At 54.2% G+C, this 56,901-nt stretch carries 54 protein-coding genes and 1 pseudogene (1 of these 55 only partly in view); 30 read left to right on the plus strand and 25 right to left on the minus strand.

All coding sequences use genetic code 11. The annotated features are described in order from the left end of the window. The first annotated feature begins 181 nt into the window (after positions 1-181). Positions 182-1,369 carry an MFS transporter gene (locus ACQKE4_RS13275; protein ID WP_427388852.1) on the plus strand — a complete coding sequence of 396 codons (1,188 nt, stop codon included), beginning with the start codon at positions 182-184 and terminating at the stop codon, positions 1,367-1,369. Here the strand turns inward: ACQKE4_RS13275 and ACQKE4_RS13280 are convergent. The 14 genes from ACQKE4_RS13280 to ACQKE4_RS13345 form a co-directional block, all read right to left on the minus strand. Next, on the minus strand, positions 1,366-2,148 hold the full coding sequence (locus tag ACQKE4_RS13280) for a TSUP family transporter (protein WP_427388853.1): 783 nt from the start codon (positions 2,146-2,148) through the stop codon (positions 1,366-1,368). The two genes, ACQKE4_RS13275 and ACQKE4_RS13280, sit on opposite strands and share 4 nt — an antisense overlap. Then, complete coding sequence (locus ACQKE4_RS13285) at positions 2,145-4,475, minus strand: ATP-dependent DNA helicase (protein WP_427388854.1); 2,331 nt, start codon at positions 4,473-4,475, stop codon at positions 2,145-2,147. Before ACQKE4_RS13285 ends, ACQKE4_RS13280 begins: the two co-directional genes overlap by 4 nt. Then, positions 4,472-6,163, minus strand: coding sequence for a VRR-NUC domain-containing protein (locus ACQKE4_RS13290; RefSeq protein ID WP_427388855.1), 1,692 nt, complete (start codon positions 6,161-6,163; stop codon positions 4,472-4,474). The genes ACQKE4_RS13285 and ACQKE4_RS13290 overlap by 4 nt, the downstream gene beginning before the upstream one ends. 41 nt (positions 6,164-6,204) lie before the next feature. Beyond that, the gene (locus ACQKE4_RS13295) at positions 6,205-7,974 is read right to left on the minus strand and encodes a peptidase M14 (RefSeq protein ID WP_427388856.1); all 1,770 of its coding nucleotides are present in this window, start codon (positions 7,972-7,974) and stop codon (positions 6,205-6,207) included. Then, positions 7,971-8,825 (minus strand): ABC transporter permease, encoded by an 855-nt coding sequence (locus ACQKE4_RS13300; RefSeq protein WP_427388858.1) that lies wholly within the window; start codon positions 8,823-8,825, stop codon positions 7,971-7,973. Before ACQKE4_RS13300 ends, ACQKE4_RS13295 begins: the two co-directional genes overlap by 4 nt. Positions 8,826-8,827: 2 nt before the next feature. Beyond that, the gene (locus tag ACQKE4_RS13305; protein ID WP_427388859.1) at positions 8,828-9,751 is read right to left on the minus strand and encodes an ABC transporter permease; all 924 of its coding nucleotides are present in this window, start codon (positions 9,749-9,751) and stop codon (positions 8,828-8,830) included. Positions 9,752-9,821: 70 nt separating this feature from the next. Next, the gene (locus ACQKE4_RS13310; protein ID WP_427388860.1) at positions 9,822-11,351 is read right to left on the minus strand and encodes an ABC transporter substrate-binding protein; all 1,530 of its coding nucleotides are present in this window, start codon (positions 11,349-11,351) and stop codon (positions 9,822-9,824) included. A 105-nt stretch (positions 11,352-11,456) separates the two neighbouring features. Further along, positions 11,457-13,313: a dipeptide ABC transporter ATP-binding protein gene (locus tag ACQKE4_RS13315; RefSeq protein WP_427388862.1), complete on the minus strand. Its 1,857-nt coding sequence runs from the start codon at positions 13,311-13,313 to the stop codon at positions 11,457-11,459. 264 nt (positions 13,314-13,577) lie between these two features. After that, on the minus strand, positions 13,578-13,940 hold the full coding sequence (locus ACQKE4_RS13320; protein WP_427388863.1) for a hypothetical protein: 363 nt from the start codon (positions 13,938-13,940) through the stop codon (positions 13,578-13,580). Between the two features lie 90 nt (positions 13,941-14,030). After that, positions 14,031-15,077: a histone deacetylase family protein gene (locus ACQKE4_RS13325; protein WP_427388864.1), complete on the minus strand. Its 1,047-nt coding sequence runs from the start codon at positions 15,075-15,077 to the stop codon at positions 14,031-14,033. A gap of 50 nt (positions 15,078-15,127) precedes the next feature. Then, on the minus strand, positions 15,128-15,427 hold the full coding sequence (locus ACQKE4_RS13330) for a GIY-YIG nuclease family protein (protein ID WP_427388865.1): 300 nt from the start codon (positions 15,425-15,427) through the stop codon (positions 15,128-15,130). After that, the gene (locus ACQKE4_RS13335) at positions 15,424-18,924 is read right to left on the minus strand and encodes a putative bifunctional diguanylate cyclase/phosphodiesterase (RefSeq protein ID WP_427388866.1); all 3,501 of its coding nucleotides are present in this window, start codon (positions 18,922-18,924) and stop codon (positions 15,424-15,426) included. Before ACQKE4_RS13335 ends, ACQKE4_RS13330 begins: the two co-directional genes overlap by 4 nt. Positions 18,925-18,960: 36 nt before the next feature. Next, positions 18,961-19,938, minus strand: coding sequence for a Bug family tripartite tricarboxylate transporter substrate binding protein (locus tag ACQKE4_RS13340; RefSeq protein WP_427388867.1), 978 nt, complete (start codon positions 19,936-19,938; stop codon positions 18,961-18,963). Positions 19,939-20,021: 83 nt separating this feature from the next. After that, positions 20,022-20,450 carry a YchJ family protein gene (locus tag ACQKE4_RS13345; protein WP_427388868.1) on the minus strand — a complete coding sequence of 143 codons (429 nt, stop codon included), beginning with the start codon at positions 20,448-20,450 and terminating at the stop codon, positions 20,022-20,024. 232 nt (positions 20,451-20,682) lie between these two features. Between ACQKE4_RS13345 and ACQKE4_RS13350 the strand changes: the two are divergent. Further along, positions 20,683-20,994 (plus strand): annotated as a pseudogene (locus tag ACQKE4_RS13350) (hypothetical protein). A gap of 63 nt (positions 20,995-21,057) precedes the next feature. On the opposite strand, the gene argE reads toward ACQKE4_RS13350, so the two are convergent. Then, positions 21,058-22,221 carry an acetylornithine deacetylase gene (gene argE / locus ACQKE4_RS13355; protein WP_427388869.1) on the minus strand — a complete coding sequence of 388 codons (1,164 nt, stop codon included), beginning with the start codon at positions 22,219-22,221 and terminating at the stop codon, positions 21,058-21,060. Positions 22,222-22,454: 233 nt separating this feature from the next. Between argE and ugpB the strand changes: the two genes are divergently transcribed. From ugpB to ACQKE4_RS13395, 8 genes are all read left to right on the plus strand, one after another. Beyond that, complete coding sequence (ugpB, locus tag ACQKE4_RS13360) at positions 22,455-23,780, plus strand: sn-glycerol-3-phosphate ABC transporter substrate-binding protein UgpB (RefSeq protein ID WP_427388870.1); 1,326 nt, start codon at positions 22,455-22,457, stop codon at positions 23,778-23,780. Positions 23,781-23,880: 100 nt separating this feature from the next. Next, entirely contained in the window at positions 23,881-24,765 is an 885-nt protein-coding gene (gene ugpA / locus ACQKE4_RS13365; protein ID WP_427388871.1) for a sn-glycerol-3-phosphate ABC transporter permease UgpA, read from the plus strand. Between the two features lie 37 nt (positions 24,766-24,802). Beyond that, complete coding sequence (gene ugpE, locus ACQKE4_RS13370) at positions 24,803-25,645, plus strand: sn-glycerol-3-phosphate ABC transporter permease UgpE (protein WP_427388873.1); 843 nt, start codon at positions 24,803-24,805, stop codon at positions 25,643-25,645. Position 25,646: 1 nt separating this feature from the next. Then, positions 25,647-26,702: a sn-glycerol-3-phosphate import ATP-binding protein UgpC gene (locus ACQKE4_RS13375; protein WP_427388874.1), complete on the plus strand. Its 1,056-nt coding sequence runs from the start codon at positions 25,647-25,649 to the stop codon at positions 26,700-26,702. A 118-nt stretch (positions 26,703-26,820) separates the two neighbouring features. After that, positions 26,821-28,050 carry an RNA polymerase sigma factor gene (locus tag ACQKE4_RS13380; RefSeq protein ID WP_427388876.1) on the plus strand — a complete coding sequence of 410 codons (1,230 nt, stop codon included), beginning with the start codon at positions 26,821-26,823 and terminating at the stop codon, positions 28,048-28,050. An 80-nt stretch (positions 28,051-28,130) separates the two neighbouring features. Then, entirely contained in the window at positions 28,131-28,976 is an 846-nt protein-coding gene (locus tag ACQKE4_RS13385; protein ID WP_427388878.1) for a YciI family protein, read from the plus strand. Then, positions 28,973-29,350, plus strand: coding sequence for a YciI family protein (locus ACQKE4_RS13390; protein WP_427388879.1), 378 nt, complete (start codon positions 28,973-28,975; stop codon positions 29,348-29,350). The genes ACQKE4_RS13385 and ACQKE4_RS13390 overlap by 4 nt, the downstream gene beginning before the upstream one ends. Next, positions 29,347-29,715, plus strand: a complete 369-nt coding sequence (locus ACQKE4_RS13395; protein WP_427388880.1) for a DUF1428 domain-containing protein — start codon at positions 29,347-29,349, stop codon at positions 29,713-29,715. Before ACQKE4_RS13390 ends, ACQKE4_RS13395 begins: the two co-directional genes overlap by 4 nt. A gap of 23 nt (positions 29,716-29,738) precedes the next feature. Here ACQKE4_RS13395 and ACQKE4_RS13400 read toward each other — a convergent pair whose 3' ends face one another. After that, on the minus strand, positions 29,739-31,448 hold the full coding sequence (locus ACQKE4_RS13400) for a bifunctional metallophosphatase/5'-nucleotidase (protein WP_427388881.1): 1,710 nt from the start codon (positions 31,446-31,448) through the stop codon (positions 29,739-29,741). A 228-nt stretch (positions 31,449-31,676) separates the two neighbouring features. Here ACQKE4_RS13400 and ACQKE4_RS13405 point away from each other — a divergent pair, with 228 nt between their 5' ends. The 3 genes from ACQKE4_RS13405 to ACQKE4_RS13415 all read left to right on the plus strand — a co-directional run bounded on the left by ACQKE4_RS13405 (position 31,677) and on the right by ACQKE4_RS13415 (position 34,914). After that, positions 31,677-32,840 carry a glycosyltransferase family 4 protein gene (locus ACQKE4_RS13405; RefSeq protein ID WP_427388882.1) on the plus strand — a complete coding sequence of 388 codons (1,164 nt, stop codon included), beginning with the start codon at positions 31,677-31,679 and terminating at the stop codon, positions 32,838-32,840. After that, entirely contained in the window at positions 32,803-33,342 is a 540-nt protein-coding gene (locus ACQKE4_RS13410; RefSeq protein ID WP_427388883.1) for a phosphatase PAP2 family protein, read from the plus strand. Before ACQKE4_RS13405 ends, ACQKE4_RS13410 begins: the two co-directional genes overlap by 38 nt. Positions 33,343-33,456: 114 nt before the next feature. Beyond that, a complete protein-coding gene (locus tag ACQKE4_RS13415; RefSeq protein ID WP_427388884.1) occupies positions 33,457-34,914 on the plus strand; it encodes a sodium/glutamate symporter in 1,458 nt (485 codons plus the stop codon). A 100-nt stretch (positions 34,915-35,014) separates the two neighbouring features. Here the strand turns inward: ACQKE4_RS13415 and ACQKE4_RS13420 are convergent, their stop codons facing one another. Beyond that, positions 35,015-35,200 carry a hypothetical protein gene (locus ACQKE4_RS13420; RefSeq protein ID WP_427388885.1) on the minus strand — a complete coding sequence of 62 codons (186 nt, stop codon included), beginning with the start codon at positions 35,198-35,200 and terminating at the stop codon, positions 35,015-35,017. 683 nt (positions 35,201-35,883) lie between these two features. On the opposite strand from ACQKE4_RS13420, the gene ACQKE4_RS13425 reads away from it, so the two are divergent. The 4 genes from ACQKE4_RS13425 (at position 35,884) to ACQKE4_RS13440 (ending at position 37,677) form a co-directional block, all read left to right on the plus strand. Next, entirely contained in the window at positions 35,884-36,024 is a 141-nt protein-coding gene (locus ACQKE4_RS13425; protein WP_427388886.1) for an entericidin A/B family lipoprotein, read from the plus strand. Then, positions 36,021-36,551 (plus strand): YqiA/YcfP family alpha/beta fold hydrolase, encoded by a 531-nt coding sequence (locus tag ACQKE4_RS13430; protein WP_427388887.1) that lies wholly within the window; start codon positions 36,021-36,023, stop codon positions 36,549-36,551. The genes ACQKE4_RS13425 and ACQKE4_RS13430 overlap by 4 nt, the downstream gene beginning before the upstream one ends. Positions 36,552-36,626: 75 nt before the next feature. After that, positions 36,627-36,800: a DUF6435 family protein gene (locus ACQKE4_RS13435; protein ID WP_427388888.1), complete on the plus strand. Its 174-nt coding sequence runs from the start codon at positions 36,627-36,629 to the stop codon at positions 36,798-36,800. Positions 36,801-36,822: 22 nt separating this feature from the next. Further along, the gene (locus ACQKE4_RS13440; protein WP_427388889.1) at positions 36,823-37,677 is read left to right on the plus strand and encodes a ChaN family lipoprotein; all 855 of its coding nucleotides are present in this window, start codon (positions 36,823-36,825) and stop codon (positions 37,675-37,677) included. A gap of 2 nt (positions 37,678-37,679) precedes the next feature. On the opposite strand, the gene ntrC is transcribed toward ACQKE4_RS13440, so the two are convergent. From ntrC to glnA, 4 genes are all read right to left on the minus strand, one after another. Next, entirely contained in the window at positions 37,680-39,107 is a 1,428-nt protein-coding gene (gene ntrC, locus ACQKE4_RS13445; protein WP_290840223.1) for a nitrogen regulation protein NR(I), read from the minus strand. Next, positions 39,100-40,161, minus strand: a complete 1,062-nt coding sequence (gene glnL / locus ACQKE4_RS13450) for a nitrogen regulation protein NR(II) (RefSeq protein WP_427388921.1) — start codon at positions 40,159-40,161, stop codon at positions 39,100-39,102. Before glnL ends, ntrC begins: the two co-directional genes overlap by 8 nt. A 241-nt stretch (positions 40,162-40,402) precedes the next feature. Next, positions 40,403-40,921 carry a DUF4124 domain-containing protein gene (locus tag ACQKE4_RS13455; protein ID WP_427388890.1) on the minus strand — a complete coding sequence of 173 codons (519 nt, stop codon included), beginning with the start codon at positions 40,919-40,921 and terminating at the stop codon, positions 40,403-40,405. Between the two features lie 160 nt (positions 40,922-41,081). Then, positions 41,082-42,488, minus strand: a complete 1,407-nt coding sequence (gene glnA / locus ACQKE4_RS13460; RefSeq protein ID WP_427388891.1) for a glutamate--ammonia ligase — start codon at positions 42,486-42,488, stop codon at positions 41,082-41,084. A 529-nt stretch (positions 42,489-43,017) separates the two neighbouring features. Between glnA and ACQKE4_RS13465 the strand changes: the two genes are divergently transcribed. Beyond that, positions 43,018-43,641: a hypothetical protein gene (locus tag ACQKE4_RS13465; RefSeq protein ID WP_427388892.1), complete on the plus strand. Its 624-nt coding sequence runs from the start codon at positions 43,018-43,020 to the stop codon at positions 43,639-43,641. A gap of 63 nt (positions 43,642-43,704) precedes the next feature. Here ACQKE4_RS13465 and ACQKE4_RS13470 read toward each other — a convergent pair whose 3' ends face one another. Further along, positions 43,705-44,733: an acyltransferase family protein gene (locus ACQKE4_RS13470; RefSeq protein WP_427388893.1), complete on the minus strand. Its 1,029-nt coding sequence runs from the start codon at positions 44,731-44,733 to the stop codon at positions 43,705-43,707. Between the two features lie 166 nt (positions 44,734-44,899). On the opposite strand from ACQKE4_RS13470, the gene ACQKE4_RS13475 reads away from it, so the two are divergent. Then, on the plus strand, positions 44,900-45,886 hold the full coding sequence (locus ACQKE4_RS13475) for an alpha/beta hydrolase (RefSeq protein ID WP_427388894.1): 987 nt from the start codon (positions 44,900-44,902) through the stop codon (positions 45,884-45,886). 30 nt (positions 45,887-45,916) lie between these two features. Further along, the gene (locus ACQKE4_RS13480) at positions 45,917-46,240 is read left to right on the plus strand and encodes a hypothetical protein (RefSeq protein ID WP_427388895.1); all 324 of its coding nucleotides are present in this window, start codon (positions 45,917-45,919) and stop codon (positions 46,238-46,240) included. A gap of 242 nt (positions 46,241-46,482) precedes the next feature. Here the strand turns inward: ACQKE4_RS13480 and ACQKE4_RS13485 are convergent, their stop codons facing one another. Then, on the minus strand, positions 46,483-46,746 hold the full coding sequence (locus tag ACQKE4_RS13485) for a hypothetical protein (protein WP_427388896.1): 264 nt from the start codon (positions 46,744-46,746) through the stop codon (positions 46,483-46,485). Between the two features lie 157 nt (positions 46,747-46,903). Between ACQKE4_RS13485 and ACQKE4_RS13490 the strand changes: the two genes are divergently transcribed. The 5 genes from ACQKE4_RS13490 to ACQKE4_RS13510 all read left to right on the plus strand — a co-directional run bounded on the left by ACQKE4_RS13490 (position 46,904) and on the right by ACQKE4_RS13510 (position 50,573). Then, positions 46,904-47,599 (plus strand): hypothetical protein, encoded by a 696-nt coding sequence (locus ACQKE4_RS13490; protein ID WP_427388897.1) that lies wholly within the window; start codon positions 46,904-46,906, stop codon positions 47,597-47,599. Positions 47,600-47,766: 167 nt separating this feature from the next. Beyond that, positions 47,767-47,916, plus strand: a complete 150-nt coding sequence (locus ACQKE4_RS13495; RefSeq protein WP_290840271.1) for a hypothetical protein — start codon at positions 47,767-47,769, stop codon at positions 47,914-47,916. Continuing rightward, the gene (locus ACQKE4_RS13500) at positions 47,913-48,647 is read left to right on the plus strand and encodes a metal ABC transporter ATP-binding protein (RefSeq protein ID WP_427388898.1); all 735 of its coding nucleotides are present in this window, start codon (positions 47,913-47,915) and stop codon (positions 48,645-48,647) included. The genes ACQKE4_RS13495 and ACQKE4_RS13500 overlap by 4 nt, the downstream gene beginning before the upstream one ends. Continuing rightward, positions 48,631-49,521: a metal ABC transporter permease gene (locus tag ACQKE4_RS13505; RefSeq protein WP_427388899.1), complete on the plus strand. Its 891-nt coding sequence runs from the start codon at positions 48,631-48,633 to the stop codon at positions 49,519-49,521. Before ACQKE4_RS13500 ends, ACQKE4_RS13505 begins: the two co-directional genes overlap by 17 nt. Positions 49,522-49,556: 35 nt before the next feature. After that, complete coding sequence (locus tag ACQKE4_RS13510; RefSeq protein WP_427388900.1) at positions 49,557-50,573, plus strand: metal ABC transporter solute-binding protein, Zn/Mn family; 1,017 nt, start codon at positions 49,557-49,559, stop codon at positions 50,571-50,573. A gap of 23 nt (positions 50,574-50,596) precedes the next feature. Here ACQKE4_RS13510 and ACQKE4_RS13515 read toward each other — a convergent pair whose 3' ends face one another. Together ACQKE4_RS13515 and ACQKE4_RS13520 are read right to left on the minus strand one after the other, a co-directional pair. Beyond that, positions 50,597-51,151, minus strand: a complete 555-nt coding sequence (locus ACQKE4_RS13515; protein WP_427388901.1) for a LysR substrate-binding domain-containing protein — start codon at positions 51,149-51,151, stop codon at positions 50,597-50,599. Between the two features lie 12 nt (positions 51,152-51,163). Then, entirely contained in the window at positions 51,164-51,487 is a 324-nt protein-coding gene (locus tag ACQKE4_RS13520; protein ID WP_427388902.1) for a LysR family transcriptional regulator, read from the minus strand. A 168-nt stretch (positions 51,488-51,655) separates the two neighbouring features. On the opposite strand from ACQKE4_RS13520, the gene ampC reads away from it, so the two are divergent. From ampC to ACQKE4_RS13545, 5 genes are all read left to right on the plus strand, one after another. Continuing rightward, positions 51,656-52,828 carry a class C beta-lactamase gene (gene ampC, locus ACQKE4_RS13525; RefSeq protein WP_427388903.1) on the plus strand — a complete coding sequence of 391 codons (1,173 nt, stop codon included), beginning with the start codon at positions 51,656-51,658 and terminating at the stop codon, positions 52,826-52,828. Between the two features lie 387 nt (positions 52,829-53,215). Further along, positions 53,216-54,109 (plus strand): 4-hydroxy-tetrahydrodipicolinate synthase, encoded by an 894-nt coding sequence (dapA, locus tag ACQKE4_RS13530; protein WP_427388904.1) that lies wholly within the window; start codon positions 53,216-53,218, stop codon positions 54,107-54,109. Next, positions 54,096-55,331 (plus strand): four-carbon acid sugar kinase family protein, encoded by a 1,236-nt coding sequence (locus ACQKE4_RS13535; RefSeq protein WP_427388905.1) that lies wholly within the window; start codon positions 54,096-54,098, stop codon positions 55,329-55,331. Before dapA ends, ACQKE4_RS13535 begins: the two co-directional genes overlap by 14 nt. Before the next feature lie 22 nt (positions 55,332-55,353). Then, a complete protein-coding gene (pdxA, locus tag ACQKE4_RS13540) occupies positions 55,354-56,361 on the plus strand; it encodes a 4-hydroxythreonine-4-phosphate dehydrogenase PdxA (RefSeq protein ID WP_427388906.1) in 1,008 nt (335 codons plus the stop codon). A 49-nt stretch (positions 56,362-56,410) separates the two neighbouring features. Next, positions 56,411-56,901 carry the 5' portion of an NAD(P)-dependent oxidoreductase gene (locus ACQKE4_RS13545; protein WP_427388907.1) on the plus strand. The gene runs 406 nt beyond the window's last position, so 491 of the gene's 897 nt are visible here — the first part of the coding sequence; the start codon lies at positions 56,411-56,413; the stop codon falls past the right edge of the window.

Consider the following 56,901-nt stretch of genomic DNA (forward strand, 5'->3'; position numbering starts at 1 on the left):
GGGCTTGCGAAAGCCAACTTGCACGGGGCGAAGGATCAAAAAGTGCTCGCTGGCGGTGATAGGGAAAGTGTCGGCGCCGGCTTCACGGATTCAGGATTTAGTTAACAACAGACAATGACTAGCCTGCTAACAACTATGCTACGATTAGCGTTTATACCTTGAACCCTCCCCTTAACTTTTGATGTGGAAGCAAACCATTAGCCAGTTAACGCATATTAAGGCCGTACTCCTCTTCGCCAGCACCATGACCGTGATGTCCGGGGCGATTATCGCACCTGCTCTGCCGGGTATTAGCCGTCATTTCCCTGATCAGCCCCAGGTCATCATTCAGTTGATCCTGACCATACCTGCGCTGATGATTACGCTGTTCAGTCCGCTAATGGGTTATTTGGCCGACCGGTTTGGACGCAAGAAACTGCTGCTGCTGATGCTGTTTATCTACGGTTTGGCGGGCGTTTCGGGCTTTTTTATTGATCGTGTGGATCTGCTGCTGAGCTCTCGCGCTCTGATGGGAATAGCGGTGGCGGGCATTCTTAGCATTAGCACCACGCTGGTGGGGGATTATTTCGATAGCGCCGAACGCGCGCGCTTTTTAGGGCTGCAAAGCAGTTGCATGGCGTTGGGCGGCGTCATTTTTATTAACCTGGGCGGGATACTTTCCGATTGGAGCTGGCGAGGGCCTTTTTTACTCTACTTAACTGGCGTGCTGCTACTGCCCTACGCCTGGGCTATGCTTAAGGAACCTCGCCCACAGAGTACGGTGAACGCAGGCATGATCGACGCCCCCGTCAAGGTGGATTATGGGCGTACCGGGCTTGGCTACTTTATCGCCATGATCAGTATGGCGATGTTTTATATGTTTCCCGCCCAGCTACCCTTTTTGCTCTCTCAGCAGGGCCAGATCAGTGGCATGGCAATCGGTATTGCGCTCTCCATGTCAGCCCTAACGGCAAGCATCGTTGCCTTTGGCTATGGCTACTACAAGCCGTTTTTGTCAGTGATGACGATCTATATCTTAGGATTTTTGCTGGCGGCCAGCGGTTTTGTGATCGTAGGACTCACCCAAAGCTATGCCATGGCCATTGTGGGTGCGGCGATTTCCGGTTTTGGTTTAGGCGCGTTTATGCCCAATACCACCACGTGGCTGATGCGTATCACTCCTCAACGAGTGCGCGGTCGGGTATTTGGCGGTTTTACCTCGACCTTCTTTTTTGGCCAGTTTATCTCTCCGGTGGTAGTCGCCCCTGCGGTGATTTGGCTCGGCTCACTGCGTAGCGTGTTTATCGCTATGGCGGTGATCTGCTGCCTGTTCGCCGTTGCCCTGACTATTCTAAGCAAAACGACGCTCCAGGCAGACAGCAAGCTTTAAGCTGGCGGGTGGAGCAACCCCACGACACTGACTAAAATCAGCACCGCGCCCAGCGCCCGAAAAAACAGCCCGGTATCTGCTTTGAGCATATAGCGGTGGGCTTTCTCGCCGATTAAATGGCCAATAAAGGCACAGGGCAGCAGCCAGAGTTGATGGACTAACTGTAGGTCTACCCCCGCAATCAAGAACGAGACCATCTTGATCACCACCAGGATAAACCACAGCACAAACATGGTATCCCGCAGTTGTTCCTTAGCCACATGAACGGCGAACACCGCCACGATCAGCGGGGCGCCAATCAGCGACGTACCGCTCACATACCCCCCAAGCGCCAGCAGCACGTAGTCCACATACTTGTTTTTGCTCTTGAAGGGCCGGTTCAATACATAGCCAATGGCATAGATGATCACAATGCCGAAAATGATGCTGGTCATCACCTGGGCGGGTAGTGTTAATAGCCCTACCACCCCAATCAGCTTGGGGATAATCATGATTTTCAGGGCTTTGAACAGATAGCCCCAATCAATATTGCTCTCCGGAGAAGCGGTTCCCACGCTCTCTTTCTGCAGTTGGCGATGCCCATTCCAGGCAATCCAACTGGAGAAAATCAGCAAGTGAATAGCAATAATCGGCAAGAACACCAAGGGCTCGTTTGATACTAACAGCAGGAATGGCAGCGCCAGTACGGCGCCACCAAATCCCAGGCTGGTGCGCACAAAACCGCTCCAGGCAAATATCAGTCCGATCAGCGCATACTGGTACCAGAGTAGATCTGTCATGGGCTCGCAAGGGGTCCTAATGGTGGAGAGGGGTTGCCCAAGGACCACCAACTTGGCAATAGCGCGCGCACGCTGGCCTGGGCAAATCGATCATCCATTAATACCACAACACCTTCATCTTCTGGACTGCGAATAACGCGACCTGCGGCCTGCACGACTTTAATCATGCCGGGAATGCGGTAGGTGTAGTCGTCGCCCTGCCCAAAGCGCGCGGTTAGCCGTGTTTTAAGCGCTTCGTTGAAGTCGTTGAACGGTGGCAGGCCTAAGGTGGCAATAAACGCCCCGACCAACCGGTCGCCGGGTAAATCGATACCTTCGGCAAACGCACCGCCCAACACCGCGAAACCAATCCCTTTACCTCCGGGCGTAAAGCGCGCTAGAAATGCCTCGCGCTGCGTCTCTGGCATGCCGCGGGTTTGGCTGAAAACGGGCACGTCTGGGTGTGCCTCGCGAAAGCGGCTCAACGCAGTCTCCAGGTAGGCGAAGCTACTGAAGAAAGCCAAATAGTGCCCCGGCTTACGCTGATACTGCTGTGCTATGGCCACCACCATCGGCTCAATAGAGGCTTCCCGATCACGAAAACGCGTCGAAATATCGCTGCGGATACGCACTTCAAGCTGGTGCGCAGCAAATGGCGATAAGACCTCTTGCCACACCGTATTCTCAGGCAAGCCTAAGAGATCCCGGTAGTAGTGGGCAGGCGTGAGCGTTGCTGAAAACAGCACCACCGTGTGCGCTGCGTTAAACCGCGGGGCCAGAAAGTCGGCGGGTATCAGGTTGCGTAAGCCGAGCACCGCCCGTCCTCGGCCCTGGCGAGTAATGTCACATAGCGAATGCTCACCAAAGCGCTCCGCCAAGCGGCAAAACCTCAGGGCTTCAAACAGCAGCTCCTGAAGCTCAAGACTCGCTTGCTCGGGGTGCTCGCCAAGGTAATCGGTGATGGCAGAACCGACTTGCTGCGCGGCGGCCACTAGCTTCTCAGGCAGCGCCGTTAGCAGCCGGTAGGCCGGCTTTCTCGACTCGCCCTCTTCTTGCAACTCAGCCTCTTTAATCACCGCTTGCCACTGGCGGGCTAGCCGCCCTAAGGGCCGGGCGAGCGCTTTGGGAGAAGAGCGTCGCACCCGGTTGAAACGCTGCTGGTCAAGTTCGGCGCTGTACATGCCGCGAGCGCGCTCGACCAGGTTGTGCGCTTCATCGACCAGCACGCCCGTTCGCCAGTCGTTGGCTTGGGCCAGGCCGTGCAACAGCGCGTGGCTATCGAACCAGTGGTTAACGTCGCCAACGATCACATCCGCCCAGCGCGCCAGCTCTTGGCCTAAATAATACGGGCACACACTGTGAACGAGCGCCACCTCGCGCAGTGCTTCACGATTCAGCCACGCCTGCGTTACTGCCGCTTGGCGGGCGGCAGGCAAGCGGTCGTAAAAGCCAGCGGCCAACGGGCACGACTCGCCGTGACAAGCGCGGTCGGGATACTCGCAGGATTTCTCTCGTGCCACCAGCTCAAGCACACGCAGGGGTTGGGCGTTATCACCGCTGTTGCGCAGCGTGGCAAGGGCATCTAACGCCAAACGACGGCCGGGCGTTTTCATGGTCAGAAAGGCGATACGGTCCAACTGTTGGCGCGGCATCGCCGAGAGCATGGGGAAAAGCGTCGCTATCGTTTTACCAATCCCCGTTGGCGCCTGGGCGAGCAGGCAGCGCCCGGTGCTGGCTGACTTATAAACGCTTTCGGCGAGTTCACGCTGACCGGGGCGAAACGCGGCATGGGGAAAGTTTAAGATACGCAGGGCGCTGTCACGACGCTGGCGGTGGTCGGCTTCCTGTTCTGCCCAGGCGAGAAAGCGTTGGCACTGGGTGGTAAAGAACACCTGCAGCTCATCGGCGCTGGCATCTTGGTTGAGCAGCGTCTCTTTACCGCTGGCGATATCCAGGTAAACCAGCGTTAAAGTGACTTTTCCCAAGCCGCGCTCTGCGCACAGTAGCGCGCCGTATACTTTCACCTGTGCCCAGTGCAGGGCGCGCTGGTTATCCGCCATGCGCTCCAAGCTGCCGCGGTGGGTTTTTACCTCTTCCAGGCGGTTGGCTGCGGGGTCGTAACCATCGGCACGGCCGGTGACCATTAACCCTTTATAGCTGCCCCCTTCAAAGGTGCCGGACAGGGGCAGTTCGGCGATATAGTCTGCCCCGCGTCGGCTGGCGACAAGAGTATGGCCTTCGATGCCTTCGCGCGCGCTAGGGGCAGGGGTAAAGCGGTGATCCAGATCCCCCTCCCGGGCGGTGAAATCGCATAGCGCCCGCACCGCCACGCGATAGTTCGCACTCATACTGCAAGCTCGTCGCTGACTGCCCAGCGCACGTAACATACAGCGACAGGTATCTCGTAACGATGAAAAAACGCCAGCCATCGGCGCTGGTTATCCTGTAGCCGGTCACCAGGCCCTTTGACTTCAATCATCCGATAACGCGGCTCATCCGCAGGCGCGTCAGGCATAAACTGAATCAAATCCGGCAGCCCTGCCCGGTTGGCTTTTAGATCGTCCAGCAGCCGCTCAAAACAGGCCCGCAAGTGTTCAGGCGGAATACAAGCTAGCGCCAGCTCTATTAGCGGCTCATCAACGCTTGCCCAATGCACAAAGGGAGAGGCAAAGCCGCCTTTATCCCGCCAAGTCGCCCGAATCACCTCGCCGTAGCTGCCGTCTTCCAGGCGCGCCAAGCAGGCATCAAGGGCCTCTCGGCGCCGCGCCACGAAATCGTCGCGGTATAAATCCGCAGGGCCATTATGAAAGGGGTGAAAGAAAGCGCCCGGCAGTGGTTCGAAAATAGCCGACCAACAGAGCAAACCAAACAGCCCTGTTATCAGGGTGTTTTCCACATAGTAGACCGGCGCCTGGGGTACGCTGAGCGCTTGAACCACGGCGCGCTCCACGCTTTGTGGGCCGGGTAGTACTAAGTCCCAACGCTCGTGAACGGGCTCAGGCTCACTCGGCGCAACAGGCAATTTAAGCCGCCGCCGTAAGCGTGGCAACAAGCGTGCCAGCGCCTGCTGTTCGGTTTCATTGGGGCTGCTATCAAGCGCTTGAGTCGCCAGCTCAAAGGCCGCTTGATGCTCGCCCAACCGTTCCAGCACCCGCAACTGCCGGATTCGTGCTTCGCTGCTGCCGGAATCTCCATACAGCGTCAGCGCGAGCGCCGAATCACCGCTGCGCTCCGCCTCGCGGCCCAACTGCAGCAACAACCGTGCACGCCGCGTGGCCAGCCAGCGGTTATCCAATGCTGGCGGCACTTCAAGGTGCAGGACGGCAGGTGAATCGCCAACATCGAGTCGTTGACGCAGCCGATGGAGGTCTAAGTAAGTGTCTACTTCCTGACGCGACTGAAAGGCGCGGGATTGCGTCGTAAAAGGCACAACCTCAAAACGCTGCAGGCCAAGCTCGGTCAGCACGAACTCCGCCCAGTCCTGGCGCAGGTTGCCAAAAAACATTAAACGCAAGCGATCACAGATGTTCATCACACCGATACGCACCACGCAATCTGGCGCATCAGGCCACCAGGTCTGTAGCGACGCGGTTTGTGTAAGTCGGCTGGTCAGCGTGTCGTAGAGCACGGTTTTGGCGCTCGATAGGCTTAGCCCAGCGGCGCGAGTCTCATCCGCCAATACTTGGCGCAACTCGCCGAGGCGCAGCTGGTTAAAGAGTTCATTAATGCTCAGTGCTGGCTCAGCATCGACCCAGCCAAGCGCGTTCAAGGGCGCCATCGCCTCGCCACTGTTACCAACCTCGGCATAACTGAGCTTGCTGAGCCGAAATAGCTCGCCTTTACGCATCACCATGCGCACCAGCAGCGCTTGAGACGCCTGGGGCAAGCTTTCAAACTCACAAAGAAAAGCGAGCTCGTCTGCGGCGAGCAGATCAGCATGGCGCTCACTCACCCAGGCCAGAACGAAACGAAAGTTCGTCAGGTAATAGAAGGGGTCATCAAGCGAGGCGGTCGGCGTTTCGAAAGCACTGTTCATTTATCCATTCTAACAGTGCTCCAATGACCCCGTCATTGAGATTAACTATTCAATGAAAGCGTTTGAAAGGCGTGATAGGCCGCCACTACCGTTGCCATTTGCGCGGTATGGGCCTGCACAAAGGGCTCACCGATCAGCGTCTCATCAGGGTATTCGGTGATCAGCATCAGCGGCGTTAATTGATCGGCGTCTTCCGAGATCAAATAGGGGAAGCCATGCATAACCGGAAAGGTTAACGCGCCAGCATGGGTTTCAAACAGGGCAATTTGGGTGGCATTAAATTCCACCAGCCCAGGTACCTGAGCCAGTTGCTGCGTAACAGACTCAACCAACTGCTCCGCCGCTGCTTGCCAACCAGGCTGATGGCGGAGAATCAAAAAGAAACCCTTTGGAATCGTCCACATTTCAAAGCCACGGGGCACGTAGCCATTCAGCGGGCGCGTCCACTCATGGGCGGGGTAGCCGTGTAAATTCACATGCAGCCCCGCGCTGCTAATCGCGAATGCCTTTTCACGAATGGCATGCTCAAACGGTTGGCCTAGCGACTGACTCTGCAGATCATTACCAAACGCAGTGTAGCGCGCTGCGTGATGCATATGACGCGGCTGCTCGGCGACAAGTCGGCTTTGCAGTGCGTAGCCATCCGGGTTCTCTAGCGGCGAGATAACAAAGTGGGCATCGCCGCGGCGGCTAAGCGTTTGGGCTGCGCGCAATGCTCCCACCACACCAGAGGTTTCGTTGGCATGCTGGCCAGCACTGATCATCACGGCGCGGTCACCCCCTTCACGATAGCGCGCTTCTACTACTCTGCCCGTGCGGGTGGTGGCATATAGCGATTGGCTGCCAAGCGTCGCCAGTAACTGCTTAATTTGCTCAGTACCGATAGCCTGCTGGGCTTTGTCCAGCTCGACCACGTCACGCTGGGGTTGAGCAGTGTCCAACGGCCGCAGGCTGATCTTTAAATAGGGTTCGTTTCCTTGACTCAGCACCTCCGGCACGATCTGCCCCGGCTGAATCGAACGGTCACCCAGCGCTAAGCCTGCACGGTGCTGAAAATACTCAAGGGTAGAAAAATAGAGCTCTTCATGAAGCGCCTCAGCAAGGCTGATATGTTCATCATCCCAGGCTAAGCGGCAGTCACTGTTCGGCAAATGCACGGTGACGTTAAGCTCTTCAAAGTAAGGCGATGCTGCCTGCCACGAAGTTGAGGCGAGGGTCGACATCGTCGCTTGAAACAGCGCCTCATAGTCGGTCTCAACGCTGGATTCGCTGACCTCACCCTGGGGAGAGCTCAGCCGCAGCCAGCCACAGGGCGAGCACTGTGCTTCGTCAACATGATCTAAATGTTGACGATTAGGCGCTTCAACAAGATACGTTTCCTGACTTCCCGAGGTGCGCTCCACTCGAACGCGATAATGAAGAGGTGTAGAGATAAGGGTGGATTCAACATCCTTCCAGCGTAGCGATACACCTTGCGGAAGCAGCGCCGCCAGCGGGTAGGCTTCCAGCAGAAAGCGGCGCGGCGCATGCACTAACACAGGGTACTCAATCACCAGCGACTGCAGCGACGCCCAGGAGAACTCCTCTAAAAAGAAGTGCACCAGGGGCTTATAGGCACTGCGCAGGCGCGCGTTAATACCAGCATCCTTAAAGGCAGCTTCTGTGGCTTGGCGTTCGGCCTCATCGTCGAAGACCCACGCCTCCAACTGATAGCCTTGATAGGCAGGCGTGGCGTACTCATCAAGCAAAGCACGTGTGGTACGAGGAAAAGAGCGCTCTAGCAATGTCTTGTTCTGAAGGCTGTTTGTCATAAAGAAGTACGTCCTGTGGGATCAAGGGCATCGCGCAGCCAGTCGCCTAGTAGGTTCAACCCCAGCACGGTCAATAGAATCGCCAAGCCAGGGAATACACTCACCCACCACGCTGTTTGTAGATAAGTACGCCCTTCCGCCAACATGCCACCCCAACTGGGAATGACTGGATCGACGCCTAATCCTAAAAACGTCAGGCTGCTCTCCAGCAGAATATTGTTCGCCACATTAAGGGTCATCAGTACAATCACCGGGCCAATCAGATTCGGCAGCAGGTGCTGGAACAGAATGCGGATATCTTTCACCCCAATCGCTTTGGCAGCCAGAATGAACTCACGATCACGCAGTGAAAGCACCGAGCCTCTGACCAATCGCGCGTACTGCACCCACTGGGAGATAATCAGCAGGATGATCATATTGGTCAGCCCGCCACCAATCACGGCGATAAACGTGATTGCCAGCAGGATGAAGGGCAGCGCCAGTTGAACATCGGCAAAGCGCATGACGATCATATCCAGGAAGCCACCGTAGTAGCCGGATACCAAACCCATAATGATGCCAATCACCACCGCGCCAAGGGCTGAGTACACGCCTACTTTCAGCGAGATTTCACCACCGATAATCACTCGGGCTAGAACATCCCTACCCAGCGGATCAGTGCCGAGCGGGAAACTGGGTTCAACCAGCGGTGGCGTTAACCGATAGGCTAGATTCAGCTCTGAACCGCCACCGGGAAATAGCCAACCAGAAAAGATCACTGCAAAACCAATTCCGCCGACGAGTAACACGCCGAGAATAAACTCCAGGTTCTTAAAACGTTTTAACTTGTCGCTTTTGATAGCTGCCGTCATGGTTATTCCTTGCGCACCCTGGGATCAACCAGGCCGTAAGCGATATCAACGAGAAGATTGATGGAGATGATCATTAACGAGAGCACCGTGATAACGCCCTGCAAGACCGGATAGTCGCGCGCTGAAACGGCATCAAAAGCCAAGGTGCCGAGCCCCGGCCAGTTGAACACTCGCTCGACAACAACGATACCGCCCAGCAGCCCACCGAACTGCAAACCAAAATAGGTAATCAGTGGAATAGAGCAGTTACGCAGCGCGTGTTTGTAGAGCACCGCCGTGTTGGAAAGACCTTTTGCCCGCGCCACCATGATGTACTGGGAGCGCAGCGTATCCAGCATGGTAGTGCGCACCAAGCGAACATTGGTAGCGGTCAAAATAATACCCATGGTCGCGGCGGGCATAATGAAGCTTGAGAAGCCTTCCATACCGCTGGGTGGTAACAAGTTGAAGGTAATGGAGAGTACCAGCACCAACATAATGGCCAGCCAAAAGTTGGGGAAAGAGAGGCCGATCAGGGAGAAAATCCGAATCATCTGGTCGGGCCATCGCCCCCGTGAAACTGCCGCTTTAATCCCTAGTGGTATCGACACTACGATAGAGACAAATAGCGAGGCGAAAGCTAGCGCCAAGGTGGCCGGCAGCGCGCGACCAATCAGGTCGCTAACCGGTGTTCCACCCATAAAACTGCGGCCAAAATCACCCACTACTAAACCGCGCAAGAAACCGATGTACTGGGCCAGAAAAGATTGATTCAAGCCTAAGGCTTCACGAATCCTCTCCAAGTCTGCCTCGGTAATACTGCCCGCTCCCTGAGCCAACATCACCGCTGGGTCACCGGTTAAGCGAATCGCAAAAGAGACGATCAGCGTCACGGCAATCACCACAAAGATGGCCTGCAGTATTCGATATAAAAGAAACTTTGCCACTATGACCTCTTCGCTTTTAAGCCCGTAACGCTTCCCGGCTGCCCACTAAGGCAGCCGGGGTGCATTGCTATCAGTCGGCAACATCCACATCCGTCAAGCGCATACGGTTATCCGGGGCAGGTTCAAAATTCTGCACTCGGTCGCGTACGCCATACAGAGCATTGATGCTATAAAGCGGCATTTCCAAGGCGCGATCCTGGGTATAACGTGCAATAGCCTGAAGCAGGCCTTCCCGCTCATCCTGGTCGGTAATGCTGCGCTGGGCTTGTAGCATCTCATCCAGTTCTGCATCGCTGTCGTAAGGGTTCCAGCGCTCACCGGTGTGATACATCAGGTAGGCGGTATTATCGAAATCGAATGTCCAGCCGCCCCACTTCTGCTGGAACATCTCCCCCGTCCGGCCTGCTGGAATGATGTCATTGAGCAGCACGTTGGTTTCATAGGGCTGGATCGAAGCGGTTATACCTACGCCTTGCAGATAGGACGCCACCACTTGAGCCACTTCCCCGAAAGTCGCGTCGTTGCCGCGCACATCAATCTGAACGGTGGCACCGGGTTCAATACCTGCTTCATCCAACAGTTGGCGAGCCTGCTCTGGATCATAGGGCAGCGGCTCCATTGCGGGGTCGTTACCGAAAGATTGAGCGCCCTGGAAACTGGCGATCATTTCGCCTTCCCCAGCAAGAATAGCGTCAATAATCGCCTGACGATCCACAGCCATAATGAGCGCTTTTCTCACTCGTTCATCGGCAGTGATACCTGATTGAGTGTTGAACCGGATAGCTTCCACGGTCGGTGAAGGCACGCTGACAATGCTGGCCCCGTTGTGATTATTGATCGTGTCGATCATCCCAATAGGGATCGTCGGCGGAATAACGATATCGACACGCCCTGCCTGGAGTTCAGCTACGGCGGTGGAAGGCTCAGAGATAAACCGGTAGGTCACCTCGTCAAGCTTTGGCGCGCCGCCCCAATGGTCGGCGTAGGCTTCCAACTGCACGTCAACGCGCGGGTTGTACTCCACCACCTTGAAAGGCCCTGTGCCCACTGGGTGGGTATTGAAGTGCTCATCGCCATGCTCCGCCAGGTATTCCGGCGGTACAATCATGGCGCCGTAGCCCGCCAGCTTGGTCAGCAGTACCGGGTCGGGTTCACTAAGGTGAAAGTCGACGGTGGTGTCATCGATCACTTCCACACTTTCAATCGCCGTGTAGTTAGAGCGCTGGGGCCCTTGGGCTCCTTCGTCGCCTAGTAGGCGATCAAAGGTGAACTTCACCGCCTCGGCATTAAAGGCTTCGCCGTTATGAAAAGTAACACCTTCACGCAGGGTAAAACGAATACGGGTGCCGTCATCCAGCTCTTCCCACTCGGTGGCAAGGCCGGGCACCAACTCCATGTCAGGCCCACGATAGGTCAAGCCATCGAAAATATTAGTGGCAACCGCAGCCCAGTTGACTAAGAACGTATCGATGGGGTCCCAACTGCCAGGGTCTTGAGGCGAGGCGATGGTTAATGAACCCGCCTGAGCGGAAGCCGAAAAGGCAACGCTCAGTGCGATACCCGCAATGGCGCTATTGAGTACACGTTTGGTTCTCTGCATGGGGGGCACTCCTGTTTTTGTATCATTAACCTTGTCACTGGGTAGCTAACAAGGTGCTTTTTAAGACACAACCGTCAGATCATCGTGTTCTTGTTGGGTAATCAGTTACGACGCCAAACGCTCGGCGCTACCTGCTTCCTGAGCAACGAAATGTCCCTCCGCCACCCGTACCAATGGTAGATGCTCAGGCTCATCCCCTACCTTGCGGATAGGACTCAGAATATCCCCTTGCAACAACACCCGCTCCTGACGTTGAGTAGGATCAGCCACCGGCACTGCGCTTAAAAGTTTGCGGGTATAGGCGTGCTGAGGGGTATCAAACACCGCCCGACGTGCTCCTAGCTCGACGACTTGACCAAGGTGCAACACCGCCACGCGGTGGCTCATTTTCTCCACCACCGCCATATCGTGGCTAATAAACAGATAGGCCAAGCCTTCGTCTTGCTGCAACTCCATCAGCAGGTGAATGATCTGCGCCTGGATAGAAACATCTAAGGCGGATAGTGCTTCATCAGCAATGATCAACTTAGGCTTGGATGCCAGGGCACGGGCAATGCATATCCGTTGGCGCTGGCCGCCAGAAAACTCATGAGGATAGCGCTCGGCCTGATCGGCACTTAGGCCAACACGTTCTAGCAACTGGTCGACACGCTGTCGAATGGCCTTTGAACCCTGCAGCAGGCCATGGGTACGGATAGGTTCCGCTATTGAGAAGCCTACGGTTTTACGTGGGTCCAAGGAGGCAAAGGGGTCTTGAAAAATGTACTGCACTTCCTGGCGGAGACGCATTTTTTCTGCTCGCGACATATCGGCGACGGCCTTGCCACCAAAGCGTATTGTGCCACTGGTGCTTTCCTGCAACTGCTGAATGGTGCGCCCGATGGTGGACTTACCAGACCCTGACTCGCCGACTAAGGCTAACGTTTCGCCAGGAAAAATAGTGAAACTGACATTTTCGACGGCATGCACACGATGGCTAACACCGCCAAAGAACCCTTTACGAATATCGAAACGGGTCACGAGGTTTTCTACTTCCACTACCGGTGCTGCATCGGTTCTAGCGGTATCCTGCTGGCGGCTTTCTCCAAGCGTGCGTGCAACATTTCCATCCAGCACAACCAAAGGATCCATGCGGGGTAAGTTTTCGCCCTGCATGCTCCCAAGCTTAGGAACCGCGGCTAACAGTGCTTGTGTATAGGGGTGTTGGGGGCGGGCAAATATCTCCTCTACCGAGGCCTCCTCGACCTTTTCGCCATTGCGCATGACCACCACTTGGTCGGCCATCTCCGCTACCACGCCCATGTCATGAGTGATGAAAATGACCGCCATGCCAAGTTCTTGCTGGAGGTCGCGCATGATGGTGAGAATTTGCGCTTGAATCGTTACATCCAGCGCCGTCGTCGGTTCATCAGCCACTAATACCTTGGGACGGCAAGCCAGCGCCATGGCGATCATTACCCGCTGACGCATACCACCTGACAACTGATGGGGATAGCGCTTTAACAGCGCTTCGGCATCGGCTAGACGCACCAGCTTTAATAGTTTTACTGCTTCAACGCGGGCAGCTTCTTTTGAGCGTTTTTCATGCAATACCAACACTTCGGTAATCTGGTCGCCGATGGTGTAAACAGGATTAAGCGAGGTCATCGGTTCCTGGAAGATCATGGCAATTTCCTTGCCACGTATTCTGCGCATCGCTTTGTCAGTGAGCTGAGTTAGTTCTAGTGGTTGAGAGCCACTGGCGTCTCGTTGGAACAGTATCGTGCCACTGGTGATTTCGGCATTCATGTACTCCACCAAGCGCATGATGGCGAGGGAAGTTACCGACTTCCCCGAGCCAGATTCGCCAACAATCGCCGTTGTTTTACCTGGATAAACATCAAAGCTCAGGTTCTTAACCACTTGGTTGGAACCAAAATTAACGCTCAATGAGCGAACCGATAGTGCAGGTATAGTCGTCACAAGGTGCCATGCTCCCTACTCGTGAACAGCATTTTTTAGTCTTAGCGCTTACCGTTCAGAGCTTCCTAAACCATTAGTCGTATGCATTGATCATTTCAAACTACGTATCTTGCTAAACTTTTGTCAATCTATAATTCTTTAGCGTAGGCTAATTCTTCTGTCTTCAAAAAGGCCTCTGCTCTACTAAAGGAGCATAAAAAAAAGCCCCGGCGGGAGCTTTTTTGATTGTGCATGCTTTCGTTACGGATTATCGCAGTAGCGCATTTAACCAACCCGTAGTTGCTTAAGCACGGAAAGCCTTTTTGCCTCTTCGCTCTTTTCTTGTTTGCTTGCTTCTTTGCTTTGCGATTGAGAGGGCGCTTGGTGTATACCTGCCAGCACAAACCATTCGGCTTCAGAAAGGTAGCTTTGGCACCAGCGGCCCAGGGAGACGGCACTCTCTTCACGGCTACGCTCGCCGCAGCGGAAGCCATGTGCCAGGTGAAGCAGATCTTGACGAGCGGTACGCGCACGGGCATTACCACCGTGTACTTTTACCAGCGGACAGCGACGATCATAGGCGGCGTTGGTCAAGGCATTGAGCCAACGTTCCAATTCGTGCGCCTGAATTCCACCATACACTGCCACGCTTGCGCTCCCTGCCCCGTTGAAAGGGGCATAGCCTGCCCCATTTAAGGCACGCTGTCACTGGTTAACCTTTACACTTGTTTAGGGTTGTTACAGACTTTTGTCTAGCGCCTGCTCAAAACCTTGTAACACGTTGACTACATTGACACCGATTGCGTCTACCGCATAGCCCCCTTCCATCAGAAACACGCTGGGTAGGCCTACCTGAGCTAAGCGTTCACCTAGCAGGGTGAAGTCTGCGCTGGTAAAGGTAAAGGTGCTTATCGGGTCGCCCTCAAAGATATCGACCCCCAGCGATACGATCAGACACTCGCACTCGGCGGCTTTAATTTGCGCCAAGGCGTGTTCAAGGGTGGTCATCCAAGTAGCCACACTGGTGCCAGGTGGCAACGGATAGTTGACGTTAAACCCCTCACCTTTACCTTCCCCCTTCTCATCAGCGTAGCCCAAGTAATAGGGGAAAGTTACGTCGGGATCACCATGTAGGGAGATAAACAGCACATCGTCACGGCCGTAGAAAATTTGCTGGGTGCCGTTGCCGTGGTGGAAATCAACGTCAAGGATCGCGACCCGGCGTTTGCCTGCATCCAGGGCACGCTGGGCGGCGATAGCCGCGTTATTGAAAAAACAGTAACCACCAAACTGATCATAAGCGGCATGGTGGCCAGGTGGGCGACAAAGGCCAAAACTTGGCTCGCTGGTTAGCAGCGTATGATCCACTGCGCCCAACGCCGCATCTTTGCTTGCCATGGCGGCTTCAAAGGTGCCTTCTGAAATTGACGTTTCTGCCGCCAGCGCATAATAGCCTAACTGGCCGCTAATAGAGCGCGGAATGCGGTCGCCACGCATGGTGCGGGCGGGCCAAATATTGGGAATCGCCTCGCCTTCATGCCCAGTCACTCGCCACTCTTTCCAGCAGTTGGCTAAAAAAGTCACGTACGCCTTATCGTGCACCGCCAGCACTGGTGCCAATCCATAGGCGTCGGACGCTCGAATATCGCCAAGCCCGGATTTACGCAGTTGCTTAAGCACTAAATCGAGGCGCTCAGGACACTCAAATGGAGTCACCAATGTGCCATCATGTAGCTCTGTGCGCGCTTGGCGTAAGTGGCTGTCCTCTGAGAAAAACGTCAGCATTCCGGCTCCTTCATCTAAGCCCAAAAACAGTAGCGGATATGGGGGTCTTTCTAGTTAGTTTCTAAACGAAAAGGCCACTGCTTGGCCCATAGACGTTTATGGCTAGGGGTTTGTTGCTTTAGCTGGTATTCAGCCCGGCTAGCGGCGGCTCGATCTTCAAACGGCTGGGCACCTAGCAGTGCAACCGGTGGATTAGCGCGCGTGTAGCGCGCGCCCTTCCCCGTTAGATGGGTTTGGTAACGCTTAGTCACATTGTTGGTAATACCAACGTACGTACCCCGCTGGCACTCCAGCAGATAAACATACCAGATATTTGTAGCTAGCTGGCTAGCACTCGGCAGGGTCGTCACGTGTTCGCCTCTGAATGGGGAATAGAATTGGTTGATAGTGAGGTAATAAATACTTTTAAGGCCTCAATTGGCATTGGCTTCGCTAGCCCAAAACCTTGAAACATATCGCATTGATAGGCCATTAGACGTAGATGCTGCTCCTCACTCTCTACCCCTTCCGCCACTACCTTTAGCCCAAGGTGGTGCGCCATGGAGATAATGCCCTGCACGATAGCGGCATCATCACTGCTATGGGTTAGCTCGTGAATAAAGCTACGATCGATTTTTATCGTGCTGATCGGCAGGAGTTTTAAATAGCTTAAGCTTGAAAATCCGGTGCCGAAATCATCAATTGATACGCTTATCTGCATACTGCGTAGCGCGTGAAGGGTATCAATCGCCGCTTCGGTATTATCCATCAAGATTCCTTCGGTCAGCTCTAAGGATAACTGTTCCGGTGCTAGCCCAGTGTCTAACAGCGTTTGTCGCAGCGTGGTTAGAAAGCTAGACCGATGGAACTGAAGAGGAGACAGGTTAACGGCGACTCGCACGGGACCCAGCCCGTCTAGCGTTAATGCCTGCATATCTAAACAAGCACGTTTAAGTACCCACTCGCTAATCGGTATAATCTGGCCGGTGGCTTCGGCGAGCGGTATAAATCGTGCCGGTGAAATCCAACCTTTATCAGTGTGTGGCCAGCGTATCAAAGCCTCAACGCCGGCCAACTGACCACGCTGGTCGATCAATGGCTGATAATGTAGCTCGAAGGCATCCTGCTCGATAGCTTCTTGCAGGTCATTGCGTAATACCATCCGCTCGCTGACCGAGTCGGTAAAAGCTTGGGTAAACCACTCGTAGGCGTTGCGCCCCTGCTGCTTGGCTTTGTACATCGCCATATCTGCCTGCTGAATTAGCGTTTGCGGCTGTAGGGTAGTGTCTTGACTGAGCGCAATCCCAATACTCGCAGTGAGGTAAAGCTCTTGTCCGTCGAGGCAATAAGGCCGCGCCAATATGGTTAGCATGCACTCTACGCGCTCTACGACCTGTACTTCTTCTTCGATATCGGCAAGTAAAATCACAAACTCATCACCACCTAGCCGCGCCACTGTATCGTTTGGCTCCAGGGTAGTTTGCAGGCGTCTAGCCACCTCGATTAATACCCGATCCCCCACGGCATGGCCGAGATTATCGTTTATCGGTTTGAAATCATCTAAGTCAACAAACAGCACCGCTAACCGCTGTTCGCCTTGCTGTAAAAGAGTAAATTGCGCCAACAGCTTTTCTTCAAACAGCGCACGATTGGGTAACCGCGTTAAGTCGTCATGACTTGCGTGATAAGCCAGCCGCGCTTCATACGCTTTATGTTTAGAGATATCGTGCTGAACGCCCACAAAATGGGTAACGTGCCCCTCTTGATCACGCACTGGAGAAATATATAAATCGTTCCAAAACGGCGTACCATCTTTACGATAGTTGCACAGGGTCACGTGCACATCACGCTGTTCAGCTATGTGACGACGAATTTTCGCCACACTTGCGGGATCGCTACCACTGCCCTGCAGAAACCGGCAGTTTTGACCAATAACATCCTCCTGCGTATAGCCCGTCATGGTGGTAAACGCTCTATTTGCATACAGGATCGGCATATTGGGCAGCCTGGCGTCAGCGATCAGCACTCCATTAACACTGGCTTCAACACTACGTTCTAAGGTCCGTAATTGTGTTTGCTGTGCGCGGCTGGTAGTGACGTCTTGGGCAATACCATAGATGCCTGCAACGTTGTTATTGATGCTAATCGGCAAGGCAATCAAATCTAAAAGATGGGGCACCCCATTGCGATCACGAACAGAGAGTTCAAAACGAGTAATGTTTCCCTGTATGGCAGTTTGAAAATGCTGACCTACACGCTCTATGTCGTCAGCATTAATAAAATGCGAAAAATGTCGGTTTAGAATTTCGCTATGCGTATAACCGGTGATAGTAACGCAGCTAGCGTTAGCGGTAACAAAGTGGCCCTCGCTATCGAGTGAAAACACCGCGTCAGGGTGATGCGTAAAAAGCGAGCGATAACGTTGTTCGCTTTCTGCCAATGAAAGCTGCGCCGCTGATAATTCTCGTGCACGTGCAATACCCACCCCCACCAAACCTAAACTGAATGCCAATAGCCAGCTGAGTAGCAGCCCTCCCATGGCAACGGTGACCGGCATAAAGCTCATCATATACCAGTTATAGTGAGCACCTGGATAGGCGTATAATGTGAGGTTCACCCCGCCTGGCAAACCAGCGTGCCGCAATGCCAACGCCATATCTGGCGTTAAAACGGGATCAGCATTAAACCCTGGCGTGTGCAGGATGAGCAGCGGCTCTGTGCCACGATTAATGCTGACTTGGAATGGCCCGAGCGCCATTCTCAGCTCATTATTAAATAACTCTGCCATATCAAACGTCGCAAGCAATTGCTGACCGCTATTCTCGTTAGAAATCGCCAGCAATACCCGCTGAGGCTGGCTCTCATCAGGAACCATCAGGCGTGGTTGACTAAGTGGAACGTTCAACCAGTTATTTACTCGCGGCTTGGTTATTTGCTGTTGGAACCACGTTTCCTCATCCGTGGCGCGGGTGGTTGACCACAAGGGCTGCCGCTCTTCATTGAGTAGCATTATGGCTTTTAAGCTGGGCATATCGCGCAGATAGTTCTGTGCATCTGGAGCCAACCAGGCCGCATCAACATCACCTTCCGCTGCGTTCAATCGCTCAGCCATACGCTGCATCTGATGTAAACGGGCACGCATTGCCTGCTCAGCATTGAGCTGCACATTATCCAGTAGATACATAGCTTGCTGATGCGTCGCCGCATGCTGTTGCATGCTGAGTAGTAGCCACGCCAAGCTACTGATCGCTACGCCTATCAACGCCGCAATAATGGCCCACCGCCCTGGATTAAGACATTCTTGTTGTTTACGCCCCCCAATGGCAACCAACGCACTTCCCAGCAGCACGGCGAAAACTACCACTGCCACGGGTGAAGATGAAAAAAACGGCCTCGCTGCTTCAACGCCACTCCATAAACGCGTAATGATGAAGCCTGCAAAGAGCCATAAAACAAGACCCGCCACCAGCCATATACAACGGCGACGAAAGGTAGCAAATCCAATAAATAAACAGAGCGCTACCGCTAGTAGCATCACAGCGGCTATCGATGTAATGCGTAGCTGACCGGTTAACCATGAGCCTTCCTCTCCCCCCGACCATTGGTTGTGCACCAGGGTATACACCAGCATTGCCATCAATAAACATGCGCTGAGACGGCGTAGCCACAACCAATGTTGCAACGCTGCCAACAGCCCTATACCTAATAGCAAGGTTGCCACAGCAGCATCCGGCACCAGGGTAACCGCGAACAACGGGTACTGCGCGCCAATGCCAAATATTAGTCCTGCCAAGCCCATGAAGAGTAGCGCGGCAGCGACCATTAAGAGCAGCGTTTCCAACACTAGATCACGGGTATTAATCGGCATGTGCTACGGAACTCCTACTTAGCACGACACTGATGGCTAACGTTCAAACGCGACGCTTTCCGACAGCGACTTTAACAGCGTGTACTGATGGTTAAGATAATCGGCATAGTTGTTAAGCGGACGATAGTCGATTAAGGAGCCATGGCTATGCTCAATAGTGCGCGCCAGCTTTGGCTGCGTAAGTGCTTGCTCAAAGGCATTGGCCAGTATCGCTAATCTTTCGGGGGAAGTGTTAAACGGTGCAAAAACACCCCTATCAGTGGTATTCACCAGTTCGATACCCTGCTCTAGTAGCGTGGGCACTGCTGGCAAGCCCGTTAATCTAGCTTCCCCTGCCACACCCAGCGGCGTGAGTGCATTAGTGGCGAATAACTGGCTCGCAGAAGGTAAGTTGAGCATCGCAAAATCGATCTCACCGGCAAGTAGTGCTGCCACTTGGGCCCCCGTGTCGGGGTAATGAATAAACGCTATATCCTGGGGATTAATACCCGTTTGATGGAAGAAATGTAACCAGAAAAAATGATCGGTAGAACTGGGGATAATGCCAAACATCAGCGGCTCAATCTGCTCTGCGACTAACACCGGAATATCACGGGCAAGTTGAGCAGTGTGGCCTGAATAAGTAGCGGGTATGTTCACTGTTCGCGTGAGTAGTGCGACAGGCGCAAAGGCCTGATGAGAATAAGCCGACAGCCCCGCAAAGTAAGCAAGATCGATGGTTTGGTGACTGCCAAGCAGTGTATGACCATCGGCCTCTGCGTCTTTGACAGTTTGTGATCCACGCGTCGCACCACTACCCGCAATATTAACGATATTAATCGAGGTATCTAGATAGGTCTGCGCTTCCGCAGATATGTCACGAAACAGTACATCGGTGGCGCCCCCAGGACCAAAGGGGACGACTAGCGTAATGTCGGTATCGGGAAAGGGCTTATCTGCCAGCGTGGCGAAGCTCCACATGCAGAGCCACGTTCCCATCCACACTGTAAGCGCCATTTTTAAGCGTTTATTCAAGCCACTCTTTCCCCGGTGATGTCTTAACGCTAACCCCTTTTTTGGGCTCATTATTTTGCCGCGGTTTTATTAGCGCTTCGCACTTACTCACCACAACATACCTTTAATTTATGCCCGCTACCACATAAGCACGAGTCATTGCGGCCGGGTTTTAGGCGGGTAAGCGTGGGGGCACCCTTCACATACCACCAGCGCTGTTGCTCATACACGAAGCGGGACACCTCTTCCAGCACATGCCAGCGTTTTCGCCCACGCCCTCGTTCAAAGAAAAATGCCTGAAAATGCACCTGTCCCCTCTCCTCAAGCGCTGGTTCGGCATTAAGAATGACCAGTCTCTTCCACTCGGTTTCGGGGTCAGGAGCAAGCACCGCTGGGCGTGTGGAGGAGTGCCAAGTTGCCAACAGGTAGTCACTAAGCCCCAGCACAAAGGCTGAATATCGCGAGCGCATTAGTGCTTCCGGCGTTGGCGCGTCGGCGCCTTGATGGTAACGGCCACAGCAATTATTCAACATTAATTCGCTACCACAGGGGCAACTTACCTTTGTAATCTGAGTCATAATTCTTAGCCATATCGCTATATCCTGCCTAGCCTAACCGATTCGACCTATGCGCGTCGCTTGGCGTGTATCAGTTTTGTTTCGATATTCAGGCAGTGTTAGGTATATAGTGATGGGGCAACATATTCAGACGACGGAGTACGAATCACGATTGATCATTCTTTCCAAAAAATTTGGAGGTTCTCCTATGAAGGTATTTAAACCGGAATGGCAGTGCACGTTTAGCGTAAACGAAGGCGCGGAAGAATCAGCAACTTGGAAAGAGAAAATCGCGTGACGGCTCAGGGGAGTTGCGGATAGGCTGGAAGGTGGCGGGCGCACGGTAAAAATCGATTACCGAGTGACGCCAGCAGTTAGCCCACAGGAAGTGGATACTTGCTTAGGCAAGGGCTTCGAAGTAACTCAGCGCCTGCTGACGCAGTTAGCCCAACAGCAGGCGTGCGAAGATGTGATGCGCCATGCCAAAGCTGAGCTGTTTGAACAACATCCTCAGCACTAAAATGGTAGTTTAAAAAATCCCACCCCTTTAACAGGGTGGGATTTTTTTGGGCAACCACAAACGCTAGACGGGCTGTTCCAGCGCTTTACCCATCTTAGTAAGGAACGCCTCGCACTCCTTTAGCTGAGCAATTTCAATATACTCATCGGGCTGGTGCGCCTGGGCAATGCTGCCAGGGCCGAGAATAATAGTTTGCAAGCCCTGGCCCTGGAACTGCCCCGCTTCCGTGGCGTAAGCCACTGCGTGGTTACAACAAGCGCCAGGCAAATGATCTTTGGCTAAGCGAAGCACTTTGTCGTTATCGCGATCCGCTAACCCCGGCACGGTAACGTTAAGGGGCTCGGTGGTGATCTCAACGTGCTTGCCTTTAGCCTGCAGTTCAGCGGTTAGCCGAGCGCAAAACGCCTCAAACCGCGCGTATATCTCGTCAAAGGTGTCGGTGGGCAGGTGGCGAATCTCCCATTCAAACTGGCACTCCCTGGCCATGATATTGATCGCCGTACCGCCTTGTATTTTGCCTACGTGCAGGCTGGTATGCGGCACATTAAAGGCCTCATCGACCCGCCCCTCTTCGATCAACGTCGCCATCGTATCTTCAATAAAGGTGACTAGCCTTGCCGCTACGTGGATGGCTGAGGTGCCTTGATTGACCTGGCTGCTGTGGGCTTCCTGACCAATCACCGTGGTGCGCAGGTTAGTAGCGCCTTTCTGCGCCACTACCGGCTGCATGCTAGTGGGCTCGCCGACAATGACATGTGCGGTTGTAGAGTAGTGCTCGTAAAAGCGCTTAATAAGACTGGGCGCGCCAACACACCCGATCTCTTCATCGTAGGAGAAACCGAGATAAATCGGCTGCTGTAGTGGGGCTTTCGACCATGCAGGTACCATGGCCAGTACGCAGGCGATAAAGCCTTTCATATCGCAGGTGCCACGTCCATAAAGGCGCCCATCGCCGCCGTCACGCAGAGTGAAGGGATCACTTGACCACGGTTGGCCCGCCACCGGTACTACATCGGTATGCCCGGAAAGCATTACCCCACCCGGCGCGTCTGGGCCGACCCTCACGATTAAATTAGCCTTGGTGCCACAGGGGCTCATCACCCGCTCAGCGCTAACGCCAACCTCAGCCAAATACCCTTCCACATACTCAATCAATGCCAAATTGGATGCACGAGAGGTGGTGTCAAAAGCGACCAGTTTTTTGAGTAGGGCAATGGCGTGGGACATGATGTTCTCTTTTCGGGATAACGAGTCAATACAGCTGCCGCTAACCCTAACACCCTCCAGATGCGCCGACTACTGCCACTCCTCAGCGTTGAATGTCATCGTGTATTCATCTTGCCTTCATCAAACCGTCATCGTCACTTTCTAATGTTCAGTGCAACTAAAAATCTCTACCCGTATTGTCGCTAACTGATGATTCAACTACCTGATGGTATTCAGGTTCTCAAGGAGCCGTTATGTCTCGTAATACGTTACACGCGCTTGCCGTGGGTGTGGCTACTGCCAGCCTGAGCCTGTCTGCCCATGCCGCGACAGAAGTTAGCTGGTGGCACGCCATGGGTGGCCAATTGGGCGAAATCCTTGAAGGCATTACCGAAGACTTCAACACCTCCCAGGATGAGTATCGCGTTAACCCCAGCTATCGCGGCACCTATACCGAAACCATGACCGGTGCGATTGCGGCGTTTCGTGCTAACGAGCAGCCGCATATCTTGCAGGTATTTGAAGTCGGTACCGGCACCATGATGAATGCCGAAGGTGCTATCTATCCGGTTTATCAACTGATGGAAGAGCACGGCCGCCCCTTCGACCGCGAAGCATTCCTACCCGCAGTCGTCGGTTATTACACCGACACCAGCGGTAATATGCTCTCTTTCCCGTTTAACTCCTCCACGCCGATTATGTACTACAACCGTGACGTGTTTGAGGAAGCGGGCCTAGACCCTGAGCAGCCACCCGAAACGTGGGAAGCGCTGGCGGAAGCGTCTCGCCAAATCGTTGAGTCTGGTGCCGCTAGCTGTGGTTTCACCTCCTCTTGGCCTAGCTGGGTGATGCTGGAAAACTTCTCTGCCATGCATAACTCGCCGCTTGGCACGCTGGAGAATGGCTTTGGTGGGATGGAGACCGAGCTCAACTTCAACAATGAGCTGGTCGCCCGCCACTGGGATAACCTGCACGATTGGCAGGAAGAGAACGTCTACCGTTGGGGCGGCCCAGGCACCGGTGCTGACGCTGAGCCGATGTTCTACTCTCAAAACTGCGCGATTTTCTTTGGCTCTTCCGCCTCCCGCGCCGATGTGGCTGCCAATGCAGACTTTGAAGTCGGCTTTGGCATGCAGCCCTACTACGACGACGTAGAAGGCGCGCCGCAGAACTCAATCATCGGTGGCGCTACGTTGTGGGCACTACAGGGCCACAGTGACGACGAGTACGAAGCCGTGGCGGCTTTCTTTGAGTATCTCTCCCAGCCAGAAGTACAGGCTGAGTGGCACCAGCAAACCGGCTACCTGCCGATCACTCAAGCCGCTTGGGATTTAAGCGCAGAGCAGGGCTACTACGAGGAAAACCCAGGTGCGGATACGTCGCTGAAACAGATGACCCTCAACGAGCCGACCGAAAACTCGAAAGGCCTGCGCTTTGGTAACTTCGTGCAGATTCGCGACACTATCTCTGAAGAGATGGAAGCCGTGATGACGGGTAGAAAATCCGGTCAAGAAGCGGCGGATGCGGCGGTTCAACGTGGCAATAATCTGCTGCGGGATTTTGAATCTGCCAATCAGTAAATAAGTACTTACGTCGCCGCTTATCCTTCTGGGTAGGCGGCGCTGTTATTTTTAATACTTATATTTATCAATACGTCATTGCTACGTAGAAGAGCTATCCATGCAAACTAAACGCATGACCTTTCCCGGTCGCTGGCTACCTTTCGCGCTGTTGGCGCCTCAGGTAGTGGTGACGCTGATCTTTTTTATCTGGCCCGCCGGACAGGCGCTGTATCAGTCGCTACTGCGCGAAGACGCCTTTGGGCTGCGCACCACTTTCGTGGGGCTGGAAAACTTCGCTCGGCTGTTTCGCGATGGCGCGTATCTCAACTCGCTGTCGGTAACAGTAGTATTTGCAGTGGGCACCACGCTGTTATCAATGACGGTGGCGCTTTTATTAGCTAGCACCGTGAACCGGATGATTCGTTCGCGCAGCACGTATACCACTCTGCTGGTTTGGCCCTACGCCATTGCGCCCGCCATTGCAGGGGTATTGTGGTGGTTTATCTTCAACCCCTCGATTGGCATTGTGCCTTACATGCTTGAGATGGTGGGCTACCGCTGGAATCACCGTACGTCGAGCAGTGATGCCATGCTACTGGTGATTTTTGCCGCCGCGTGGAAACAGATCTCCTACAACTTTTTGTTCTTTTTGGCAGGCCTACAGTCCATTCCCCAATCGCTGATCGAAGCTGCCTCTATTGATGGTGCCAGCCCCTTCAAGCGCTTCTGGACGATTATTTTTCCCCTGCTCACCCCCACCACGTTTTTCTTGATGGTGGTTAACGTGGTGTACGCCATGTTCGACACCTTTGGCATTATCCACGCCACCACCCAAGGCGGCCCGGCCCAGTCTACCAACATCTTGGTTTACAAGGTTTATGCCGATGGCTTCGTAGGGCTGAATTTGGGCTCTTCCGCAGCCCAGTCGGTGATTTTAATGGCCATTGTTGTGTTACTCACGGTGGTGCAGTTCCGCTTTATTGAACGGCGCGTGAATTATTAATCTGGCCCTTTTAATAAGCCCTTGTTGGAGTGTTGTGATGGTTGAAAACCGCCCTTGGGCCAATTTTTTCGCCCACACCGTATTAATTATTGGCGTTGCGCTGGTGGTTTTTCCGGTTTACATCGCCGTTGTGGCCTCAACTCAGGCACCGGGAGAACTGATGCGCGGCACGCTACCGCTGTTGCCTGGCAGCCATGCCATCGAAAACTATACCCGCATGTGGCAATCGGGGGTTTCCCATGCCGGCGCACTGCCTGCAGCACAGATGCTCTGGAACAGCTTTGTCATGGCCATGGCAATTACGGTAGGCAAACTATCGATTTCGCTACTATCCGCCTTTGCAATTGTCTACTTCCGCTTCCGTTTTCGGATGTTCTTTTTCTGGCTGATCTTCGTCACCCTGATGCTGCCGGTTGAGGTACGCATTATTCCCACCTTTCAGGTGGTCGCGGATCTGAAAATGCTCAATAGCTTTGCCGGACTGTCGATCCCACTCATTGCCTCGGCCACGGCAACGTTTTTGTTCCGCCAGTTCTTTATGACCATCCCTGAAGAGATGCTGGAAGCCGCACGAGTAGACGGTGCCGGTCCGCTGAAATTCTTCAAAGATATTTTGCTGCCGCTTTCTGTGACCAATATCGCTGCGCTATTCGTGATCATGTTCATTTACGGCTGGAACCAGTACCTCTGGCCGCTGTTGATTACTACCGACCCCAACTACTACACCATTGTGATGGGCATTCAGCGTATGACTTCTGAAGAGAACCCTCAGTGGCAATTAGTCATGGCAGCCGTGGTCATGGCAGCGCTGCCGCCCGTATTAGTGATTTTGTTTATGCAACGCCTGTTCGTGAAAGGCCTGACCGAGACGGAGAAATAAGATGGCCAGCATTACCTTGGAAGGGCTGAAGAAAACCTACGCAGGCTGTGTGAATGCGGTAAAGGGCATTGACCTGCATATTGAAGATGGCGAATTCGTCGTGCTGGTCGGGCCTTCCGGCTGTGGCAAATCTACCCTGCTACGCATGGTAGCTGGGTTGGAAACCATCACTGAAGGAGCACTTAAAATCGGCGACCGTGTGGTCAATAAGCTTGAACCCGCCGAGCGCGATATTGCCATGGTGTTCCAAAACTATGCGCTCTACCCGCATATGACGGTGTACAACAACCTTGCCTATGGTCTGAAAAATCGTGGTTTTAAGAAAGACGAAATTGAAAAGCGCGTGCGCATTGCCGCCCAGATGCTTGAGATAGAGGAATTTTTAGAGCGCAAACCGCGCAAGCTCTCCGGTGGACAGCGCCAGCGGGTGGCAATGGGCCGTGCCCTGGTGCGCGAACCAGCGGCGTTCCTGTTTGATGAACCGCTTTCCAACCTGGATGCCAAACTGCGCGTACAGATGCGTGTTGAGATCAAGCAGCTTCAGCGGCGTTTAAAAACCACTAGCCTGTATGTGACCCACGACCAGTTGGAAGCGATGACCTTAGGCGACCGTTTAGTCGTGCTGAATGCGGGGCAAATCGAGCAAGTGGGCACGCCTATGGAGATCTACGCCCGTCCAGCTACCATGTTTGTAGCAGGCTTTATCGGCTCCCCCGCCATGAATATGGTGCCAGTCGAGTACCTTCACGCTCGCGGCGCTAACGGCCTGTTGGATAACCTGCCTGATGGCACCGATATCGTCGGCATTCGCCCTGATGATATGCACTTAGCCCCACCAGAAGGCCCGCATTTAATCGTTGAATCAACCCTACAGCTATTTGAAGCCGCCGGCGCCGAAAGCCACCTGTACGTTAATCTCGCCGATAGCGACCAACCCACCGTTATCCGCGTGTCAGGCCAGCCACCCGTCGCCGAAGGCGAGATCTTGCGGTTCTACGTGACCCGCGACGCACTGCATCCTTTTAATAGCGCCACAGGGAAGCGCACCGTGAATTAAACTAATCACGTATAAAATAGTACGTAAACAGAGGGTTCATAGACTACGTTTGAGAAAGTTAACGTGACTCTTCTCTCCTGTACCTACCTACTTAATAGGTGCGCATAGGCCTTTTGCCATGAGTATTACTCCCTCTTTACTGGACACCCTTTACCGTCACCACGCTAGGCGTGTGCAGGCGACACTGATTCGGTTGCTGGGAGATTTTGAACTTGCCGAAGAAGCCATGCAGGAAGCTTTCGTTGCGGCGGTTCAGCAATGGCCTGTGAGCGGTAAACCTGACAACCCTCAAGCATGGCTGATTCGTACCGGCTATCACTGTGGGATCGACCAAATTCGTCAGCGCAGCACTGCTCGCCGCCGAGCACACTTGCTACTACCCATTGAAGAAACATTGGAGCTGGACGAGGCTGTTATCGAAGATGACTCGTTGCGGCTGCTGTTCACCTGCTGCCACCCAAGCCTAAGCATAGAAGCCCGCATTGCGCTGACGTTGCGCGAGATGTGCGGCCTAACCACCGAACAGGTGGCTAGCGCTCTGCTAATGAAACCCTCTACGCTGGCACAGCGTATTGTGCGGGCTAAGCGTAAAATTCGCGATGCGTATATACCCTACGCTGTCCCCGCGCCGGACGTGTTGCCCGAGCGGCTTCCAGATGTGCTCCAGGTGATCTACTTGGTTTTCAACGAAGGCTACTCAAGTAGCATGGGCACCGCAGTAGTTGATATTAGCCTGACCCGTGAAGCCGTGCGGCTTGGCGAAGAGCTGACAAGACTTCTCCCTGAGGGCGAAGTGTTTGGGTTAATGGCGCTGATGATGCTCAATAATGCCCGCCGAGATGCACGCCAGAATAGTCTCGGCGAGCTGGTAACGCTGGAGGACCAAGATCGACGCCTCTGGCACCAGACCGAGATTCGCGCAGGCATCGAATGGCTCGAACAGGCATTGGTATTAACACCGCTTGGCTACTATACCCTTCAGGCATCCATTGCCGCCGTTCACGCCCAGGCCAGCAGCGCCGAGCAAACCGACTGGGCGCGCATTGTTAGGCTCTACGACGCCTTATGCCGACGTTATCCGTCGCCGATTTTGACGTTAAATCGGGCAGTAGCTATTGCCATGCATGACTCCCCGGCAACCGGGCTGAACTTGCTCGCCGAGCTCGCCAATCACCCACGACTCTCCCACTATCATCTGTTTTATGCAGCGCAGGCGGATTTATTACGTCGTCAGGGCGAGTATGAGGCAGCACGCTGCGCCTATCAAAAAGCACTGGCATTAACCACCCAAGACGCAGAAAAACGTTTCCTTCTCAGCCGCCTAACCGAATTGGAAACATCGCTATAAAAAAAATATGCGAGCCTGTCGATTTTTGAGCACGCCAAACGACTAGAGAGTAACCACCATCACCAGGAAGGAGACTCTCAATGAAATTTATGTTGATACGGCGTGCCGATGACACCACCGAAAACGGAGCGCTACCGTCACAGGAAATGCTCGCTGCCATGGCTGCCTATAACGAGCGCATGATGCAAGCTGGCGTATTAATCAGCGGCAGCGGCTTACGTCCAACGAGTGACGGCTGCCTGATTCGTTTCGAGCATGGCACTCCTACTATCATCCCCGGCCCGTTGTCACCCCCAAGTGAGCGTATCGCTGGCTACAGTGTGCTCGAAGCCCCTTCTCTAGAAGCTGCTATAGGGTGGGCACAGCAGTGGCCAATCATGGATGCCGATGGCAACGTGACCCTGGAGCTACGGCGTTACTACACGCTGGAAGACTTCGAGCCCGGCGCCGGACTCGAGCAGCATCGCTCCCATGCCCAGGTGCCCGATGCGATGAACGTTCATGTAGCGTTTCCCGGCACCTGCCGAGAAGCCATGCAGTTTTATGCTGATGTGACCGGCGGTCAATTAGAGTGCCTGCTGACCTATGCAGAAACACCCGCAGCCGAACATACATCACCGACACTGCATGACCGCATCATCCATGCCTCGCTTAACTTACGTGGTCGACGCTTGATGGGTGCCGATATGTCCCCCGAGGCCTACACGCCTCCTCAAGGCGTACAGGTTCAGTTGGAGTACCAAGATATTGAGCAAGCATCATCAACATTCGCACGTCTGACGGAAGGTGGGAAAATCATCATGCCATTTGAAGCTACCTTTTGGTCAGCGGGGTTTGGCATGGCCACCGATCGCTTTGGCATTCAGTGGATGATCAATGTATCGACGGAACACTGCCCACTGGAAAATGCAGGAGGTAATCCATGAAGTACGTTGCGCTGGTGTATTACCAGGAACAGCTTATTAATGCGATGAGCGAACAGGAGTGGCACGATCTCAACCAGGAGTGCATTAACGGTGTGGAGCGATTAACCGCTCAAGGCAACTACTTGGCGGGTCAACCACTGCAACCCATAGAAACGGCGACCACCGTGCGCGTGCGCGATGGCGAGACGCTAATCTCCGACGGCCCTTTTGCGGAAACCAAGGAGCAGTTGGCAGGCTTCTATCTGCTGGAAGCCCACGATTTAAACGAAGCGCTGCAGTTGGCCAGCCGCATCCCACCCGCCCGGCTTGGCAGTATTGAGGTGCGCCCCGTGCGAGAACTTCCCCCCAAAACAGAGACAGGAGAAATGCCATGAACACCGCCACCTACCCCTATGTCGATGGCTTCGTTGCAGCAGTACCCAACGCCAATAAATCCCAATTCCTAGAACATGCCCGAGCCGCCGCCGTGGTGTTTAAGGAGCACGGCGCGCTGCGTGTGGTGGAGTGCTGGGGAGACGACGTACCCGAAGGGGAAGTCACTTCTTTCACCATGGCAGTGAAGCGCAAGGATGACGAGACGGTTATTTTTTCGTGGATTGAGTGGCCATCGCGCGCAGTGCGCGATGACGCCATGCCAAAGGTGATGCAAGACCCTCGCCTCCAGATGGAGACTAACCCGATGCCCTTTGATGGCAAACGAGTTATTTATGGTGGTTTTACCAGCATCATTAATGAGTAAAGCGCTATAAGCGGCCCAGAGATTTACTCCGTATCCTGCTGGGCCGCCACATCACTCATCCGCCCTTCTGCTTTGTAGAAGATCTCTTGGCGCTCGACCATATAGTCGCGCAGCATTTCCCAATCGGTATTACCCACAATAGTGTTGCGGCCGTCGTCGTAAACTGCACCTAGCACTGCATGGCTGTCGCCGCCGGTCGCGGTGAAGTTGTTGGTGGCGATGGTGTAGGTGCGTTCCGCATCAATGGCCTGCATCGCGCCTTCCTGGACTATTTTCAAGCTGATGACGCGCTCACCTACTGGCTTGCGACTGTCATACACCAACTCAACCCCTGCAGAAACATGCAGGAACCCACCGTTCTCAGCAGGTGCGTCAGCCAAGGCAATTTCAAAGGTTTCGAGAAGCTCGGCACCAGTGACCTCAAGTAGCGTCAAGCGATTGCCAAACGGCTGCACGGCGATTAGATCCCCCACCGACACATCGCCTACCTCAATCGCTTCCCGAATACCGCCGCTATTTTGGATCGCCATTACTGTGTCGGGTGCCACTTGCTGCGCAGCATGCAGTTGAGCATCGGTGATTAAATTACCCAGCGCTGTTTCATTGGCACGCACACTCTGTTCATCGCCGCTGCCGTGGCGCGGGTTGGGTAGCGCGGAGATCACTTTGGCGCCCACCTGGGTATCGCGTAACTCTTTAATCGCGGCGGTATAAGGCGCTAGCCGCTCAACTGCATCAGAATCCGCCTCGCGCTCGTCAGCAGCAAGCAGCTCACCGCTGACATCAACCACCACCCCATCGGCATCAAAGGTCACCTGCATCACGCCGAGGTGTTGCCCATATTCACCCGCTTGACCAATGACCGTGGGTGTTAGCGTTTCACCGGTGCTGTTTTCGGTGAGCAACGTAGGTGGCGAAACTTGAGTATGGCTGTGGCCGCCAATAATAATGTCGATGCCTTCAACGTGCTCTGCCAGCAGCAGATCGTTACCCACACTGGGGTCGCTGTCATAACCAAGGTGGGTGAGGGCAATAATCTTGTTGACACCCTGCTCTTCAAACGCTGCCACCATGGCTTCAGCCGCTTCACGATAATCGCTGATGGTTATTTGACCGGGGCTTGAGATCGTTTCGCTATCCTGGGTGCTTAATCCAAAAATGCCGATCTGCTCGCCATTGTGCTCCACAATAATCCCGTCATAGAGACCTCCCGCCTGGGGTTCTGCACTCATTGACTCGCCTAGCCTGTCAGCAAACTCAGGAGCCGCTGAGAAATCCAGGTTGGCGCCTAAAATGGGAAAGTCTGCACCCGCAAAAAATGCCGCTAATGCCTGATGCCCCTCTTCCGGGTCACCCAAATCAAACTCATGATTACCCGGCACAAAGGCGTCGTAACCCATTAAATGCATAAATTCGAGGGCATCCTGACCCTGAAACTCAGTGAAGTAGAGCGTGCCTGAAAAGATATCGCCCGCTTCCAGCAACAGCCCTTCGCCATACCGCTCTCGGGCTTCATTGAGCGTGGTGATTAACAGCGGGTACTGATCAGTGCGCCCGTGGAGATCGTTGGTGTGAAACAGCGTCAGGGTGAAATTATCAGCCAGTGCAGGGGGAACGGTGATGAATAAAGCTGTTCCTAGCACAATGCCATAGCGATTAAAACGCATCTTGATGACTCCTTTCATGTCCATGTCGTAGTTCACCGTTAGCGTGAACAAAAGCAACGTACTCATGAGTTCAAAACATTCTTATAAAAGGAGTGTTGCATCAACACTGCTTACTATACCCAATTTATATAATTAATATTTAACTGCTATTTAATCTATAAACGTATTTATTCATGAGAGTTACTTCTATTTCATCCAAGGCCAATCCGTCATCACATATTCACCTAGTTGACTCGGCAGTGTCATTCTCGCCGCCCACACTAGCGTTAAATGTGATAAAGGGATGAATCGCTCATGCGCCTCTGCATCGTTAGTGAAACATGGTCACCAGATATCAACGGCGTCGCCCATACGCTGAGCCGGTTAAGCTGTGAACTCAATCGGCAAGGAGTGCCGGTGGATGCCATTCGCCCACGACCACGGGTAGCCGGAAACACCTCCCGCATTAACCATGAACTTCAGGTCACGCGGTTTGCATTGCCAGGCTACACCGACGTTCAAGTAGGCTTGGCAACACCGGCCTCCCTACGTCGTTTTTGGCGGGTCTATCGTCCTGATGTGATCTATTTGGCAACCCAAGGCCCGCTTGGCTGGGCGGCACGCCAGGCAGCGCGACGGCTGAATATTCCACTAGTGGCTGGTTGGCACACCAATTTTGATCATTACTGTAAAGACTATGGCGTTGCGTGGCTGGCTTCTACGGCACGTCGCTACCTACGCTACTTTCATAATGGTTGCGCTTTAACGTTAGTCCCTACCCATCAACAAGCCGCCACGCTTCAGCGGCAGGGTATTCGAGACGTCAACGTACTGTCCCGTGGGCTGGACGGTGAGCGTTTCTCACCCGCGCACCGAGATGCTGCGCTACGTAAGCGCTGGGGCGTTGGCGAGCATCAACCGGTCGCGCTATATGTTGGCCGTTTAGCGGCAGAAAAAAATCTCACGTTGCTGCAGGAAAGTCTTCAAGCCATGCGTGAGGTGCGGCCCGATATCGCCCAGGTCATTGTCGGTGACGGCCCCGCTCGAGAGCAGTTGCAAAAGGCGTTACCCGATGCCCATTTCACCGGCTTTGTTGGACAAGAGGCGCTCGCTCGACACTATGCCAGTGCCGATCTATTTATCTTCCCTTCACTTTCAGAAACCTGGGGCAACGTAGTGGCGGAAGCCATGGCCAGCGGCTTAGCGGTGGTGGCCTATGATCACGCCGCCAGCGCCGAACTTATTAACAGTGGGTATAACGGCATCACCGTACCTGCTGGCAATAGCGCTGCCTTTCAACAAGCAGCGGTGGATCTTTGCCAATACCCAGCAGACTGCGCTCGCTTAGGTCGTGTGGCACGGCTACGTGCCCTTGAACAAAGCTGGATAGGCATTGCCGAGCAGTTTTTGCGTTATCTTCACCAAGCCCTGGAGGCTCATCATGCGCCCACGCCCGCTTGTGGTATTCGACCGTCTTGACCTGCTTGAGTGGCAATTCTGCCAGCGTATATCGCGGCTATCGCTTTACCGCCCCTGGCGCATTACTTTGCAGGCGGCCAGCCGTTTAGGTGATTGGCCGGTCTGGGTGTTGCTGATATTGGCCCAGCCATGGCTTCAACCCGAGGGAGCTTGGCGCGTCATGCAGTACAGCGTCATCGCCTTGTTTGCCATTGGGGTTTATCGGCTACTTAAAACGTGCTTATGCCGCGAACGGCCTTTTATTACCTACAGTGAAGGGATTCAGTGCTGCGAACCGGCACGGGATCGCTACAGCTTCCCCAGCGGCCACACCATGCATGCGGTGATGTTTAGCGTATTAGTCGCTGCCCACACTCCCTGGCTACTCCCTATAATTTTGCCGCTAACCCTTCTGATTGCCGTCTCCCGCGTAGGCCTGGGGTTGCACTATGTCAGTGACGTGCTGGCAGGCGCTGCCTTGGGTTATGCCTTTGCCTTAGCCAGCCTTTACTGGATGGGATGAACGCTCTTTTTTCGCGAAATAAGTCACGAGGCGCTATTTTTAAACCAATCTTGTCATTTTTATAATACCCCGCTTAGCCCTTTTGGCGATAAGCAGACATCAGGGAGTGATGTAATGACCATGACGGTTGGTGAACTATTTGTGGCGCTGGTAACCATTGCGCTCGTGCTATTAGCCAGTAATGCCCTTCGGCTATGGCTACCTTGGTTAAGGCGTCTATTTCTACCCAGCTCGGTAATTGGTGGGTTACTACTCCTACTCATGGGCCCCGATGTTATTGGCCGCGCCATGCCGACTATCTTTGAAGAGAGCCCTGGGCTGTTTCCTGCCTATGTGCAGGAGAGCTGGTCGGCACTACCTGGTCTATTGATTAATGTGGTCTTCGCGGCGCTATTTATCGGTAAAGCCATTCCTGGGCTACGTACGATCTGGTTACGCGCCGGGCCTCAGGTGGTGGTTGGGCAAACCATGGCATGGGGGCAGTATGTGGTCGGGTTAAGCTTGGCGCTACTGGTGCTCGTACCAGTGTTCAACATGAACCCAATGGTCGGCGCGTTAATTGAAATTGGCTTTGAAGGCGGCCACGGCACAGCGGCGGGTATGGCCGACACCTTCGCGGATTTGGGCTTTGAAGAGGGGGCAGACTTAGCGCTGGGCTTGGCAACCGTCGGCATCGTCTCAGGGGTACTGATTGGTACCATACTGATCAATATTGCTGCGCGCCGTGGAATCGTCAAACTCAGCGACGAGAGTTCAACGTCAGAGGAACCGGATGATTTGATACGCGAGGATGAGCGCCCCTCCACGGAAGAGTTTAGCGAATTTAAGAAAGACCTCATACAAGAGGCAGGCACTACTGATCCACTTAGCCTACATATTGGTTTAGTAGGTATCGCCATTGTGATCGGCTGGCTGATTCTTTCAGGCCTACAGTGGATTGAACAAGTGACCTGGGCACGGGATGGCGGGCTAGAAATCCTTGCTTATGTACCGCTATTTCCCCTCGCGATGATTGGCGGGGTCATTGTGCAGTTGATAGTGATGCGGTTTGGCTTAGAGCATCATGTGTCTAGCCGCACTATGTCTCGAATTGCCGGCACCGCGCTGGATTTTACGATAGTCGCCGCGCTTGCCACTCTCTCACTGACTACCTTGGGCGAGTATTTCCTACCCTTCTTGCTACTCGCTGTCGCTGGTATTGCCTGGGGCTTGTTCGTGCTGATCGTGATCGCCCCACGGGTGATACCAGAAAACTGGTTTGAACGGGGGGTCGGTGATTTTGGCCAATCGATGGGCGTCACCGTTACCGGCCTACTGCTGATGCGCATGGCCGACCCTAAGAACAAATCCGGTGCGCTTGAGAGCTTTGGTTACAAGCAGTTGATGTTCGAACCGGTTGTGGGTGGGGGGCTTTTCACGGCCGCGGCTTTACCGCTGATTGCCGAGTTTGGCGCGCTGGCAGTGCTGATTTTTGCCGCCTGCTTAACAGTGGGTTGGCTTGTGTTTGGGCTGCTCTATTTCGGCCGCATGGTGCCCGACCGCGGCAAAGGCCGGTGGGACAAAAAATCATAACATTCGCTTTAATTAATCACCGTAGCACCAACACAAAAATGCCCGCATAGCGGGCGTTTTCAAAGATTTTTTTAGCGATTTTTATTTATATAACATCTATTTACATATCAGGTGGCATATCATCGCGTTCATCTATTCCCGCCATAAATGATGTCTTAAACATCATATACACCCCCACACCCGAGAACCCCAAGAACAACACAAACATGCATAACATCAATGCCATTGCCATAATCTTGTCCCTGATCATTTGCGGCTGCACGTTAGCGTTTTCTAGCCGCTGCATTTTGGTGTCATCAAAGGATAGACCAAAACACTGTTTTAATCTGTTCAAAGACTATGCAATAGGTACTTTGTCATAGAATAACTTTATATATTAAATAGTTAACTAAAAAATAAATACGCAAAAAACCATCTCATTTTCATGAGATGGTTGTTTTGCATCGGACACATTCCCTGATTTTGATGAACAGCGCCTCCATGCGCTGCAACCAGTGAGTGGGCAAATTGTCCCTTAACACCCTGTCATTTACCCGGCTCCTTGCCTTCCAAATTCGCCTGTCTGCCCACTCACTCAGTTACTTAATCATTTACGTTGCTGACCAGTAACTCTGACTTTTAACTATATTACTAACTATTTATTACCGATTAGTGGATGTTTATCTGTTGCTGTCAACTTATTACAACTAGATACCTGCAGGCGGTGGGCCAACATACCAAAAATAAAAAACAAAACATTTAAAAACAAAATGTTAGGAAAACAGCCATGGCGTAACAGAGTCTTATAAACCATGCGCACAGATGTATAGAACTGGCACATGCGACATAAGCACACGGCAAAAGGGCACATTTCTGTACTGATGTAATGGCGAAACGCGCTCACAAGGATTATTTTGCTTACTGGTAACCCCACTTTGCCTCAGCAAAGCACAAACCTGTCCTGTCGTTGCTCGCCTTCAAGGAGGCCCCATGAAACGCTCGCTTGCCATTTCTCTACTGATGCTGATGACACTGCTGCTGGTTATCGGCTGTAATACCATTCAAGGCGCGGGGAAAGATATTGAACAAGGAGGCGAGGCTGTTCAGCGCTCTGCAGATTCTTATCTATGATGACCGTATATTTATCTCACGGATTAGAGAGCGGGCCTGGCGCGTTAAAAATCCAGGCACTCAAAGGGGTCGCCGAGAAATTAGATGACTGCGAACCGGTAGTGATGGACTACCGGGGCATGGCAGAGCCTCAGCAGCGTCTGCAACACTTGCTTGAGGTGTTAGCCCAACGCGACGACGAACCCGCCGAGTGCGTCTTTGCGGGCTCAAGCTTAGGCGGCTGGTTAAGCGCGGCCGTCAGTGCTCGACAGCCCGTACTGGGCTGTTTTCTATTGGCTCCCGCTCTAGGTTTAGCCGCGTACCCTGAGTCTTCTCCTGTTATCCAGGCAGTGCATACGCATATCATTCACGGCTGGGGGGACGATGTTGTCTCTCCAGAACCGGTAATCGAACGCGCCCGTTTGCAGCGATTATCGCTACGTATGGTCAATGACGATCATCGGCTGCATAACAGTCTCGACACCATCTTGTTTGATTTTGAGCGCTTTTTACGCCAATGCAGCGCACCGAGTGAATACACCCCTTAAGCGAAGGCTAAATCAAACATTCGACATGAGCACACAAAATCTTACAAATAGTATCCATAGCGAAGGAGATGACTCATGTTTGGCATGTTTAAGCGCGACCCTAAAAAGAAACTACAGCAGGATTACGAACGCAAGCTTCAAGCCGCAATGGAAGCCTCTCGCAATGGTGATATGCGCGCCAATGCCACACTTACCGAAGAAGCTGAGGCAATCTTGGCTGAGATTAAACATCTTGAAGCGACAGGTTAGCCTGCTGAGCGCGAAACCAGTCATGACGAGTTGCGCTTATCTCTGTGCAACTCTCTGTGCGACCCTGCTGTCGCTGCCAACGCTAGCCCTGGCGAGCTGCCCGCAACCTGGTCAATGGTGGCAAGCACAAGCACCGCTGACCAATAGCGAGCTGCTAAACACAGCTTCCCAGCAACAAGTAGTGCTGCTCGGCGAGCAACATGACAGCTTGGCCCATCATCGCTGGCAGTTGCATACCTTGGCGGGTTTGCATGCGTTACGTGACGATATGGTGATTGGTTTAGAGATGCTGCCGCGCAGTGCCCAACCTGCCCTTGATGCTTGGGTCGCGGGCGATATCGACGCCCCTACGCTCCTGGAACAAACCCGTTGGAATGACGTATGGGGATTTGATCCTGATCTCTATATGCCAATACTGACGTTTGCCAAAATGGCGCAGATTCCGTTAATCGCGCTGAATATTGATGCTTCCCTGCGCCAACAATTGGTGAATGAGGGCTGGGAGACAGTGGCCGCTGAAGAGCGCTATGCCATACCGCGACCCCACCCCGCTAGCGAAGCTTATCAAACACGCCTCACCGACGTGTTTAATCAACACGATATGGGCGACGATCCGGACATGCTTGAGCGCTTTATTCAAGCGCAGCTCACTTGGGATGTCGCCATGGCTCAGCGCTTGGCCGAAGCCGCCAAAGGCGGCGCCTTCGCTGTCGGATTAATGGGGCTAGGCCACATTACCTATAATGATGGCGTTCCTCATCAGCTTGCAGCCATGGGTATTGAACGAACGTTTAGCCTGCTCCCTTGGCAGCAAAATGACTGCCCGCTGCCCGACCCCCCATTGGCCGATGCGGTGTTTATACTCGCCAACGAATAGCGCTAATCGTCGGCCAGTGCGGGCAGCAGCGTTTTCAGCTTACGCGTTAATGTATTGCGCCCCCAACCCAGTAATTCGGCGGCTTCCCCCTTACGACCACCAGTATGCTTCAACGCCGTCTCGATCAGGATCCGCTCGAAATCAGGTACGGCCTCTTCCAGCAGATGCGTATGCCCTTCCGCTAAGGCATGATCTGCCCAATCACGGAAGGCGGTACGCCAGTCACCATGGGCACTGCTTTCAGAGGCACTCTGCGAGCGCAGCTCAGGCGGTAGATCTTCAACCAGGATTTCACGTCCTGACGCCATGACGGTCAGCCAGCGGCAGATATTTTCCAACTGCCGCACATTGCCGGGCCATGGTAAACGCGTCAAATGCGCTTCCGCTTCGCTGGTCAGTACTTTGATATCCGTGGTGAGCTCTTTCGCCGCTTCGGCTAAAAAGTGCCGGGTTAAGCGCGGAATATCTTCACGCCGCTCGGCGAGCTTCGGCAGGTGGATACGAATAACGTTTAAACGGTGGAATAAATCCTCGCGGAAGCGACCATCGTCTACCAGCACCTCTAAATTCTGGTGGGTGGCCGCGATAATACGCACATCGACTCTTACCGGCGTATGACCACCAACACGATAAAATTCACCGTCGGCCAGCACCCGCAGCAGGCGGGTTTGAGTTTCCGCTGGCATATCGCCTATTTCGTCTAAAAACAGCGTGCCACCGTTAGCCTGCTCAAAACGCCCTTGGCGCTGCTGGGCAGCACCGGTAAAGGCACCTTTCTCATGACCAAACAGCTCAGACTCAATTAAATCCCGAGGAATAGCCGCCATGTTCAAGGCAATAAACGGCTTACCCGAGCGCGGGCTGTGTTGATGAAGCGCCTGAGCCACGCGCTCCTTACCGGTCCCCGACTCGCCGTTGATCAATACCGTAATATGCGAGTGGGAAAGACGGCCAATGGCGCGAAACACTTCCTGCATGGCAGGCGCTTCACCGATTATTTCGGCATTTAAACCCTCCGGCACCGTCACTGGGCGCTGGCGCTCACGGGCGTGAGCCACCGCACGGCGCACCAATGCAAGGGCCTCATCGACATCAAACGGCTTAGGCAGGTATTCAAACGCGCCGCCCTGATAAGAGGCCACTGCGCTGTCTAAATCAGAGTGCGCCGTCATGACAATAACGGGCAAATCAGGGTGTACTTCGCGTACTCTTGACATCAAATCCAGGCCATCAATGCCGGGCATGCGGATATCGGTAACTAGTACATCTGGCGGGCTTTCTAGCAAGCGTGCAAGGGCGATGTCGGCGCGTTCAATACACTCAACGTCAAGGTCGGGTTGCGCCAATGCGCGCTCCAGCACCCAGCGAATAGCGCGGTCGTCATCGACAATGACCACCCGCGCCACATCTGTACGTGTAGCCTCAGTCATGACGCTTCTCCGGTAAAATTAATACCAATGGAATCAGTAAACGAAATTCGGTATGTCCGGCTCGTGAATCGCATTCGATCAGTCCTTGATGTTGGTGCAAAATCGACTGGGCGATAGATAGCCCAAGGCCGCTGCCTTCTGCCCGACCTGACACCATGGGATAAAAGAGTGTTTCTTGCAGCGCATCGGGAATACCGGGGCCGTTGTCGATGACCGCGACCTCACTGACTAACCGGTGCCGCTCAGCGCCCAACGTGAATTGACGGCGGGCACGAGTACGCAATATCAAAAGAGGCTCAGGGGTTTGCGCATCGCTCATGGCCTGTACTGCGTTGCGAGCCACGTTGAGCACCGCTTGAATCATTTGAGATTCATCACCCGAAAGATCGGGCAAGCTTGGGTCGTAATCGCGGCTAATTTCAATACAGGGGTGTTCGGCAATTAACAGCGCCCGCACGCGCTCCAAGACCCTGTGAATATTGACGGGCTCGTGCTTAAGAATGCGGTTAGGGCCGAGCATGGAATCCACCAGATCCCGCAGCCGATCCACCTCTTCCACAATAATATGGGTGTATTCGCGCAGCGCAGGATCGTCTAAGTCCCGCTCTAATAGCTGGGCGGCGCCACGAATCCCGCCGAGGGGGTTCTTAACTTCATGGGCGAGCCCGCGGGCCAATATTTTAATGGTCTCCTGGCGGGTGGTCAGCGCCTCTTCCCGGGAGATCTGCATCAACCGGTCGCGGGGCTCCACTTCTAACAGCAGTTCATTTTCAGAGAGTGGCGTGACGGTGTAATCGACCGTAAGCGGCTCACTATTGAGCGGTGTAATACGTGCTTCACGCTGGGTGTAAGGGTGAAACGCATCCCGCGCCTTGGCCAACACATCGTCGATACTTTCATCACCGCCGAGCAAGGTATCCAGGCTGATGCCTTGCACCCGGCTAAGGCTAACCGCTAACAGCGCCTCGGCGGCAGGGTTCATCCAGCGCACACGCAGTTCGCCGTCGAGCAGCAATACCGCCGTAGTGAGATGTTCAAGCAAGCGCTGCTGCATGGTGTCGTCCTGTGAAATTGCGTCTTCCATCGCCGTTTCAGACCTACAGGTAGATGATCAGTGAGGGAAGTGCAAAAAGCGCGCCAATTACGCATAAATGCTTATTTGCACGGCTTGCGGGCAAACCAAAGGGAGGAGGTGATTCTTTTTAGCGCACATGCCGCATCAAATGCGCCCACCAATGCACTATTTTAGTGCATGACGTTTTTTAAAGCCGTCTTTAAAACAGGCGGAAAATCTTTTAGTGAACGGTAATCGTCACCGGCACGGAGCGGTGCTGCAAACGCTGTCTGCTATCTAACAGCTCTGCCTGAAGCTCATGCCGACCCGCCGTGAGCCCTGTTAACCAAAAAACATCACTGTGCAAAGCGGTCTGGCTGATTTCACCATTTACTAGAAGCCGCACCTGATGGTCTTCGCGCAGCGGTGGTGCAATCAACACTTCCACGGCGGTCATCCCCTCTTGCAACTGTGTGCCTTGCTGGGGCAGCGTAATCGTAAAGTGGTCATAGGGCATGAAGGGCTGCCCAGGGCTGCCACGCGGCCGCTCAGCGGCAGGCGTGGTCGTTTGATGGCTGGGCATGGTAGCCCTTAACGCAGGCGGTAGGCCGGGTAATGGGGCAAGCTCTAATACTTCACCGCCGCGGCCAGGGTTATCAGTAAAGGTCACGTTGCCGTGCTCATCAGTTACGCGGAAGACCGTTTGCGCGGTAGCGGTTGCCGCACTACCAGCGAACCAAACACTCACAACGACAGCCATTACTCCACTTACCTTTAATGTGGTTATCTTACCCATAGTGCTCTTCACCACTCTCTTGCCTCCTACAACGAAAAAACCCCGCCGAAGCGGGGTTTTTAACACTATTACTACTATTACCGCCGCCAGGCTGATAGTAACAGCCTGGGGTGAATAGCGCTGATTAACAGCTGTAGTACATATCAAACTCAATCGGGTGAGTCGTCATGCGAATACGCTCAACGTCTTCCATTTTGAGTTCGATGTAAGCATCGATCATGTCGTCGGTGAACACGCCACCTTCGGTCAAGAACGCACGGTCAGCATCGAGGGCTTCCAGTGCTTGATCCAAACTGTGCGCCACAGTTGGTACTGACTTGCCTTCCTCTGGCGGCAGGTCGTACAGGTTTTTGTCCATGGCATCGCCAGGATGGATCTTGTTTTTGATGCCGTCGATACCCGCCATCAACATGGCAGAGAATGCCAGGTAAGGGTTGGCAGTCGGATCAGGGAAGCGAGCTTCTACACGCTTGCCTTTCGGGCTAGCAGTGTAAGGAATACGGATCGAAGCAGAGCGGTTACGCGCGCTGTAGGCCAGCATTACCGGCGCTTCAAAACCAGGCACCAGACGCTTGTACGAGTTCGTAGAAGCATTAGTGAAGGCGTTCAAGGCACGGGCGTGCTTGATGATGCCGCCAATGTAGAAAAGCGCCATTTCAGACAGACCAGCGTACTCGTCACCGGCAAACTGGTTTTCACCACCTTTCCAGAACGACTGGTGAACGTGCATACCAGAACCGTTGTCGCCTACCAGCGGCTTCGGCATAAAGGTCGCTGTTTTGCCATACGCGTGTGCCACGTTGTGGATCACGTACTTCATTTCCTGAACTTCGTCAGCTTTCTTCACCAGCGTGTTGAATTTAACGCCGATTTCGTTCTGACCAGCGTTGGCAACTTCGTGGTGATGAACTTCCACAGTCTGGCCAATCGCTTCCAGAGTGTTACACATAGCGCCACGGATATCGTGGAAGCTGTCGACCGGCGGTACGGGGAAATAACCGCCTTTCAGACGCGGACGGTGGCCTAAGTTGCCGCCGTCAACGCGGCTGTCGGTTGCCCAAGCGCCTTCGTCAGAAGTGATTTTGTACATGGAGCCTTGAATATCGCTCTTCCAATGTACTTCATCAAAGATAAAGAATTCAGGCTCAGGACCGAAGAATGCGGTGTCACCTAGGCCAGTAGACTGCAGGTAAGCTTCTGCACGCTTAGCGATAGAGCGCGGGTCACGATCGTAGCCTTGCATGGTGGCTGGCTCGATGATGTCACAGCGCAGTACCAGCGTAGCGTCTTCGGTGAAGGGGTCGAGGTAGGCAGAGCCGTCCTCTGGACGCAGAATCATGTCGGATTCGTTGATGCCCTTCCAGCCATCGATGGAAGAGCCATCGAACATTTGGCCGTTTTCGAAAAACTCTTCGTTTACGTCACGGGCAGGCACGGTAACGTGCTGCTCTTTGCCGCGCGTGTCGGTGAAACGCAGGTCTACCCACTTAACATCATGTTCTTCAATTAGCGCGAGAGTCTTGGCTGACATAGTGTCCTCCGGTATGAGCGTGGCTTAAAGTTAACGACTGTAAGCTACCGATAAAAGTGTTGTTCGACAAATTACGTGTAAACCACACGCATGTCATTTCTCGTTCGCTCAACGTTTGCTGACATTAATGAACAAATCGCTCAGCGAGCATTTCAGACCGGCTATCGTTTTAGCACGTCGCAAGGCTTCTGCCGACGACCCGCTAGCCGCTGCCGAATACAATGCAGAGAGCATGCCAACACTGCACCATAATGGTATAAAAAAACAACAACTAATTGTTTTTAAAACGTAAAAAAATAGATCCTCATGCCTCCTGATGAGGCATAGCCCCTTTGCTAGCGCCGGGAAGGCGTATAAATATCGCCCAATGCACCAAAAAAGAACAAAAATAATTACCAACGCATTAAATAAGTGCATAAAAAACGTTGAACGCACGTTTTTTGCTCGCAAACTTTTACTTGCTACCCAAATAAACCAGATACTACAATAAATTACATTATGTTAGATTAGTTCACATTTGGAGCCAACAATGGGATCGGTTTGCTTTATCATTGATGCCATGGTGACGGGTGCGATGCTGCCACGCCATTTAAAGTCCATACGGGAGTCCGGCATTGCCGATCACTTACTTCCCATTTTGGTTACCGGCACTCGCCCGCATGTACGCTTAACCTTAATTGAGCAGCGCTACCATACCCATTGCCTAATTACCCCTACTAAATCGCTGGGCGCTCGCCTTAACCAAGCGGCTTTTAAAAGCCAAGCTGAATGGCTAATCATCGCACTGCAAAAACAACCGTTGCCGGCCAGCCTATGGGGCTCACTCTATCCGCAATTGAATGCCTACATGCTTGACGTCATTACGATTGGTCTTGCCAAACCCACCTTGACGGAGCGTATCCTGCGTCGTTTGCTGGCAAACGCACTACTACTGCCGCCCTACATTGCCGTTAGGCGGGCCTGGTTTGAACGATTAGGCGGGTTTGACCCTGAGTTAGACGAGCTTAATGCTATCAAAGATTTTCTGCAGCGCTTACACGCCTGCTCAACACGCCTGAAAAGCTACAATGGCCAACTGCTGAGAGAAGTGGATGATACCGCCAGCGATGCCCGGGTTAGCGTTTCGCAGAGTGCTTACACGCCGCGGCTGTAACGTATTCTTTATTACTATTATTGACATGCAACAAAACCCCAGCGGCTAGCACTCTTCCCCAACCTAAGCGACTTTCAATCGCTTGCCAAAAAGCATTGAGCCTAGTGTGAAAGTATTTGCCAACTTATTAAGCGCTACCGACCCTGCTACGCCCACCACAATAAGCACGAACGCATACAACGTAATGGGCAGTGACAAGGGCGCGACCGCTAAATCGGCAAGCACAAAGAACATCGGATGCGCCAAATAAATACCAAATGAATAAGCATTTACTTGGCGCACCCACAGCGGCGCAGGACGCCCCGCTAAATAACGCATGGCGCAGAGCGTAAACAAAACAAAGAACGGGATAACCCATACCTCTTTGGATGAGAACGCCAGCCAGCCTGCAAAGGTTGCCCCAATCACCAGTGCCACAAATAGCGCAAGCCACCCTGGGCTTGCCATCTGCTGCATCCAGACAGGCCGCTCCGCCAGCACGCTTTCCGGTGCTAGCGGGTAGTAACGCACCAGCACCAGGGCCAGGAAAAATACATAGACCCATCCCAACGGTGCGATCCATAGTAGGTAGCCTGGCCAATCCACATTGAACCAGTAAGCAAGGCTCCAATACGCCATGCTGACAACACAGGCACCCCACAGCCACGGCACGGGGTTTAAACGCCACAGCTGCCAGCGGGTAAATAGCCAATAAGCCACATAAAACTGCATCGCAATGATTAAGAAATAGCCATGCCAGCCGGCATACACGTAATACTCAATCGCGTTGGCAATAAATCCCACCGGTTCATCGGTGGTTTGTAAACGCACCCACTCCGCCGTGGAATAAATAAATCCATAAACAAAGTAAGGCACCATCACGTACTTCACGCGCTGGGTGAGGAAGCCCTCTGGGACAGATTTATCGTAGCGAACAGCGAATACGAAGATAGAGATAAACAGGAAGATGGGGGTGCCTAGCACCAGCGGCAGCCGCATTAAATCGGTGACTAGGTTATCAACACGCTGATTCACATGATCAAGCAGATGAAATAAAAAAACGGCCATACAGCCGTAAGCACGTAACCAGTAGATCTCTTCAACTTTCCGCATTAGGCCTCCCGCCGCCCCATAACCTAACCGTCGTTATTCTGTATGGTTATTCTTAAGGGCTACTCTTACGGACTATTCTTAAAGACTATCCTGAATAGCTATGATGAACATCTAACGCCGTCGCGTTGTCCGACCCCATTGAACAGTTTTAATTCCCGGAGGAAACGTGTTCAAACCCAAGCTGCCGCACTTCTCATACCGATTTAACGTGTTACTAACGACGCTCATTGGGTGGCTAGCACTCAGTGGGCACAGCATGGCCAGCGAGGTTGAGCACCACCAGTTTTTCTCACCAACGCTAGGTTACGACTACCCTTACAGCGTTTATTTACCTGATCAATATGACGCCCAAGCGACAGACGCCTACCCCGTCATTTATATGCTACACGGCTCATTTGGGACTGATCGCGACTGGGTTTCACGGGGCAATTTGCAGCAAGTGGCAGACAGGTTAATTCGCGCTGGCCACATTCCACCAGCAGTTTATATTATGCCAGGTAGTCGTAGCTGGTGGGTGGACGGTCATAATGAGCCCGCCCGCAGCGCATTTTTCGATGACCTAATGCCCCACGTGGAAGCGACTTATCATGTAGGCCAGGAGCGCCATCTGCGTGGTGTAGCAGGGCTTTCCGCAGGCGGCTTCGGCGCGCTTAACTTTGCGTTAGAGCGGCCTGACTTATTCGCCGCCGTAGCTGCCTTAAGCCCCGCCAGCTACGCCCCTTTACCGCCGCGCAACTCCTCCGCATGGCGCCATCCCGCATTTATTAACGAGCAAGGTCAGTTCGACCGCGGGCTGTGGGCGTCGTTAAACTACACCGCTCACTTAGAAGAGTATCGCTTCCTGGTTACCCCTAGAGGCCCGGAAGAACAGTCAGACGCTCCCCACGTACCGCTGTATATCAGCGCCGGGCGTAGCGACGTTTACGACGCAGAATTCCATGCCCGGCTATTGCGCCAAGCCATGGAACGCATTCAGCCCGATGCCGTGCGCCTCGACCTCTACCCCGGCGGCCACACCTGGCAAGTATGGCGCGCCAGCCTACCCGCCGCGTTAAATTTCATGTTTCAGCATATCGGCCATCAACACCGCCCAGAAAGTACTGACGCTGCGCGCACGGATACAGCCAACAGTGGCGAAACGCACTACACTTAAACAAACCCCATCACGACAAGGAAGACAGCGATGCATCAACATATCGAATGGGACGACCCCGGTAGCGCCAGCGTTATTGAGCACTTTAAAAAAGACCCGCACCACCACGGCCAACCCGGCCCCGGCGACATACTTTCTGCGCGCTATCAACGCGCCACCGTGCGCGTCAAAGTACAGGCCTACCGCGAAGATGACGCCGTCAGCATCGGTGAAGTCGTCGCTATTATTGATTCACGAGGCGGACGACAAAAAAGCTATCAAAAGCTTGAAGTCGGCCACATCGTAAGACTCCCCGACGACAAACGCGCCCTGGAAGCCCCACCGAAAGAAGAGAAAGATAAAGAAGACGATTAATCAAAAGCGTTGTAACCAATACAGCCAAGGGCCACCCACTGCGGTGGCTTTTTAGTAAGCGCTTCAAAAACAAATGCATAGTTACCAACGCTTACGGTTCAAGCATATTCCAAGTAGCGCTAGCGCAGCGGTGCCAAAGCCACATACCTTAAAACTAGCAATCACTACCTGCGCGGCAGCGTACAACATCGAGCTAGCGCCAACCTTTATCGAAGTTTTAAAAGCCTCCTATGTAGAATCTCTTACAGATCATGCACATTCCGAGTAACGTCAGCGCAGCGGTGCCAAGGGCACAATCTTAAATCTAGGCATGAACTACCTGAGCAGCAGCGCACTTTTGGCAAAGCATCGCGGCTTGGTGGGCGTATTTCTGAGCTGCCTGGGCGGCAGCGAACCACGCCCTGTGCCGATCCCACGATGCTATCCATTTCTGAGCTGCCTGGGCGGCAGCGAACGCGCTTGGAATGCAGAATGGTTTTTAAATCGTTGGGCGAAAAATCATCCATGCGGCGCTCCTGGTTATCGTTTCCTCCATCTAACCATTCTTTACTCCATCACGCTATTGACCTTAGTCATACTTAGCTGACCCTTTTTCCACGCTAACGACTTACTCACTCCGTGCTACGCTTAGCGCTATTGCTCCCCTTTATAGGCAACTTCACCATGCATGCTTTTCGTCTTTTTGCCGCGTTGGTTACCACCTTGGTGATCACATTGCCTTTCTCTTTACAAGCCCAGGCACAAACGCATTCACAAAATCAGAATCAAACAAGCGTGCAGTGGCGTGAATACAATGATGTATTTGAGAACGGTGCGCGCCATGCCAATATTTGGCAGATGGGTTGGACCGGTATTTATGGCGCCAGCCTTGCGGTGAATGTTTACCAATCGAGCGAGGCGAGCAATCCGGATGACCGCTTTGATGCACGGGTAGGCGTGGTGAAGTCGGCGCTGGCATTGGGCGGCATGCTGACGGATCGCCAGCCGCACCCGGCGGCATTGGCGGAATATGAGCGTTTGAAAGCCAGCGGCGATCTTAGTGGCGTGCAGGCTCTTGGCTTGCAGCTTGCCCAGGCGGAGCGCGAGCGTCGTGGTTGGGGTGCCCGCGTGAGCTCACTGGTGGTGAATGGCGTGGCGGGTGTGGTGATTGCCGCCGATGGCCGGGAAAGCGATGGTGCGATTAACTTTGCCACCGGCATGCTGGTGAACGAGCTACAAATTTGGTCGCAGCCGAATCAGGCATCATCAGCCATCAACCGCTTCCAACCCGCTAACCTTTCGCTGGGGCCGATGACGATTCCCGGTGAATATGCGCTGCATGTGACGCCCCAGCAGTTGGGTGCTACCTGGCGCTACTGATTTTTTTAGCTCCTTCTTTTCTCGTTATTCCTCTAGAGCGCTGAGGGCGATTTGCCTCCAGCGCTTTATCATTGCCAGCGCGGCGTGAACGCGTAAAATATCCAGCAATTTTTTGGCTTTGCCAAACGTTATGTTATAACCTATTTGATATTACACGAGGCCGCTTGATGAGTGAGCATACGCACCGCCATAACAAGGAAGGTCCTTGTCACTTCTCCTTGATGTCACTGTCGGCTGTTAAACGGCTGCTGTTTGTTGCCGTGCCGCTACTGGCACTTTGGGTGTTAGTCGTTTGGGCTGGTGGGTGGTTGAGATGAGTCAGCGCTCTTTATCACGCCTACAGCTGCACAATCTGCACTTGGCCCAGGCGCGTCGCACGGTGCTGGAGCATATCGAAGGCGACTTTAAACCGGGAGCGATTACCGCACTGATTGGTGCTAACGGCGCCGGCAAAAGCACGCTGATTCAAGCGATTATGGGCGAACTGCGGCCTATCAGCGGCGAAGTGGTGTGCACCGTCGCCAAAGAGCGCCGGGCGTGGTTACCCCAGCAGTTAGCGTTAGACCTGACCTTCCCCATGAGCGTGGAAGAGCTAGTGATGACCGGCAGTTGGCCCAGCCATGGCGCGTTAACCGGCTACTGTGCGGGCCACTATCGCAAAGGCCGCGAGATTATGGCACGGCTGGGCATTTCGCACTTAGCCCACCGCCCGCTGGGCGAGCTTTCCGGCGGCCAGCGCCAGCGTGCACTCATTGGCCGCACGCTAATGCAGGAAGCTGAGCTGCTTCTGCTCGATGAACCGTTTGCCAACGTGGATAGCGAAACCGTGGATATTCTGATCCGCATCCTGCGCCAGATGGCAGACGACGGTGCGACGATTATTGTGGTGCTCCACGATATGGATCATTTGCGTCGTCTGGCAGATGAAGTGCTGATGCTAAACGGCGGCCATGGCCGCTGGGTGGCGCCCAGCGCGCTTACCCATCAACACGCACCCGCCCAAGTGGTGCCGTTTAGCTTGGGAGGCCGCCATGTGGGATCTGCTTAATGCCTGGTTTATTAGCCCGTTCGAGTACGGCTTTATGCGCCGGGCGGTGGTGGGTGGTTTGGCGCTTTCGTTGGCCGCTCCTCCGTTAGGCGTATTTCTGGTGCTGCGCGGCATGAGCCTGATTGGCGACGCCATGGCTCACGCGATTCTACCCGGCGTGGCACTTGGCTTTCTGCTAGCGGGGTTCTCGCTACCGATAATGAGCATTGGCGGGGTACTGTTCGGCTTACTGGTTGCGCTGCTGGCGGGGGCGGTGTCGAAAATGGGCGGCCAGCGAGAAGATGCCGCCATGGCGAGCTTTTTTATTATTTCGCTGGCCGCCGGGGTAATGCTGATTTCATTGGGTGGTAGCAGTGTTGATCTCACCCACGTGCTGTTTGGCTCGATTCTGGCGATCAACTCTACCGCGCTGCTGCTGATCGCCGGTATCAGCACGCTGATTGTGTTGACCCTGGCAATCGTATTTCGCGCCTTGGTAGTGGAGTGCTTAGACCCGCTGTTTTTGCGCGGTCAAAGTCGCCGCAGCGGCTGGGTACACAGCGTATTTTTAGGGCTGCTGGTGCTGAACTTAACCGCCGGTTTTCAAACCCTGGGCACGCTAATGGCGGTGGGCCTGATGATGTTACCCGCCACCTCGGCGCGCTTTTGGAGCAAACGCTTAGAGGGCTTGATCGGCATCGCGATTGTGCTGGCCATGGTATCGAGCACTGGCGGCCTACTGCTCTCGTTTCATCTGGATATCCCTTCTGGCCCGAGCATTATTCTGCTGGCGGGGGTGGGGTATCTGTTATCGGCCCTGTTTGGTCGTTACCACAGCTTGGCAGCCAAGCTGTGGCGAAAAACAACGCCGCTGGCTGTTGAGCAGGGGTCTTAATTTTCGCACTTAGGTTTAAACGTAAGGAGTGTCGTATGTCTGCCTATTTATCATCTCGGTCATCACGCTGGTTAGTGGGTGTTTCCGCGATGCTAGCGCTGCCTGCTGCCATGGCTAATGAGCGCGTTCAGGTCGCCACCAGTTTCTCTATTTTGGCTGACATGGTGGAAAACGTAGGTGGCGAGCACGTTGATGTGACGTCGCTAGTCGGTGCCGATGGTGATGCTCATGTTTACTCCCCCAGTCCTGGCGATGCGCGCTCACTGGCAAATGCTGATTTGGTGGTGTTTAACGGCCTGCTGTTTGAGGGCTGGATGGAGCGCTTGATTAGCGCCAGCGACTACTCTGGCGCGCTGGTCACCGCCACCGATGGTATTGAGCCGCGCTCTTTCGCCGAACATGAAGAGCATGACGATCATGAAGAGCATGGTCACGACGACCATGCCAATGAGCACGCCGGTCACGGCCATGGCAATCAAGATCCTCACGCCTGGCAGGATATGCATCAAGCCGAGGTGTATATCGCCAACATCCGCGATGGCTTAATTGCCGCCGACGCCGATAACGCCGATGCGTACCGCGCCAATGCGGAGCAGTATTTACAGGAAATGGCCGAGGTAGACGCTGAAATTCGTGCCCTAATTGGCGAGATTCCGGCCTCCACCAGCGTGATTACTGGCCACGACTCCTTTGGCTACTTCTCAAGCGCTTACGGGGTGAACTTTCTCTCGCCAGTTGGGCTTTCCACGGAAGCTGACCCAAGTGGTGCCAGCATGGCGGCGCTGGTGGATGTGATTGAGCAAGAGAACGTACAGGCATTGTTCCACGAGAATATGACCAATCAGTCGATCATTACTCAGCTCGCCGAAGAGACCGGGCTGCCGATTGCGGGCACGCTCTACGCTGATGCGCTGGCAAGTGAAGGCGACGCTAGCACTTACTTGGGGATGATGCGTCATAACGCGCAGGTGCTACACGCGGCGCTAGCCGAGCCGGGTCATGACGATCACGGTCATTCTCACGACCACGACGATCATGGCCATAGCCACTAAGCAGCTATCGTCAAGCGCGCTGCTCAGCTATTAGCTTCTTGACGATTAATCGCCGTGAGCAGCCACTGGCGAAAAGATGCCATGGCATGGGTTTCTGCCCGTGTTTGCAGGCGAGTAAGCCAGTAACCTCCCAGACTGACAGTGGTGTCGAAAGGCTGCACCAAGGCGCCACTGCTCAATTGCCGGGAGAACATCAACGGTGGCGCCAGCGCCACGCCCGCTCCTTGTAGGGCTGCTTCCACCATTGCGATGGAAGAGTCAAACACAATGCTTTTGGTCATCGGAAAGCTGCGCGGTAGCCCTGCCGCTAATAGCCACTCTGCCCACTCATCGGCGCGATAAGAACGCAGCCAGGTCTCACCTAATACATCGGCTGGCGCGTTGAGCCGCGCGGCGATTTGAGGAATGCACAATACCGAAAGCGAGGCGGGCAGCAGCGGTTGCGCTGCGGTACCGTGCCAAGCCCCCGTGCCAAAACGAATAGCTAAGTCGAGCCCTTCGGCGGCTAGATCCGCGCGATTGTTATGGGTGGAAAGCCGCAGATCCACAAACGGATACGTGTTCTGAAAATCTTCCAACCGGGGCAGCAGTCAGCCAACGGCAAAGGTACCCACCACGCCTACATTTAATACTTCCCGGTAGCTGCTTTCGCCTAGCCGGTCCAACGTATGCGACATCTGATCGAAGGAGCTCTTCAGCACGGGCAACAGCAGCTCTCCCTCTTGGGTGAGCATCAACCCGCGGGGTAAGCGTTTAAATAGTGACACCTTCAACTGGCCTTCAAGTAACTTCACCTGATGGCTGACCGCCGCCTGAGTGACATGTAGCTCTTCTGCTGCGCGGGTAAAACTTAAATGCCGAGCCGAGGCCTCAAAGGCACGTAGGGCCTTTAACGGCAGGTAGGAACGCGCCACGCAACCCCCAAATTTTTCTAATGGCTCATGCAAAATATCGCTGTTTGTGAATAACCGCAGCCCACCGTATGTTAGCGCTTAAGCACGCTTATTGAGGCAAACTCACGCTATCTTGACTGGCAATATTGAATAAGCGTTTGGCTTCAACAATCAAATCAGGATGTGGTTATGCGTAAGATGTTAGCAGCAAAAACTCGCTTTATCATGGCTACTTCACTGCTGTTCAGCGGTCCGGCTTGGGCACTTGATGTAACCGATAACGGCGCTATTGAAGCACTCATTAACGATACCATTGCGCCATTAATGGATGAGCATCGTATCCCCGGCATGGCGGTCGCGCTGAGTATCAATGGTCAGCAGCATTACTTTAATTATGGACTCGCCAATCAAGAGGCAGAGATCCCGGTAACTGATGAGACGCTCTTTGAGCTAGGCTCCGTCAGTAAGATCTTCACTGCTGCGCTGGCGGGCTATGCGCAGGCTAGCGGTGGCCTTGCGCTTTCCGACCCAGCTAGCCAGCACTTAGCCGCCCTTGAAGGGAGTGCCTTCGACGAGATCTCGCTGCTAGAGCTCGGCACTTACACCGCGGGCGAGCTGCCGCTGCAGTTCCCTGAGTCGGTTCAAAGCGAAGAGACGATGATCGACTACTACCGCCAGTGGCAGCCTGAATCCGCCCCTGGCAGCCACCGGCTCTACTCCAACCCAAGCCTGGGCCTGTTCGGTTATCTCGCCGCCCAAAGCCTTGGCCAGCCCTTCGAGATGGCGATGGAGGAGACGCTGTTCGCCCCGCTAGGGCTTGAGCATAGCTACTTTCAAGTACCTGAAGCGCAGCAGGCGCACTATGCCTACGGTTACTCTAAGGAGGATGAGCCCATTCGGGTGAACCCAGGCATGCTGGATGCTCAGGCCTACGGATTGAAATCGACTGCCGCAGATGTACTAACTCTGGTGGAAGCCAATATGAGTGGTGCCGAGCTTAATGAGCCACTAAGCCAAGCCTTGGCCGCTACGCGCACGGGGTACTTTGAGATCGGCAATATGACCCAAGGGCTGGGCTGGGAAAGCTATGCCTACCCGGTGGCGCTTGATCAGTTGCTGGCAGGCAACTCGCTTGAGATGATTTTGCAGCCCAACCCTGCCAACCGCTTAACCCCACCGCTAGCCCCCAGGCAGGAAGCGCTCTATAACAAAACCGGCGCTACCAACGGCTTTGGCGGCTATGTGGCTTTTGTACCCAGCGAACAGATCGGCATTGTACTGCTGGCTAACCGCAACTACCCCAATCAGGCGCGCATTGAAGCGGCACATCACATCCTTTCTGCGCTGTCTGAAGCGCCCTGAGCAATGGCATTATTGATACGCTTTTAATGACATGCCACTGAACGTAGGATCTGAATCAGCCCGTGGCGAGGGCCTCTCTCGCCATGGCTGGAAAATGCTGCCAACAATCCGGGCATTTCCGCCATCTTGGGGTCAAGATGATGGAAATGTTGGGATTGTTTTTCGTTTAACGAAATGGCCGACACTAAATTGATCACTTTGATCAATCCCACCCTCTTTTGATTGCCTCTTGTCAGACTTATCAAAGACCCGCTTAACTTTTAAAACGCTAAAAGCCTCAAATATACACCCACTATACGATAGTATGACTTGCTTAAATTGAGTGATTCGATCATTTTAGTGCTCATAACCATCACATTGGTCACCTAGCAATTTTGCGGAGGCAGCATGAGCACTTTTGAGTTCCGAGGCATCGTACCGGCATTGATCACTCCTTTGGATGAGCACGAGGAAATCGATGAAAAAGGCCTTCGTGAGCTGACAGAAACGCTGATCAATAAGGGCGTGCATGGTCTCTTCGCTCTCGGAACCAACGGCGAGTTCTTCTCACTCACCGACGATGAGAAAGTGCGGGTGGCCACCATCGTCAAAGATCAAGCGGCGGGCCGCGTTCCCGTTTATGCCGGTACCGGTGGCTACACTACACGCGGTGTTATTGAACTCAACCGCCGTATGGAAGAGGTTGGCGTCGACGGCCTTTCGATCATCACCCCTTACTTCAATGGCGCGACGCAAGCGGAACTTATCTTACACTACCAGCGCATTGCTGAAGCGACACAGCTGCCGATCCTGCTCTACACCATTCCTGCCAAAGCGGGGGTCACCCTGACGATCTCCAGCGTGGCGAAGCTTTCCGAAATTCCCAACATCCGTGCCATCAAGGATAGCGGCGGCGACTTTGATCGCTTGGTTCAACTGATCCGCCTGCGTCGCGACGACTTCGCCGTCTTCACTGGCACCGACTCAATGATTCTGTGGACGCTAATGGCCGGTGGCGATGGCGCCGTGGCTGCTACCACCAATGCCGTACCGGATGTGGTCATGTCTATATGGAACGCCTGGCAAGCGGGCGATTTCGAAACCGCCCGCGAAGCACAAGAGAAACTCCGCCCACTTCGCAATGCCTTCGCCCTCGGCACCATGCCCAGCGTACTCAAGACCGCCGCCACTCTGCTGGGCATGCCCGCAGGCCCGGCACGCTCGCCAGTACAGGCGCTCGAGCCCGAGGCCCTGGAAAAGCTTAAGCAGGCACTGAAGGTCTACGACCGTGTCGAGCGCTGATCAGGCCCAGCTATTAATCATTGCCGACGACCTGACCGGTACGGCCGACTCCGCCGTCGGCTGTGCCCGGGCTGGACTGGTCACCAACGTTGTGCTCGGCGCCAATGGTACTGAGGGCGCTGAGGCCGTAGCCATCGACCTGGACTCGCGCGGCTGTAGCGCCGTGGAGGCAGCACAGCGCCACCGCCAAGCACTACAGTACTGGCAAGGGTGTTTTCGCTTTCTCTACAAGAAAATCGACTCGACCCTGCGCGGCAACGTAGCTGCTGAGATTGCAAGCCTGGCCGCTACCGCTGGTATGGCCATCGTGGCCCCCGCCTACCCCGCCACGGGACGCACCACGCGCAGAGGTCGGCAATACCTTAACGGCACGCCCGTCGAGGAGACGGAAGTGTGGATCAATGAAGGCATCAAAGGGCGTGCGAACCTGGTCGAAATGCTTGATGGCGCGTCACTTAAGACCGCGCTACTGGATCTCGTCACCCTCCACGGGAACGACGAAAGCGTCATCACCGCCCTAACCACTCACCTAGAGAATGGTGTTCAAGCGCTGGTCTGCGATGCAGAGAGCGACGCTGATTTGGCGCGCCTAGCCATGCTGAGCGCGGGTATTAACGGCATTTTTTGGGTCGGCTCGGCGGGGCTTGGTGAGCACCTGCCCACTGCATTGGGCCTAGCAGGCACAAAAGCGCCCCCGGCGCCGCAAACAACCACGCCCCAAACTCTGATTGTCATTGGCAGCATGAGCGCCGTCTCGCACCATCAGGCTGAACGACTGTTGGAAAGTGTCGAAACGCTGGCGCTAATTGATATTGGCGCCGCCGACCTGCGACCCGATACCCCGCGCAGCAGCATCAAGGCCCTGGAAGAGCGCCTCGACGCCACGCTTGCCGCCAAACACGACTTGATGGTGCGGCTACGCCAAAGCGATGAACGTAACGCCGCCGAAGGCCCGGCTTTAAGCCTAGCTTTGGCGCAACTTCTGGGCCCGCGGCTGGCCTCAGTGGATCGCCTGATCGCGACCGGCGGAGCTACCGCCCGTGCACTCCTGGCCGCCGCAGACATCACTGAACTAACCCTGATTGATGCGCCCGACACAGGCATGGCGCGCCTTCTAGCCTCGACGGACAGTGGCCCTTTGGAAGTCATCACCAAGGCCGGTGGGTTCGGCGATAACAACGCATTCCAGCGCGTCTGGCACAGCCAGAGACGTAATCACTGATTCTTACTTAGAGGGAGTTTCCATGAGCGACCGTCCCGTTATCGGCATTACCATGGGCGATGCCGCTGGCATCGGCCCCGAAGTCATCGTTAGGGCGTTGGCCCATGGTGACGTGCATGATGCTTGTCGCCCGCTCGTCATCGGTGATGCCGGCCGTCTGCGCAAAGCCATGGCAGTCGTCGGTTCGACGCTCGAGCTGCATACCGTCACAGCCCCTGCCGAAGCGAGCTTCAAACGTGGTCAAATCGAATGCATCGATTTGGGTCTGATTCCCGATGACCTGCCTTGGGGTCAGATCTCAAGCGTGGCTGGCGACGCCGCCTACCGTTACATCGCCAAAACAGTAGAGCTGATTGAAGCGGGTGAGCTTGATGCCATCTGCACCGCACCACTGAACAAAGAGGCGTTGCACGCCGGTGGCCACATTTTCCCCGGCCACACCGAGCTACTGGCCCATCTGACTGGCACTGAAGAGGTGTCGATGATGCTGGTAACACCAAAGATGAAGGTCATCCACGTCACCACCCATGTGGGTATTATTGACGCCATCGCGCGCATCAATCCAGGGTTGGTGACCCGCACCATTGAGCGCGCCCATGAAACCCTGACACGCGCAGGCAAGCAGAACCCCAGAATTGCCGTCTGCGGTATCAACCCGCATGCCGGTGAAAACGGTCTGTTTGGCTATGGTGAGGAGGACGAGAAGATCGTTCCTGCTATCAATGCCCTACGCGAACGTGGCTGGGACGTGGAAGGGCCACTGCCAGCCGACACGCTGTTTTTCCGTGCCGGTCGTGGCGACTTCGACTGCGTTGTTGCCATGTACCACGACCAGGGCCATGGCCCGGTGAAAGTCATGGGTCTCGAAGCCGGAGTCAACGTTACCGTTGGCTTACCTGTGGTACGCACCTCCGTCGACCACGGCACCGCCTTCGATATTGCAGGCAAAGGCATCGCTGATGAGCGCAGCCTCATTGAGGCCCTCCACCAAGCCGTAGAACTTGCCAGCCGCCGTACAGTAGCGGCATAAGCCATAAGATCAGCAGCCACCAGACATCGGTAAACTATAGGAGAGTGCCATGGAACGTATCGGTTTTGTCGGACTAGGGTTAATGGGCGGCTACATGGCAGCCAACATCCTGGCAGCCGACTATCCCCTCAAAGTATTCGACCCCAAGCAGTCTGCCATTGACGCTCTCGTTGCCAAGGGCGCCGAGAGCGCCCAGAACGCCGCAGCGCTGGGCCGCGACTGCAACATCGTTTTCCTCTGCGTACCCACCTCTGAACACGTGGAAGAGGTGATCAATGCCACCGACGGCCTACGTGCAGGCGCTAAGGCCGTGAACAACCCGCTTATCATCGTTGACTGCTCTACCTCGCAGCCAACCGTTACCCGTCGCTTGGCCGAGTCCCTAAAAGGCGATGGCATCACCCTGGTTGATGCGGCCCTGGGTGGCACGCCCACTCAGGCTGAGTCTGGTCAATTGCAGGCTATCGTCGGTAGTGATGACGACACCTTGACACGCTTGCGCCCAGTACTCGAATCCTGGGCGGGCAAGATCCTGCACTG

Origin of the sequence: Halomonas sp. NPDC076908, from assembly GCF_050269715.1 — a bacterium.
Taxonomy (GTDB): Bacteria; Pseudomonadota; Gammaproteobacteria; order Pseudomonadales; family Halomonadaceae; genus Vreelandella.

Excerpts from the sequence above, each read along its gene's own strand:
- ACQKE4_RS13275 (WP_427388852.1), top strand. The coding sequence starts at position 182 with ATGTGGAAGCAAACCATTAGCCAGTTAACGCATATTAAGGCCGTACTC.
- ACQKE4_RS13280 (WP_427388853.1), bottom strand. The coding sequence starts at position 2,148 with ATGACAGATCTACTCTGGTACCAGTATGCGCTGATCGGACTGATATTT.
- ACQKE4_RS13285 (WP_427388854.1), bottom strand. The coding sequence starts at position 4,475 with ATGAGTGCGAACTATCGCGTGGCGGTGCGGGCGCTATGCGATTTCACC.
- ACQKE4_RS13290 (WP_427388855.1), bottom strand. The coding sequence starts at position 6,163 with ATGAACAGTGCTTTCGAAACGCCGACCGCCTCGCTTGATGACCCCTTC.
- ACQKE4_RS13295 (WP_427388856.1), bottom strand. The coding sequence starts at position 7,974 with ATGACAAACAGCCTTCAGAACAAGACATTGCTAGAGCGCTCTTTTCCT.
- ACQKE4_RS13300 (WP_427388858.1), bottom strand. The coding sequence starts at position 8,825 with ATGACGGCAGCTATCAAAAGCGACAAGTTAAAACGTTTTAAGAACCTG.
- ACQKE4_RS13310 (WP_427388860.1), bottom strand. The coding sequence starts at position 11,351 with ATGCAGAGAACCAAACGTGTACTCAATAGCGCCATTGCGGGTATCGCA.
- ACQKE4_RS13325 (WP_427388864.1), bottom strand. The coding sequence starts at position 15,077 with ATGCTGACGTTTTTCTCAGAGGACAGCCACTTACGCCAAGCGCGCACA.
- ACQKE4_RS13335 (WP_427388866.1), bottom strand. The coding sequence starts at position 18,924 with ATGCCGATTAATACCCGTGATCTAGTGTTGGAAACGCTGCTCTTAATG.
- ACQKE4_RS13345 (WP_427388868.1), bottom strand. The coding sequence starts at position 20,450 with ATGTTGAATAATTGCTGTGGCCGTTACCATCAAGGCGCCGACGCGCCA.
- argE (WP_427388869.1), bottom strand. The coding sequence starts at position 22,221 with ATGTCCCACGCCATTGCCCTACTCAAAAAACTGGTCGCTTTTGACACC.
- ugpB (WP_427388870.1), top strand. The coding sequence starts at position 22,455 with ATGTCTCGTAATACGTTACACGCGCTTGCCGTGGGTGTGGCTACTGCC.
- ugpA (WP_427388871.1), top strand. The coding sequence starts at position 23,881 with ATGCAAACTAAACGCATGACCTTTCCCGGTCGCTGGCTACCTTTCGCG.
- ugpE (WP_427388873.1), top strand. The coding sequence starts at position 24,803 with ATGGTTGAAAACCGCCCTTGGGCCAATTTTTTCGCCCACACCGTATTA.
- ACQKE4_RS13375 (WP_427388874.1), top strand. The coding sequence starts at position 25,647 with ATGGCCAGCATTACCTTGGAAGGGCTGAAGAAAACCTACGCAGGCTGT.
- ACQKE4_RS13380 (WP_427388876.1), top strand. The coding sequence starts at position 26,821 with ATGAGTATTACTCCCTCTTTACTGGACACCCTTTACCGTCACCACGCT.
- ACQKE4_RS13385 (WP_427388878.1), top strand. The coding sequence starts at position 28,131 with ATGAAATTTATGTTGATACGGCGTGCCGATGACACCACCGAAAACGGA.
- ACQKE4_RS13390 (WP_427388879.1), top strand. The coding sequence starts at position 28,973 with ATGAAGTACGTTGCGCTGGTGTATTACCAGGAACAGCTTATTAATGCG.
- ACQKE4_RS13395 (WP_427388880.1), top strand. The coding sequence starts at position 29,347 with ATGAACACCGCCACCTACCCCTATGTCGATGGCTTCGTTGCAGCAGTA.
- ACQKE4_RS13400 (WP_427388881.1), bottom strand. The coding sequence starts at position 31,448 with ATGAGTACGTTGCTTTTGTTCACGCTAACGGTGAACTACGACATGGAC.
- ACQKE4_RS13405 (WP_427388882.1), top strand. The coding sequence starts at position 31,677 with ATGCGCCTCTGCATCGTTAGTGAAACATGGTCACCAGATATCAACGGC.
- ACQKE4_RS13410 (WP_427388883.1), top strand. The coding sequence starts at position 32,803 with ATGCGCCCACGCCCGCTTGTGGTATTCGACCGTCTTGACCTGCTTGAG.
- ACQKE4_RS13415 (WP_427388884.1), top strand. The coding sequence starts at position 33,457 with ATGACCATGACGGTTGGTGAACTATTTGTGGCGCTGGTAACCATTGCG.
- ACQKE4_RS13420 (WP_427388885.1), bottom strand. The coding sequence starts at position 35,200 with ATGCAGCGGCTAGAAAACGCTAACGTGCAGCCGCAAATGATCAGGGAC.
- ACQKE4_RS13425 (WP_427388886.1), top strand. The coding sequence starts at position 35,884 with ATGAAACGCTCGCTTGCCATTTCTCTACTGATGCTGATGACACTGCTG.
- ACQKE4_RS13430 (WP_427388887.1), top strand. The coding sequence starts at position 36,021 with ATGATGACCGTATATTTATCTCACGGATTAGAGAGCGGGCCTGGCGCG.
- ACQKE4_RS13435 (WP_427388888.1), top strand. The coding sequence starts at position 36,627 with ATGTTTGGCATGTTTAAGCGCGACCCTAAAAAGAAACTACAGCAGGAT.
- ACQKE4_RS13440 (WP_427388889.1), top strand. The coding sequence starts at position 36,823 with ATGACGAGTTGCGCTTATCTCTGTGCAACTCTCTGTGCGACCCTGCTG.
- ntrC (WP_290840223.1), bottom strand. The coding sequence starts at position 39,107 with ATGACTGAGGCTACACGTACAGATGTGGCGCGGGTGGTCATTGTCGAT.
- glnL (WP_427388921.1), bottom strand. The coding sequence starts at position 40,161 with ATGCAGCAGCGCTTGCTTGAACATCTCACTACGGCGGTATTGCTGCTC.
- ACQKE4_RS13455 (WP_427388890.1), bottom strand. The coding sequence starts at position 40,921 with ATGGCTGTCGTTGTGAGTGTTTGGTTCGCTGGTAGTGCGGCAACCGCT.
- glnA (WP_427388891.1), bottom strand. The coding sequence starts at position 42,488 with ATGTCAGCCAAGACTCTCGCGCTAATTGAAGAACATGATGTTAAGTGG.
- ACQKE4_RS13465 (WP_427388892.1), top strand. The coding sequence starts at position 43,018 with ATGGGATCGGTTTGCTTTATCATTGATGCCATGGTGACGGGTGCGATG.
- ACQKE4_RS13470 (WP_427388893.1), bottom strand. The coding sequence starts at position 44,733 with ATGCGGAAAGTTGAAGAGATCTACTGGTTACGTGCTTACGGCTGTATG.
- ACQKE4_RS13480 (WP_427388895.1), top strand. The coding sequence starts at position 45,917 with ATGCATCAACATATCGAATGGGACGACCCCGGTAGCGCCAGCGTTATT.
- ACQKE4_RS13485 (WP_427388896.1), bottom strand. The coding sequence starts at position 46,746 with ATGGATGATTTTTCGCCCAACGATTTAAAAACCATTCTGCATTCCAAG.
- ACQKE4_RS13490 (WP_427388897.1), top strand. The coding sequence starts at position 46,904 with ATGCATGCTTTTCGTCTTTTTGCCGCGTTGGTTACCACCTTGGTGATC.
- ACQKE4_RS13495 (WP_290840271.1), top strand. The coding sequence starts at position 47,767 with ATGAGTGAGCATACGCACCGCCATAACAAGGAAGGTCCTTGTCACTTC.
- ACQKE4_RS13500 (WP_427388898.1), top strand. The coding sequence starts at position 47,913 with ATGAGTCAGCGCTCTTTATCACGCCTACAGCTGCACAATCTGCACTTG.
- ACQKE4_RS13505 (WP_427388899.1), top strand. The coding sequence starts at position 48,631 with ATGTGGGATCTGCTTAATGCCTGGTTTATTAGCCCGTTCGAGTACGGC.
- ACQKE4_RS13510 (WP_427388900.1), top strand. The coding sequence starts at position 49,557 with ATGTCTGCCTATTTATCATCTCGGTCATCACGCTGGTTAGTGGGTGTT.
- ampC (WP_427388903.1), top strand. The coding sequence starts at position 51,656 with ATGCGTAAGATGTTAGCAGCAAAAACTCGCTTTATCATGGCTACTTCA.
- dapA (WP_427388904.1), top strand. The coding sequence starts at position 53,216 with ATGAGCACTTTTGAGTTCCGAGGCATCGTACCGGCATTGATCACTCCT.
- pdxA (WP_427388906.1), top strand. The coding sequence starts at position 55,354 with ATGAGCGACCGTCCCGTTATCGGCATTACCATGGGCGATGCCGCTGGC.